The organism is Phytopseudomonas daroniae (assembly GCF_004327275.1).
Lineage (GTDB): Bacteria > Pseudomonadota > Gammaproteobacteria > Pseudomonadales > Pseudomonadaceae > Aquipseudomonas > Aquipseudomonas daroniae.
This window is the reverse complement of record NZ_QJUJ01000001.1, coordinates 730,444-787,593: the sequence shown is the minus strand read 5'-3', so window position 1 is coordinate 787,593 and position 57,150 is coordinate 730,444. Positions and strand designations below refer to the sequence as shown.

Below are 57,150 nucleotides of genomic sequence, written 5' to 3'. Positions count from 1 at the left end.
CCGACTTCCTCGCCGGTGTTGACCTGGAACTGGGTGACACGGATGTAACCGTAACCGGGCTCGAGCAACTGACTCTTGACGCTGGTGACCTTGATCACTGCACGGGTCAGCTCCACGTCGAACGGCCTGCCGCCTTCGCGCACCAGGGTCAGGAGGATTTTGCTGCCGGCCTTGCCACGCATTTTCTCCACGGCTTCCATCATCGACAGGCCCTTGGTCGGCTTACCGTCGATCTTGATGATCAGGTCACCGGGGTGGATGCCAGCTTTTGAGGCCGGGGTGTCGTCGATCGGCGAGACCACCTTGATGAAACCGTCTTCGGTACCGACTTCGATACCCAGGCCGCCGAATTCGCCGCTGGTGCTTTCCTGCAGCTCGGTGAACGCCTTGGGATCGAGGTAGGCCGAGTGCGGGTCGAGGTTGCTGAGCATGCCCTTGATGGCATTCTCCAGCAGCTCCTTATCGGTAACCGGCTCCACGTAGGCCGCCTTGATGCGATCCATCACCTCGGCGAAAGTGCGCAGCTCCTCCAGCGGCAGTGGCGCGGCGCTCTGGTCGGCAGCCGGCGGAGGCGTGATTGGAGCCTGGTCGGCATGCAGCACAGGTGCGCCACCGAGCAGGGCAATCGCCAGGGCCAGGGAGGTGAGGCGGGACAGTTGCGGCATATCGAACTAACTCCTACGACAATGAGATGGCGCTTATCCTTGCGCCCGACACCATTGGGCCGGATCGCTGGCGCGGCCCTGCTGGCGAATCGCGAAATACAGAGCCGGCGTATCCTGCCCACCGCTGGTACCAACGGTGGCGATGGGGTCACCGGCTTTGACGATGTCTCCGGCGTCCTTGAGCAGGCTCTGGTTGTGACCGTACAGGGTCAGGTAACCGTTGCCATGGTCGAGAATGACCAGAAGCCCGGATCCGCGCAACCAGTCTGCGAAGACCACCCGACCACCATGCACGGCGCGTACCTGACTACCGGCGGAAGCGCCGATCAGTACGCCGTCCCATTTAGTCCGAGCGTCTTCGCCGCGAGGGGTTCCATATCTCGCTACCAGGCGGCCGTTCACTGGCCAGGGCAGCTTGCCCTTGGCATTGGCGAAGGGGCCGCCGTAGCTGGCGCCGGAGCTGACCAGCGGGCCACTGTCCGGTGTCTTGGCGGTAGGCGCTGCGGGCTTCTCGCGGGCGGCGGCCAGGGCGCGCTGGCGCTCCTGCTCGGCCTCACGGGCCTGGCGGGCGAGGGTTTCCTCGATGGTCTTGAGTACCCGGGCAAGATTCGCCTGTTCCTGCTCGCGGGCCTTGAGGCGCTGGTCGCGGGCGGCGTAATCCTTGTTCAGCTTGGCCAGGGCTATCTGGCGCTCCTTGCGTACGGCCGCCAATTCGTTGCTGCGCTTGTCCAGCTGGCTTTTCTGTTCCTGCAGCTGGGCTTGATGATGGCTGATGTCTTTCTCGACATTATCCAGCTGGCGCAGTGTTTCGTTGAAGGCCGTCAGCTGTTCCATTCGGGCTTCAGCGAGGTAATCGTAGTAGGTCAGGGTGCGGGAGAATTTTTCCGGGTTCTGCTGGTTGAGCAGCAGCTTGATGTATTCCTGACGGCCGCCCTGGTAGGCCGCGCGGGCCTGGATGCCGATCAGCCGTTGCTGTTCAAGGCGCGCGCCCTGGAGTTTTTTTTTCTCCTGATCGAGGCGTTTGAGCTCCTCTTCGCTCTCCTGCAGTTCATCGCGCAGGCTCTTGACCTGGTTTTCCAGGTTGCCCATTTCGGTTTCGGTGGCCTGCAGCTGTTTCTGCACGCCGGATTTGTCCTGCTGCAGTTTTTCCAACAGCTTTTTCAGCTCGGCCACGTCGGCGCGTGCTGCTTCCAGCTGTTTTTGCGTGTCGGCTTTCTGATCGGCAAAGGCCGGGGTCAGCAGGCAGGCGAGAAGAATCAGGGTGAGGGCACGAAACATGGGGCAGGCGATACCTGGCGGGGAACCTGCCTAGTATGCCCGTGGTGCGGGGCAAAAAAAACGCCCTGGATCGCGAATGCCGACCCAAGGCGTTTGGCGGTGTCCCAACGGGGTCAAAGCATCTCGTGCTCGATCCACTGCAGCACCGACGAGTGGCCTGGCGTCCAGCCGAGCAGACGGCGCGCGCGCTCACCGCGTACCCGACTGTTGGAGCCCAGGCCGTAGTTGGCCATCTCGTAGCCCCACTCGGCTTCGGCCTGGGCCAGCGGCCAGTCCTGGGCTTCGCCGAGCTGCAGGGCGCGGGCCATGGCGGCGGTCATGTCGCGGAATGCGGCTTCGCCGTTCTCGATGAAGTAGAAGGTGCCTGCCGGGGTTTTCTCCAGGGCCAGCAGGTACACCGCCACCACGTCCTCGATATGCACGTTCGACCAGATGTTCAGGCCGCGGCCGACATGTCGAACCACACCGGATTTGCGGGCCTGACGCAACAGGCGCGGCAGCTGTACGCTTTCCCGTGGCAGGCCGAGGGCGTGGCCGTAGATCAGAGTGTTGCACAGTACGGCACTGCGGATCCCGCGCGAGGCGGCGGCGAGCACCAGGCCGTCGATGGCCACGCGGGCGGCCTTGTCCGCGGTTGGCGCCGGCAGGTTGTCTTCGCGGAAGATCTCGCTCGACGCCGAGTCGCCGCCACAGGCGTCGCCGACGATGCTCGAGCCGCTGGTATGCAGCAGCACCTTGCCCGAACCGTCCAGGCCTTCGATCAACGCCTCCACGGCACCCCGGTGATCGCTGCTGGCGGCATTGATCACCGCATCGGCGGCCCGTGCCTGATTGATCAGCAGTTGCCGGTCGTCGAGGCTGCCGAGCAGCGGGGTGATACCCAGCGCGGCCAGTTCGTCGGCCTGTTCGGTGCGGCGTACCAGGCCAGTGACGGTGTGTCCGGCGCGAACCAGGCCGGTTGCGATGGAGCCGCCGATGTAGCCACCGGCGCCGGTAATGAAAATGTTCATGGGTGTCCTCCTGAATGTGCCGCCAGTATGGGCAGCGCTGGCGCGGCGAGTAACCGGCTGCGGCTCAAAACAGAATTGCCCCGGGAGCAAGAGTGGGCCCTGAAAGGAAAAAGCCCCGGCAGGAGCCGGGGCTTCGGGTGACGCCGTTCATTCCCTCATTTCAGGGTAATGATGCTGGTGCCGGTCATTTCTTTCGGGATCGGCATACCCATAAGCGTCAGCAGGGTCGGCGCCACATCGGCCAGCACACCACCTTCACGCAGGCTCACGTCGCGCTTGCCGACATAGATGAACGGCACCGGTTCGCAGGTGTGTGCCGTGTGTGCCTGGCCGGTGCACTCGTCCTGCATCTGCTCGACGTTGCCGTGATCCGCGGTGATCAGCGCTTCGCCGCCGACCTTGTCGAGCGCCTCGACGATGCGTCCGACGCAGGTGTCCAGGCATTCCACGGCGGCCACGGCGGCTTCGAACACACCGGTGTGGCCGACCATGTCGCCATTGGCGTAGTTGACCACGATCACGTCGTAACGCTGGTTCTCGATGGCATCGACGATCTTGTCGGTGACTTCGGGGGCGTTCATCTGCGGCTGCAGGTCGTAGGTGGCGACGTTGGGCGAGGGGATGAGGATGCGTTCTTCACCGGGGAAGGGCTCTTCGCGACCGCCGGAGAAGAAGAAGGTCACGTGGGCGTACTTCTCGGTCTCGGCGATGCGCAGCTGGGTCTTGCCGTTGTTGGCCAGGTACTCGCCGAACACATTGACCAGCGGTTCCGGTTTGTAGGCGCTGGGCGTGTCGATGCTTGCCGCGTACTGGGTCAGCATGATGAAACCGGCTGTCTGCGGCACGCGGGCGCGTTCGAAGGCATCGAAACCCGGCTCGACGAAGGCGCGGGTCAGTTCGCGGGCGCGGTCGGCACGAAAGTTCATGAACACCACGGCATCGCCGTCTTCGACACTGACCGCTTCGCCGATGCTGGTGGCCTTGACGAATTCGTCGCTTTCGCCGCGGGCATAGGCGGCTTCCAGGCCGGCGACGGCGGTCTCGGCGCTGAACTGGCTCTGGCCGGCAGCGATCAGGTTATAGGCCTGGGCGACGCGATCCCAGCGATTGTCGCGATCCATGGCGAAGTAGCGACCGATCAGCGAGGCAATACGGCCCTTGCCGATTTTGGCGAAGGTGGCATCGAGCAGTTCGAGGGAGCCCTGAGCGCTTTTCGGCGCGGTGTCGCGGCCATCGAGGAAGGCGTGCAGGTAGATCTTCTCGGCGCCGCGGCGGGCAGCCAGTTCGGCCATCGCCACCAGATGATCCTGATGGCTGTGCACGCCACCATCGGACAGCAGGCCAAGGATGTGCACGGCCTTGCCCGCGCCAACGGCCTTATCCACAGCACCGGTGATGGCCGGGTTCTCGAAGAACTCGCCATCGCGAATCGCCTTGGTCACCCGCGTAAAGTCCTGGTACACCACACGCCCGGCGCCGAGGTTCATGTGGCCGACCTCGGAGTTGCCCATCTGCCCGTCCGGCAGGCCGACATCCATGCCGCTGCCGGAAATCAGCCCGTGGGGCTGGGTGGCGCGCAGGCGGTCGTAGACCGGCGTGTTGGCGGCGAAGATGGCATTGTGCTCGGGGGTGTCGCTGTGGCCGAAGCCGTCGAGAATGACCAGAACCAAGGGTTTGGGCGTTGCGCTCATACTGGGCTCGCTTTGCTTGAGGGACACATAGAAAAGTTCAGACATTCTACGGCCAAGGAAAGATCCCGTCACGGTCGTACGGCCTTTGGTGGGACCTGTGTGGCTGTGTATACTGGCCGACATTTTACCGTCCCGGAACCGCGTGATGCTTGCCAACCTCATTGAATTCGCTACCACCCACTTCATCCTCAGCGGCCTGTTCGTCATCATCCTCGCGCTGCTGATCTTCACCGAGCTGCGCAAGGGCGGACAGAGCCTGAGCAGCCGCGAGCTGACCGCGCTGATCAACCGCGACGAAGGCGTTGTGGTCGACATCCGTAACAAGAAGGACTTCGCCAGCGGCCATATCGTCGGTGCCCTGAACATTCCCTACGACAAGCTGACCTCGCGTATCGTCGAGCTCGAGAAGCACAAGGCCAAGACGCTGATCATCGTCGATGCCCTGGGCCAGCAGTCCGGCACTGCCGCTCGCGATCTGAAGAAGGCCGGGTTCACGGCGGCCAAGCTGGGCGGTGGCATCGCCACCTGGCGCAGCGACAACCTGCCCGTGGTGAAGTGACATGACCAAGGTCGTCATCTACTCCAGTGACTGGTGCCCCTACTGCATTCGCGCCAAGCAACTGTTGACGAACAAAAACGTGTCGTTCGACGAGATCCGCGTCGATGGCAAACCGGAACTGCGTGCAGAGATGACGCGCAAGGCCGGTCGCACTTCGGTGCCGCAGATATGGATCGGTGATACCCACGTGGGTGGCTGCGATGAGCTGTATGCCCTGGAACGGGCAGGCAAGCTCGATGCGCTGCTCAGCGCCTGATAGATCTAGAACCTTTCTTTAAGTCCATACAGCAGAAGGCTTTGCCCATGACCGAACAAGTTACCGGTGCCGCCCAAGGCGAGCAGACCCCCCAGTTCTCCCTGCAGCGCATCTACGTGCGTGACCTGTCCTTCGAAGCGCCGAAGAGCCCTGAGATCTTCCGTCAGGAATGGACGCCGAGCGTAGCGATGGATCTCAACACCCGTCAGAAACCCCTGGAAGGTGACTTCCACGAAGTGGTGCTGACCCTGTCGGTGACCGTGAAGAATGGCGAAGAAACCGCTTTCATCGCTGAAGTGCAGCAGGCGGGTATCTTCCTGATCAAGGGCCTGGACGCTGGCTCCATGAGCCACACCCTGGGCGCGTTCTGCCCGAACATCCTGTTCCCGTACGCGCGTGAAGCCCTGGACAACCTCGTGGTACGTGGTTCGTTCCCGGCGCTGATGCTGGCTCCGGTGAACTTCGACGCCCTGTACGCCCAAGAGCTGCAGCGTCAGCAAGCGGCCAACTAAGTCGTCGCTGCTCAAAGAAAGCGCCCTGCGGGGCGCTTTTTTATGGCCTGCCATCCCGGGCGGTCACCCTTCGGGCCGTCGCAAGCGACGTTGAAAATGGCTTCCAGCCATTTTTTATGCCTGGCGTTTAGCGGCTCAGCGGAAGCCCTGCTGGCGCCAGGCCTCGTAGACCGCGACGGCCACGGTATTGGACAGATTCAGGCTGCGGCAACCCTCGCGCATCGGCAGGCGCACGCGTTGCTCGTCTGGCAGGGCGTCGCGAACCTCCGGCGGCAGACCGCGGCTTTCCGGGCCGAACAGGAAAGCGTCGCCCGGTTGGTAGGCCACTTCGTGAAAGGGCTGTGAGCCCTTGGTGGTGAAGGCGAACACGCGTGGTTGGCCAAGGCTTTCGAGGCAGGCTTCCAGGCTGGCGTGGCGCTGTAGCGTGGCGTACTCGTGGTAATCCAGCCCGGCGCGGCGCAGGCGCTTGTCGTCCAGCTCGAAACCGAGCGGCTCGATCAGGTGCAGGTAGCAGCCGCTGTTGGCGCAGAGCCTGATAATGTTGCCGGTGTTGGGCGGGATTTCCGGTTGAAAAAGGATTACATGAAACATGCACGGCTCCGAGCCAGAAGACGGTGCGTATTCTACGCCCGATAAGCCGCCAAGACCGCGTCCGTGGCTACGGGTGATCATCTCGCTGGCGATCTTCGGCTTTCTGGTCGGCTTGATGGTCGGCCGACTGTTCCATCCCGACGCGATGCACCTGAAGGCGCTGGAGGCCGACAATGATCGACTGGTGCTGTGGTTCAACGTCGAGCCGCAGGTGCAGGTCAGCGATTTCCAGGGCGCATTCGCGCTGCGTTTCGAAGGGCTGGGGCGTGAGCAACAGGGCCAGCTGCAGGTAGCTGGACGAGCCGCCAATTGGCGTGTGCTGCGTGATGGTCGAGAGCTGGAGGTGCGTGTCCTGGCGGCTCGCCCTTTGCGTGGTGAGTGGAATGCCGAGGAAATCGATGGTCGCTGGCGCCTGACGATTCGTCTGGCGCCGCGGTAGCGGATAAAAGAGGGGGTGCTCGGCCTGCCTGTACCAAGGCCCCCGAAGAAAATGGGGATTCTCTGATCTGCCTGTACCAGAGCCCCCGAAGAAAGAAGGGAGTTCCCGGCCTGCCTGTACCGAGGCTCCCAAAGAAAGAGGGGAATCCCCGGCCTGCCTGTACCAAGGTCCCCGAAACTGGGTTATCTGTACCATTGCAGGTGGCGTGCCAGGTTCTGTTTTTCTCTGCAAGACCCCGTGATTACTGGCCTCCAACCGATATGGCCGATTTCTGGCGGGCGCGTAGCACGGTCGTGGATGTTCCGCACGAGTGCATGAGCGCACTACCAGTGCGCTGATCGCGTGCATTTTCATATACCCGGGAAAGGGCACCCCGGGTATCGCTGTGCTCAACCCAGGCTACGGTGCTGCGGTGCCTTTCGTAGGGTGGAACACGCTTCATCGTTCCACCATGGTTCTTGCGTGCGCTACTGCTTTAGGGGATGAACAACGCATCGGCATGTCGCGTTCTCATAGGGTGGCCGCCAGGGATGGCAGGCCATAAAAAATGGCCGGGAGCCATTTTTAACGTCGCTTGCGACGGCCCGCAGGGTGGCCGCCAGGGATGGCAGGCCATAAAAAACGCCGCGGCCTGATCAGGGCGCGCGGCGTTTCGGTGTTGCGGTCGCGGCTCAATTGTCGTCGCTGTCGTCCTCTTCGGAGCCATCGACGTTCATGCCCAGTTCCTTGATCTTGCGGGTCAGGGTGTTGCGGCCCCAGCCCAGCAGGATGGCCGCATCGCGACGGCGTCCGGCGGTGTGCTTGAGGGCCGTTTCGATCATGATCCGCTCGAAGGCCGGCACGGCAGTATCGAGCAGGCTCGACTGGCCACGGCCCAGGGCCTGATCGGCCCACTGGCGCAACGCCTGTTCCCAGTTGCTCACCGGCGCGTTGTCCTGTGGCTGAACGAGCAGTTCCGGCGGCAGGTCGTCGACATGCACTTCGCGCCCTGAGGCCATCACCGTGATCCAGCGGCACGTGTTCTCCAACTGGCGCACGTTGCCCGGCCACGGTAGTTGCTGCAGGTAATCCTCGGTTTCGCTCTTCAACAGCTTGGGCTCGACCGCCAGTTCGGTGGCGGCGCGGCTGAGGAAGTGGCGGGCCAGGGTCGGGATGTCTTCGCGGCGATCGGACAGGCGCGGAATATGGATGCGGATGACGTTGAGGCGGTGAAACAGGTCTTCGCGAAACTTGCCGGCCGTCACCAGGCTTTCCAGGTTCTGGTGGGTGGCGGCGATGATGCGCACATCCACCTTCACCGGCGTGTGCCCGCCAACCCGATAGAATTCGCCGTCGGCCAGCACGCGCAGCAGGCGGGTCTGGGTGTCGGCCGGCATGTCGCCGATCTCGTCGAGGAACAGGGTGCCGCCGTCGGCCTGCTCGAAGCGTCCGCGGCGCTGGTTGGCCGCGCCGGTGAAGGCGCCTTTCTCGTGGCCGAACAGCTCGGATTCCATCAGATCCTTGGGAATCGCCGCCATGTTCAGCGCTATGAACGGTGATGCCGCTCGCGGACTGTGGCGGTGCAGGGCATGAGCGACCAGCTCCTTGCCGGTACCGGACTCACCGTTGATTAAAACAGTGATGTTGGAATGCGAGAGCCGGCCGATGGCGCGGAACACCTCCTGCATCGCCGGCGCTTCGCCGATGATTTCCGGGGTGCGCGCTTGTACCACCGGCACGTGCAGGCCCTGCTGCTCCTTGGCGTGCTGGTTGGCACGCTTGACCAGCGATACCGCCTCGTCGACGTCGAAGGGCTTGGGCAGGTATTCGAAGGCACCGCCCTGGTAAGACGCCACGGCGCTGTCCAGATCCGAATGGGCGGTCATGATGATCACCGGCAGGCGCGGGTGCATCTCGCGGATTCTGGCCAGCAGCTCCAGGCCGCTGGAGCCGGGCATGCGAATGTCGGAGATGATCACGTCAGGCTGCTGGCGGGTAAGGCGGCCGAGTACACCGTCGGCGCTGTCGAAGCTCTGGGTGCTCATGCCTTCCTGTTGCAGGGCTTTTTCCAGTACCCAGCGGATGGAGCGGTCGTCGTCAACGATCCATACGGTTTCACTGCGGCTCATGTCGGAGTTGCTCCTTGTTCCAGCGGCAGAAAGATCGAGAACACGGTGTTGCCAGGATGGCTCTCGCATTCGATCAGGCCTTGATGCTGACTGATGATGTTCTGGGTGATCGCCAGGCCCAGGCCGGTGCCGTCGGCACGCCCGCTGACCATGGGATAGAAGATGGTTTCCTGCAGTTCCGGCGCGATGCCCGGGCCGTTGTCGATGATCTCGATCTTGGTCACCAGACGGTGGCGAACGTAGCCGATGGTGAACTGCCGCAAGGTGCGCGTGCGCAGGGTGATGCGCCCGGGTCGCAGCTCGGGTTTGGCGCCGATCGCCTGCATGGCGTTACGCACGATATTGAGCACGGCCTGGATCATCTGTTCACGGTCGATGACCAGATCCGGAATGCTCGGGTCGTAGTCGCGCACCAGCAGGATGCTGCCCTGGCTCTCGGCTTCGACCAGGCTGGCGACGCGCTCCAGCACCTCGTGCACGTTGGTGATCGCCAGGGACGGCAGCTTGTTGGAGCCGAGCATGCGATCGACCAGATTACGCAAGCGATCCGATTCTTCGATGATGACGTTGGTGTAATCCTTGAGGCTTTCTTCCGGTAGCTCGCGGGCCAGCAACTGGGCCGCGCCACGGATACCTCCGAGTGGATTCTTGATCTCGTGAGCCAGGCCGCGCACCAGTAGCTTGGTGGTTTCCTGCTTGGATAACTGGGCTTCTTCCTTGGTGATGCGCAGCAAGCGATCACGAGGATGCACTTCGAGCAGCAACATGGTTTCGCCGCGGCTGAGCACCGGGGTGACGGCGTAGTCGACGGTCAGACTCTGTCCGGTCTGGGTGGTCAGCACCGCCTCGCGTTTGTTGAACGGGTGGGCCTCGGCCACTGCCTGGCGTAGAGCGGCCAGGGCTTCGCGGCTTTCCGTGAACAGCTCGCTGATGAACTGACCGTGGCTGCGTTGACCGCTGACCGCCAGGAGCATTTCAGCGGCAGGGTTCATGTACTCCAGGCGCAGATCGGCATTGAGCAGCAGCGTGGCCGTGGTCAGGTTGTCGAGTAGCAGGCGGTGCAGGGAGTCATTGATGATCATTGGGCAGGCTCCGCCGCTCTGGTCGTGGCGTGTCCCCGGGTGAGGCGTGCCGCGACAAGGCTATGGTCGTCCGGCAGCGGGGCGCAGCGTGCTGTGTCTCGTTGCGTGTGTGGGCCAGCCAAAAGTCGTTCCTCGTGCGGTGTTCTGCAGCAGAAGGGCCGGTTGGCATGGCAAACGAGGCGCACCTCGGGCCATCCGGCAGTGCGGGAGAAAATGCAAGAAGCAAACCAAAGCCCTCTAAAGACGCGCGCAAAGGCGCAATAGGCCGGATTTGGCAACTTTTCGGCGCAACGATGAAAACCGCTGTGTGCCAATTTGGGACGAGTATAGAAATCAGTGCGCCGTATCGCACCTTTTTGGTGCGAATTGCTTTGGCGACGAGGCGCGGGCTGGTGTCAGCGCCGTGCCTCGTGCAGCAGGGGCGCGGCGCTGATCGGGCGTGGGGGGTTACAGGAAGGGAAGAATACTGATGATGCCTTTGTCTTCTTCCTTGGGCTTGTCCTTGAGCGGGCATTCCGGTCGCACGCCGTAATCGTCCTTCTTGCAGGGGCGGGCCAGGCGTTTCTGCGCCAGGGAGATGCGTACCATGTGGAAGGGCTGGCTGGGCGTGCGTTCGACGATGATGCCGCCCTCGGTGATGATTTCCACGGCGATCTGATGAGTGCCGCGATCGATATTCTCCAATGGGAACACCGGGCTGCGCCCGGCGGTGCCGACCGGCTGGCCGTCCAGCAGCAGGCGATAGCTGTGGCCTGGGTGCAGCGCCGGGTCACTGCTGGCGGTGACGATCAGGTTGCCGGCGTTGTCGCGGATGGTCGCGTCCGGTTGCGGAATGGTGATCCTCAGCAGCTCGTAACCCAGCAGCGGCATGCTTTGCATGGGTGGCGTCGCCGGCTCGGCGCTACGCGCTGGTGGTGGCTCGATGCGGTTGGAGGGCATTATCTGCAACTGTTTGGCGTTGCCGTCACGAGGGCTGTCGGTGAAGACCCGATTCCCCTCTGCATCCACATAGGTATAAACCTGGGCAAGACTTGGCAGGGCGATCAGCAGCAGACTGAAAAGCAGGGTGCGCATGGCGATCATTTGCTCGGCCGTGGTGGTGGCGGGCGCAGGGCAGGGCTGCTGGTATTGACGCGTTGCACTGTAAAGGTGCGTGTGTCGCTTTGCTGAATCACCTGCTCGCCCTGCATGACGACAACGGCCAGGCTGTGCTCGCCGCGGTCGACCTCGTTCAATTGCAGGCGCGGTACGTTGCTGGGCGAACCATAGGGTTTGCCATCCAGCAACAGGCGTAGGCTATGGCCGGGGCTCAGGCGTGGCTCGATGGTCACGCCCACGGAGAAGGTGCCGTTGTTGGCGCGCAGCGCTTCTTCGCTGGGCAGATCCCGTAGCTCCAGCACGCTATAGGGTGCCTGGGCTGCTTCGCCTTGCGTCTGGCTCGCGGGGTCAGGGGCAGTGGGCGTCGCTGGCGGCTCCACGGTATTGGTCTGCTTCAGCTCGACGTTCTCGGCTTCGACGCCATCCGGTGGCTGATTGGTGAACACCGTGTTGCCGTTGGCATCGGTGTACTTGTAGATCTGTGCGCTGACTGGCAGGGCCAGTATCAGCAGCAGGCAAGCGAGCGTACGGCGCATTGGGCCGGTCTCCCATCTAGGTGATGTCGATAGCCTTGCACCGCCGCGGCGCGCTGGCAAGCACGCTGCGCCGAGGATTTGCACTTGCCCATAAAAATGGCCGGGCATGATTCAAATGTCGCGCCGAAACAGCTCATGACGTGGCCGCCAGAGATGGCGGCAGGCCATAAAAAAAACCTCCCCGGCAAAACCGGGGAGGTTTTCTCGTGCCGCCGTGTGCGCGGCGCAGGTAGCGTAGCCTGGATTAGCCGAAGGCGTAATCCGGGTTTCGGCTTAGACGCTGTAGTACAGGTCGTATTCCAGCGGGTGTACGAAGGTGCGCACTTTGATTTCTTCTTCCGATTTCAGCTCGATGTAGGCATCGATGAAGTCGTCGGAGAATACGCCGCCCTTGGTCAGGAACGCACGGCCCTTGTCCAGCTCTTCCAGGGCTTCTTTCAGGCTGCCGCAAACCTGCGGGATCAGCTTGCCTTCTTCCGGCGGCAGGTCGTACAGGTTCTTGTCCGCTGCATCGCCAGGGTGGATCTTGTTCTGGATACCGTCCAGACCAGCCATCAGCAGTGCTGCGAAGGCCAGGTATGGGTTGGCAGAGGGATCCGGGAAGCGTGCTTCGATGCGGCGGGCTTTCGGGCTGGAAACGTACGGGATACGGATCGAGGCAGAGCGGTTGCGAGCCGAGTAGGCCAGCATGACCGGTGCTTCGAAGCCCGGAACCAGGCGCTTGTACGAGTTGGTCGACGGGTTGGTGAAGCCGTTCAGGGCCTTGCCGTGCTTGATGATGCCGCCGATGAAGTACAGGGCTGTCTCGGACAGGCCGGCATAGCCTTCGCCTGCGAAGGTGTTCTTGCCGTCTTTGGAAACCGAGATGTGTACGTGCATGCCCGAACCGTTGTCGCCATACAGCGGCTTCGGCATGAAAGTGGCGGTTTTGCCGTAGGCATCGGCCACGTTGTGCACGCAGTACTTCAGGGTCTGGGTTTCGTCGGCCTTGGCCACCAGGGTGTTGAACTTCACGCCGATTTCGTTCTGACCGGCAGTCGCCACTTCGTGGTGGTGAACTTCGATGACCAGGCCCATTTCTTCCATGGCATTACACATGGCAGTACGGATTTCGTGGTCGTGGTCGCACGGCGGAACCGGGAAATAACCGCCTTTGACGGCTGGGCGGTGGCCCTTGTTGCCGCCTTCGATGTCGGCGTCGGTGTTCCAGGAGCCTTGTTCGGAGTAGATCTTGAACATGGAACCGGAGATGTCGGACTTGAACTTCACTTCGTCGAAGATGAAGAACTCAGGCTCCGGGCCAACGAATACGGTGTCACCGATACCGGTGCTCTTCAGGTATTCCTCGGCGCGACGGGCGATGGAGCGCGGGTCGCGGTCGTAGCCTTGCATGGTGCTCGGCTCGATGATGTCGCAGACCAGGATCAGGGTCGGCTCTTCGGTGAACGGGTCGAGAACGGCAGTGCTGTCGTCCGGCAGCAGGATCATGTCGGAGGCTTCGATGCCTTTCCAGCCATGGATGGAGGAACCGTCGAACATCTTGCCGACTTCGAAGAATTCGTCGTCCAGGGCATCACGGGCCGGCATGGTCACGTGGTGCTGCTTGCCCTTGGTGTCGGTGAAGCGCAGGTCAACCCACTTCACGTCGTGTTCTTTGATCAGTTGAACAGCCTTAGACATGTTGTCCTCCAGGTGGATAGGGTCTTCTATTGACCCTTCTTTGAGTTCGTGACGCCGGGCAAGATGGTCTGCCAGGACACCCTGCCTCACAAGGGAGCAATTTGCATGCCAGTGCCCCGTGATGGGATCGTGCCCTGAAAACCAGCGCTGACGCGGGTGTCGGTGCATCGACATGGTTCGTCGTGGCTCCTTATTGGTGCGTAATAGCAGAGTTGTGTTCTTTTTTGGTGCGCTCGCGGATTGTTTGAGGATTTTTGATCAAAGCTTGAGCAATTTCCGCTATAATCCGCGCCCCTGTTTTTCAGGCCCTGGTGCCCGACATTTGCTCCCATGAAACTGATCGTCAAAGTCTTCCCGGAAATCACCATCAAGAGCCCGCCGGTTCGCAAGAACTTCATCCGGCAGTTGGCCAAGAACATCCGTGCAGTCACGCGTGATCTCGATCCGCAACTGCAGGTGACCGGTGTCTGGGACAATCTGGAAGTGAAGACCGAGGTCACCGAGCCCAGGTGTCTGCAGGAAATCATCGAACGCCTGAGCTGTGTGCCGGGCATCGTGCATTTTCTGCAGATCGACGAATACCCGCTGGGCGACTTCGACGATATCGTCGAAAAGTGCAAGCTTCATTACGGTGACCTGCTGCCGGGCAAGATCTTTTCGGTGCGCTGCAAGCGCGGTGGCCGGCATTCTTTCTCCTCTATCGATGTCGAGCGTCATGTCGGCAGCCAGTTGCGCCAGCAGTGCGGCGCTGCGGGTATCGATCTGAAGAAGCCAGAGATCGAAGTACGCATCGAGATCCGCGACCAGCGCCTGTTCGTCATTCATCACCAGCATCCGGGGCTGGGCGGTTATCCGCTGGGCTCGCTGGAGCAGACCCTGGTGCTGATGAGCGGCGGCTTCGACTCCACTGTCGCCGCCTACCAGATCATGCGTCGCGGCCTGATGACCCATTTCTGTTTCTTCAACCTCGGCGGCCGTGCCCACGAACTGGGCGTGATGGAAGTCGCCCATTATCTGTGGCAGAAGTACGGCCGCTCGCACCGTGTGCTGTTCATCAGTGTGCCGTTCGAGGAAGTGCTCGGCGAGATTCTCGGCAAGGTCGACAACAGCTACATGGGCGTGACCCTCAAGCGCATGATGCTGCGCGTCGCCAGCCGACTGGCCGAGCGCCTGCAGATCGATGCCCTGGTGACCGGTGAAGCGATCAGCCAGGTATCCAGCCAGACCTTGCCGAACCTTTCGGTGATCGATTCGGTCACCGACAAGCTGGTGCTGCGCCCGCTGATCGCCAGCCACAAGCAGGACATCATCGACACCGCCGAGGCGATCGGTACCGCCGACTTCGCCCGGCACATGCCAGAATACTGCGGCGTGATCTCGGTGAACCCGACTACCAAGGCCAAGCCGCATCGCGTCGTCCATGAAGAAGAGCAGTTCGACATGGCGGTGCTCGAACGAGCGCTGGAGCGGGCGCGCCTGCTGCCGATCGACCGAGTGATCGAAGAGCTGGGCCAGGACATTCAGGTCGAGGAACTGGCCGAGGCACTGCCCAGCCATGTGGTCATCGATATCCGTCACCCGGATCTGGTCGAGGACGAGCCGCTGCAACTGCCTGGCGTCGACGTACAGGCCATGCCGTTCTACGCACTGAACAACCGTTTCAAGGAGCTGGATGCGAGCCGCCAGTACCTCCTTTACTGCGACAAGGGCGTGATGAGCCGTTTGCATGCTCATCACCTGCTGAGCGAGGGGCATGCCAATGTGCGCGTTTATCGTCCGGCATAAAACGCCTGGGCTGAATGGCGGCAGTATCCGCCACCGACCTCCCGACCCGATTCGCGGCGGCATTGTCGCCACACATCGTTAACGAACTGCCTTTATCCTTATCCCGATTTTTCGCGTTGGGCCGCTGAATGCAACTGCTGGGTAGCCCGACCCAACCTACGAGACCACTACTGTGATCGAGAACCTACGTAACATCGCCATCATCGCCCACGTTGACCATGGTAAAACCACTCTGGTCGACAAGCTCCTGCGCCAGTCCGGCACCCTGGAGCGCGGCGAGCTCAACGACGAGCGCGTGATGGACAGCAACGACCAGGAAAAAGAGCGTGGCATCACCATTCTCGCGAAGAACACCGCGATCAACTGGAACGGCTACCACATCAACATCGTCGACACCCCCGGCCACGCCGACTTCGGCGGTGAAGTAGAGCGCGTGATGTCGATGGTCGACTCCGTGCTGCTGCTGGTCGATGCTCAAGACGGCCCGATGCCGCAAACCCGCTTCGTGACCAAGAAGGCTTTCGAAGCCGGCCTGCGTCCGATCGTGGTGATCAACAAGGTCGACCGTCCGGGCGCGCGTCCTGACTGGGTGCTGGATCAGATCTTCGATCTGTTCGACAACCTCGGTGCCACCGAAGAACAGTTGGACTTCAAAGTCGTCTACGCCTCGGCCCTGAACGGCATTGCCGGTCTGGATCACACCGAAATGGCCGAAGACATGACCCCGCTGTACCAGTCCATCGTCGACAACGTTCCGGCTCCGGCCGTTGACCGCGAAGGCCCGTTCCAGATGCAGATCTCGGCACTGGACTACAACAGCTTCCTCGGCATCATCGGCGTGGGTCGTATCGCCCGTGGCCGTGTCAAGCCGAACACCCCGGTGGTCGCCATCGACGCCGACGGCAAGCGCCGCAATGGTCGTATCCTCAAGCTGATGGGCCACCACGGCCTGCATCGCGTCGATGTGGAGGAAGCCGCTGCCGGTGACATCGTGTGCATCAGCGGCATGGATCAGCTGTTCATCTCCGACACCCTGTGCGACATCAACAATGTCGAAGCGATGAAGCCGCTGACCGTCGACGAGCCGACCGTTTCCATGACCTTCCAGGTCAACGATTCGCCGTTCTGCGGCAAGGAAGGCAAGTTCGTCACCAGCCGTAACATCAAGGAACGTCTGGACAAGGAGCTGCTGTACAACGTGGCCCTGCGCGTCGAAGAAGGCGATTCGGCCGACAAGTTCAAGGTCTCCGGCCGCGGTGAGCTGCACCTGTCGGTACTGATCGAGAACATGCGTCGCGAAGGCTTCGAAATGGGCGTAGGCCGTCCGGAAGTGATCATCCGTGAAGTCAACGGTGCCAAGCACGAGCCGTTCGAGAACGTCACCATCGACATCCCTGAAGAGGCTCAGGGCAAGGTCATGGAAGAGATGGGCCTGCGTAAGGGCGACCTGAGCAACATGGTTCCGGATGGCAAGGGCCGTGTACGCCTGGAATACAACATCCCGGCCCGTGGTCTGATCGGTTTCCGTAACCAGTTCCTGACCCTGACCAACGGCGCAGGCATCCTGACCTCGATCTTCGACCGTTACGACGTGATGAAGTCGGGCCACATGTCCGGCCGTCAGAACGGCGTACTGGTGTCGATCGATACCGGCAAGGCGCTGACCTACTCCCTGGAAACCCTGCAGGCGCGCGGCAAGCTGTTCGTCGAGCACGGCCAGGAAATCTACAACGGTCAGATCGTCGGTCTGAACAGCCGCGACAACGACCTGGGCGTCAACCCGACCAAAGGCAAGAAGCTCGACAACATGCGTGCTTCGGGTAAAGACGAAACCATCGCTCTGGTTCCGCCGGTTCGTTTCACCCTGGAACAGGCTCTGGAATTCATCCAGGACGACGAGCTGTGCGAAGTGACGCCGAAGTCGATCCGTCTGCGCAAGAAGATCCTCGACGAAGGCGAGCGTACCCGCGCTGCCAAGAAAGCCAAGAACTGATCCGGTTCTAGCTGACTGGAAAGCCCCCGCCGGCGTGAGCCTGCGGGGGCTTTTTTGTGCCTGCGATCCCTGGTCGCTCCCCCTTCGGGCCGTCGCAAGTGCCGTTAAAAATCTCCCCGATTTTTTGCTCGCCGTCCTGACAAGTCACGCCGTACGTTGTCACTCGTGATGTTGAAAATGGCTGCCGGCATTTTTCGTTTCGTCCGCCATGCCTGGCCGTCGGTTGTAATTGTGAGCGCCTCCATTACCTATCCGTGTAGAGCTCATATACTGCAGGTTCGGTCAGGCCAATGGGCCGGCATGGACAGTTATTCATCAAGGACTCGAGTGCATGCAATGGATTTTCATGCTGATAGGGCTGGTGCTTGGGGCGCTGGTGCTGGGCGCCACCACTGGAGAGGCGATGGCTGGCGCGGCGCTGGGTGCCGTGCTTGGGCTGGCTGCAGGGCAGGCGTTCGCGCTGCAGGCGCTACGGCTTCAAAATGAGGCGATGCGCAAATCCCTGGCGGATCTGATCGCTCGCTTCAACCACGGCACTGGCGATCTGCACGAACGCCTCGTGCGTCTTGAGCAAGGTGCTCCGCTGGAGCGTACCGAGCACGAGCCGGCTGAGGCACCGCCTGTCCAGGCCTCTGCCGAGCCTGTAGCTTCGGCGCCTGTCGCGTCACCCGTCGAGCGCGAGTGGACGCTGGATCTGGTGCTTCCCGCTGCCGCTTCGACGGAACCTGTGGCAGAACCGCGGCCCGAGCCTGTCGCGGAACAAGCCGCAGTGACGCCCACACCGACAGCTACGCGGGTCGGCGAGCCGCCTGCACCAACCTGGTTCGACCGCGGCGTCGCCGCCGCGCGGGACTGGTTGCTGGGCGGCAATACCGTATTGCGTGTGGGGCTGGTGCTGTTGTTCCTGGGCCTGGCCTTCCTGTTGCGCTATGCCTCCGAGCGCGTGGTGGTCGCTGTCGAATGGCGCTACGCCGGTGTGGCTCTGGCGGCGATCGCCCTGTTGGCGCTGGGCTGGTGGTTGCGCCAGCGGCGCCCGGCATACGCCTTGCTGATGCAGGGTGGCGGTATCGCGGTGCTGTACCTGACGGTATTCGCGGCCATGCGCCTGCATCCGCTGCTCACCCCGCAGGTGGCGATGGTGCTGCTGGTGGTGGTGACCCTCTGCTCGGCCGTGCTGGCCATTCTGCAGGATGCCCGTGGGCTGGCCGCTGCCGCGGCACTGGGCGGTTTCGCCGCGCCGATCCTGGCCTCCAGCGGCGGCGGTAGCCACGTCGCCCTGTTCAGCTATTTCCTCCTGCTCAACGCCGGTATCTTCGCCATCGCCTGGTTCAAGGCCTGGCGCGAGCTCAATCTGATCGGCTTCGTCGGCACCTTTGGTATCGGCCTGGCCTGGGGGTTGCGCTCCTACACCACGGATCTGTGGTTCAGCACTCAAGCCTTCCTGCTGCTGTTCTTCCTGATGTACGTAGCCATCGGCCTGTTGTTCGCCCCGGCGGCGTCTGCTCGAAGCGCCGAGTGAGCCGGAAAACGGTTCCCGCGAGGCATTGCTGAAGTGGTCGGCCCGTCAGGCCGGTTACGTGGATGGCAGCGTGTTGTTCGGTACGCCGCTGGTGGGCTTCGGCCTGCAGTACGCGGTGGTTCAGCACCTGCCCTTCGGCTCGGCCTTCAGCGCCCTGGCCATGGGCTTGCTGTACCTGTTCCTGGCACGGCTACTGGTCGCACGCGCGCCTGGGCGGGCCGTGCTGCTGGTGGAAACCTGCCTGGCGCTGGGCGTGATCTTCGGCACTCTGGCCATTCCGCTGGGCCTGGATGCACGCTGGACGTCCGCCGCCTGGGCGGTCGAGGGTGCCGGCCTGTACTGGCTGGGGCTGCGCCAGCAACGGCTGTTCGCGCGTCTGTTCGCCCTGTTGTTGCAGGCAGGGGCGGCCCTGGCATTTCTCTGGGCGCTGCGCTCCGGCGATGAGACCCTGCTCGCCGGTTCGGCGCTGGGCGCACTGATGCTCGGTGTGGCACTGCTGTTCAGCTTCCTGCAGCTACGCAGTGCTGGCGAAAGCCAGGTACCGGATCGCGAGCGCCAGTTGCAGCCAGTACTGGCCTGCAGCGGCCTGGCGTTCCTCTACCTGATGGCACCGCTGTGCTTCGGCCCTTACGCCACGGCTGCCGCTTGGGCCGTGGCGGGCGTGGCGACGCTGGTCGCCGGGCTGTACCTGGGGGGGCGCAGCGTGCTGATCAGCGCCTTCGCCGTGCAGTTGCTCGGTGGGTTGATCTACCTGATGTTCAACGACAGCCTCGATCAGGGCGTGACCGCCGGGGTTCTGCGGCCGCTGGCTCATCTGGGGTTCTGGGCGCCGGCATTGCTGGCGCTGGCGGGCCTGCTGTGTGCCTGGCGTCTGCATCTGGCAGGGCGTGTGGCACGATCCGATCTGCTGCCCGTGAATCTGCAAGAGCTGTCACACGTGGCGCTGTTCTGGGGCGCAGCCTGGTGGCTGCTGGCATCGTTGAGCGAAATCTCGCACTTCGTGCCGGACGATTTGCAGGGCCATGTGTTCCTGCTGGTCGCCGTGGCCAGCCTTGTCGTCACCACCGTTGTTGCCCTGGGTCAGCGCTGGCCGGCATTGGCTGTGTTCAGTCTGGCGCTGGTGCCGTTGGGGTTCGGCGTCGTGCTGCTCACCTGGCACCTGAGCTATCACCCACTGGCAGCGCTCGGCTGGCTCGCCTGGCCGGCACTGTTCGCCCTGCATGTCGTGATGCTGCGCCGAGTCCAGGGACTGGCGCCGGAGTTGCTGATCCGCATTAGCCACGTGCTCGGTTGCTGGCTGCTCCTCGGCGTGCTGGCGCTGGAGCTGCGCTTTCTGTTCTTCGCCCTGGCCGAACACTACAACGCCTGGCGCTGGCTGGGCTGGGTGCTGGTGCCCTGTGCCTTCCTGATGCTGATGAGTCTGCGTCGTACGCTGCCCTGGCCCGTGGCGGCCTATCCGCTGGAGTACCGCAGTTATGCGGCGCTGCCGTTGGCTGTACTTCTGTTGGGCTGGTTCTGGCTGGTCAACCTGTTCAGTGATGGCTCGGCCGAGCCACTGCTCTATGTGCCGCTGATCAACCCCTTGGAGTTGGGCATGCTGTTCGTCCTCTTCGCGGTGCATCAGTGGAGCCGCGATGGCTTGCCACCGCTGGGTGTCGAGCCAAGGCAGATGCAATTGGCGGCCCAGGCGGTGATCGGCGCCTCGCTGTTCGTCCTGTTGACCATGATGGTCTGTCGTACCGCGTTCCATTGGGCCCAGGTGCCGTTCCAGGTGGACGCGCTGATCGATTCGCGCCTGGTGCAGGCCGGGCTCTCCATCGTCTGGACGTTGATCGCCCTGAGCCTGACCATCGCCGGGCACCTGCGTGCTCGTCGTGATCTGTGGATGGCCGGTGCGGCGTTGATCGGCGTGGTGGTGGTGAAGCTGTTCTTCGTCGATCTGGGCAACAGTGGCAGCCTGGAGCGGATCATCTCCTTCATCGGCGTCGGCGTGCTGTTGCTGGTGGTCGGCTATTTCGCGCCATTGCCACCGCGGCAGGTCGAGCGTGAAGCGCAGGTGCCGACATGAGTCCGCGCATGGGAACCGGGCTGCTCATATTGGGCATGGCCCTGGTGGTACAGGCGGCCGAGGTGCAGGAAAAACCAGGCGACTATGCCGTCAATGTGCCACTGACCGTGAGCGGGGAGGGGCCCTGGTACCGGATGCAGCTGCCGATGGAGGCTCACCTCGCGGCCAGGCATGCCGACTTCCGCGACCTGCGTGTGTTCAATGCCGAGGGCGAGCGCCTGGCCTACAGCCTGATTCCCGGTGCAGCGCGCTTCGCCGAGAGCCAGCAGCGTGTCGATTTGCGCTTGTTTCCGCTGCGTGGCCCGGCGGGGCGCCGCGAGGCCTTGCCAACACTGCGTGTGCAGCGTGGTGACGATGGCTCGATCATCGAGCTGAACGCCCCCGCCGGGCCTTCCACCGCGACCGATGTGTTGCGCGGCTGGCTGCTGGATGCCAGTGCCACCGACTTCCCGCTGCAGCGCCTGTATCTGCAGTGGAGTGCCGAAAGCGAGGGCTTCCAGTGTTTCAGCATCGAGGCCAGCGATGACCTGGACAACTGGCGTCCGCTTGGTGAAGGGCAGATCGCCCAGTTGAGCTTCAATGGCGAGCGCATCGACAAGAGCGAAGTCGAGTGGCCGCCCACCCGGGCGCGTTATCTGCGTCTGTTGTGGCTGGCGCCGGAGCAGGCGGTGAACCTGAGCGCCGCCACGGTCAGCGGTACCCGCAGCACGGCGCAGCCGGCGGAGCTGGTCTGGTCGCAGAGGCTGAACGGGCAGGTGGGCGAGGAGGGCGTGACCTGGTCTTTGCCTCTGGCCTTGCCCCTGGAGCGTTTGCGTATCGAGGTCGAGCAGGCCAACAGTCTGGCCCCGGTGCTGCTGCAGGGACGGCGGGACAGCGGTGCGCCGTGGGCGCCCCTGGCGCGCTCGGTGCTTTACCGTCTGCCGGTCGATGGTCATGAAGTGGTGCAGGATCAGATCGAGCTGCCGCAATCGCCAGTCAGCCAGTTGCGCTTGCAGGTCGATAACCGCGGTGGTGGCCTGGGGCAGGGTGAACCGCGGCTGAGCGTGGCCCTGCGGGCCACCGAGTTGCTGTTTCTGGCGCGGGGTAATCCACCCTATCGACTGGCCCTCGGCCGGGCCAATGCCCAAGCTGGTAGCCTGCCGATCACCACGCTGGTGCCCGGCTTTACCCCGCAGCGGCTGGAGAGCATGGGCCAGGCCGCCATCGACGGCAGTATTCCGGAGGTCGAGGTGGTGCCTGCGACCGTCGGCCCGAAGGCTGGTGGGATCGACTGGAAGCGCGTCGGCCTGTGGGGGGTGTTACTGATCGGGGTTGGTGTATTGGTGCTGATGGCGCTCAGCCTGTTGCGCGGATCCAGAAAGCGGTTCTGACAGAGGCGTCAGGATCACATGAGGCGTGGTTGGCTGCGTGCGATTGGCGAATTTGCGAGCGATGATCAGGCTTCGGTTGTCGCGCTGGTCAGCAGCAGTTCCTGAATCGCCTCGCCTACCTGTTCGAACAGCTTGCCGGCCTCGTCGTTTTCGTCGAGACCCTCGGCGCAGGCGACGATGACCAGTGCGTTTTCATCCTGCGGGTTGGCGACGCCGATGTGGCAGGCGCGATGCTGCTGGGTACCGGTTTTCTGAATGAAGGGCAGATCCTTCGCCAGGCCAGCTTCAAGGCGATAGGCGTCGTAGCTGTCCAAGCCCATGATGTCGTAGAGCCGCTCCTGGCTTTCGCGCGACAATAGATCGCCGCTCACCAGCTTCCCCAGTAACTGGCCGTAGGCTATCAGGGTCGCGCTGTTCAGCCCGCTGTCGTAGTAGCGGCGGTAGGCTTCGTCGAGGTCGCGGTTATCGAGCTGATCGGTTTTCAGCTCGAGTGCGTTGGCCACTGCCTCTACGCGCAGAGGGCCGAGCGGTGCTGCGGCGATTTCGACGATGTGATTGTTTTCCAGTGATCGGGCATCCGGGTGCAGGTGCCCATACAATTCATGGCGCACCTTCAGCAGCGTCGTCACCTGGCCGAAACCGTTTCCAGCTGCCTTGCTGATACGCCCATTGATTTGATCTTCGCCAGCCGCTCGGATCAGCATGTCGGCAGCAGTGTTGTCGCTCTCCTGAAGCATTTCCCGAATCAGCTCGCTCACGCTATAGCTGGCGCCCGCGTCTTCCCATACCAGGCCGCCGGATCCGTCGACACGGTCACTTTCTTCCAGGACTATCTGCTGGTCGAGCTGCAGTTTTCCATCATCGATCTCTTGCAGCACAGCGATGGCTATCGCCGCCTTGGTTGCCGAACCCAGGTACCAGGGGCGATCGGCGTGGTATCTCAGCTCACGGCCATCGGCAGGTCGTAGCAGGTAGACGCCCAGTTGGCCAGGAGAAGCTTCGTCGAGTTCGCCCAGGCGCTGCTGCAAGGCTTCGAAGCGCGCATCACGCTGTGGCGTGGCCCATAGCCAGAGAGAGACCGCCGCGCAACCAATGATGATGCCAGCCAGCAATACCTTCATGGGAACCCTCATTTGAGTGCATCGCGCTGCAGTACGCCTGATTGAGCCAGCGCCTCACCAACCTGGCGCAGGCTGCGCTCGGCTTTGGCCAGTGAGGGTTCGCCCTGTACGCACGCTACCACCAGTACCGGAGCAGCCGAGCCACGGGCAGGCGTGTCGATCAGCCCCGAATCGCAGATACGTGCGCGCTGGGTGCCGGTCTTATGAGCGAAGTGGGCATCGGCTGGGAGCCCGGCAATGATGCGTTTGCTTCCAGTCTTCACCCGACCCATCACGCCGAGCAGATAGGTTGTCTGCTCGGCGCCCAGCGCCTCGCCTTCGGCCAAGCGCTCCAGCAACTCGCCATAAGCGGATAGACGAGCTGCATTCAGGTTGCGGCTGTAGTAGTTCGCGTAGGCGGTGTTCAGGCTGATGGGCGCCAGTTCAGAGCGTGGCACGCCGAGCAGCGATGCCAGTCTGTCCAGGCGTTCGTCATCCTTGCTGGCTTGGCGCAGGCGAAGCAGATCACGCCCGCCAAGCCGCTCAGCCGCCGGATGCAGTTCCCGGTAGATATGATGGCGCACGTCGGCCAGTGATGTGATGGGTTCGAAGCCTTCGGATACCAGCTCGCTGACCAGCCGGTTCACCGCGTCCAGGCCGACCAACCGGATCAGGCGATCGGTGGCGGTGTTGTCACTGTAGATGATCATCTGCTCGAGCAGGAAGCGTACGCTCAGGCGGGCACCGGGCCCATGTTGATTGGTGCTGCCAGCCCCGTCGACGAAGTCATTGGCGGCCAGGATCAGCCGGGTGTCCAGATTCCACTCGCCACGCTCCACGCCTCGCAGCACGGCGATGGCCACGGGCACCTTGATACCGGAGGCCATGTACCAGAGTTCCTCTGCGTGCAAGGTCACCGCAAGGTTGCTGTGCAGATCTTTCACATATACGCCGAGCTCGCCGTCCTGCTTGGCGGCTACCGCTTGCAGGCGCTCGAGAAGCGGCTCCTGCCAGCCGGGCATCGCTGAATCTGCCTGAGCGGAGGCGCTGAGCAGGGCGACCATGAGTAATAGTGGGCGTATGAGGGAACCGTGAAGCATGCGAATCCTTCGGGTGACGGTACGAGCCGGGTGTGAAGGATTCGAGATACGGGTGTGCTGCGGTGTTCAAGCTGGCGGGTAACCGGAAGTTGCAGGATTACTTCGGCCGCCAGGCGCAATAACCCGGACGCGGGCCGATCTTCGGATGGTTGCGACAGGTATCCGGGCGGCGCTCGTAGATGGTGCACAGTCGGCTCTTGCGATCCAGGTAGTAGCAATCGTTGTTGCTCATGCGCGTCAGGGTGAAGATGCCGGACTTCTGATTGAAGCGCTCGACCAGGCCGTCTTTCTGCAGACGCTTGGCGATGTTCTTCGGCGGGTCACCACGCTCGAACTCGTCGACCACGCCAATGCGGATCAGGTCGGCGATGCGCACCTCGACCGGCAACTGACAGCAGCTGGAAATGCAGCTGTGACACATGTCGCTGGTATATCTCGCCCAGGTATCGAGGCGGTCTATTTCCGCAGCGGCGATCAGATTGCTTTTCATCTCGGGGAGGTTTCGCGTGGTGGACGGCGCGCGATAATAACGATGTTGGCGAATTTGTGAACAGGCATCCGCCGGTTGGTTGCGCTGTGTGCGTATTTTCAGCCGCGCAAGGCGATAAAAACCTCCTGAAAAGCAGGTGATTTGCAGTATCTTAGCGGCCACGTTCCGTCGTACCGGTCTGCCGCCCCCAGCGGCTTGCGGCCCGGACGGACTGTACGGCGCCAGGCCGAGTGACCTGGCTTCTATCCCGAGCCGTGTTGGAATGGATACTTCTTCCTTGCTTGCCCCCGTATCGCGCCGTCCAGGCCCAAGCCTTGCGTGTCGACTCGCCGATCGCTGCTGCGTAGCCGGTGGGGGCGAGCCGTGAACGCCTGCCTCAATTCCGCTTGGCAATTCGACGCTGCCGTCCTGCTCACCGCCCTGGTGTGCATCGGCGGTGTGCTGCTGGCGCGGTGGGTCACGCAGCAACGGTATTTTCCAGGCCGCGATACCTTCATCCTGATGCACCTGGCAAGCATGTGGTGGATGGCCATGGCTGGCCTCGAAGTCGCGGCGGTCGCACCCGACTGCAAACTGTTCTGGGCCACCCTGTCCTGGCCGGGAATCATTTCGGTACCGACGTTCTGGGCGGTGTTTCTCTGGCAGTACGTGAATAGCGTGCGCGAACCGCTGGCCAGGCGCTCGGTGCTCGGCCTGATCGTTGCGCCGGTACTGATCTGGCTGGTGGTGCTGAGCAACCCCTGGCATGGCCTGTTCTATGGTGCCGAAACCGGGCCGGTGTCGGCCGAGCCGGGCGCGCCGATTCGTTATCAGCATGGCCCGCTGTTCTACGCCACGGCGGTGTATGTCTACCTGTTCATGAGTTTCAGCCTGGGCGTGGTGCTGCGCGCGGCGCTCACCAGCCATGGCGTGCATCGGCGTCACTACCTGGCGTTCGTGCTGGTCACTGCGGTGCCGTGGTCGGCCAATATCGCCTACGTGGGCTTCGGTATGGTGGTGTTCGGTGTCGACCCCACACCGTTCAGCTTCGTCTTCACCCTGGTCGCGTTCTCCTGGCTGGTCCTCGGCGTACGCCTGTTCGACCTGCTTCCGGTGGCGCGCCACCTGTTGCTCGAAGCGCTGCTCGACCCGGTGCTGGTGGTGGACACCCAGGGGCGGGTGATCGAAGCCAACCAGGCTGCGCTCAAGCTGGGCGGGCTCGAATCCGACTGGCAGGGCCGCAAGCTGCAGGAGTGGCCTGTGTTTGGCCGCGATCTGCAGGCGCTGTTGCTGGAGCATGGCGCGTGGCAGGATCAACTGCTGATGCCGATCCGTTGCGATCGCTACTTCGAAGTGCGCATGCGCGCCATCGAGCGGGTGACCCGTCACGGCTCTCTGCTACTGGGGCAGATGCTTTATTTGCGCGATGTCACCCAGCGTCAGCTCAGCAAACTGAAACTGGCCGAGGCGCTGGCCCTGAGTGAAGAGCGCCTGCGCACCATCACCCGCCTGCATGAGCAATTGCGTGAACAGGCGCTGTGCGACCCGCTTACCGGGCTTTACAACCGGCGTTATCTGGACGAACTGTTCGGTCGCGAACTGGCCCGCGCCAGGCGTGACAACGCACCCTTGTCGCTGGCCCTGATCGACCTGGATCACTTCAAGCAACTCAACGACGAGCACGGCCATCTGGATGGCGACGATGTGCTCAAGAGCGTGGCTCAGCATCTGCTGGTGAACTTGCGCAGTTCCGATACGGTCTTTCGTATCGGCGGCGAAGAGTTCCTGCTGATTCTACCCGGTGCCGATTCGCTCGAAGCGAGTAAACGCCTCGAAGCGATCTGCCAGGGGTTGGCACAGAAGCCGATCGAAACCCGCAGCGGTGTACGGCAGGTAACCCTGTCGGCCGGCCTTGCGTTGTGGCCCGATCAGGGCCTGGTGCTCGACGAATTGCTACGGGCGGCCGATGCCGCTCTGTACGAGGCCAAACGTGGCGGGCGTAACCGTGTCAGCAGCCTGCTGCCGCGCATTGCGTCGCCGGCCGCTGAGGCGCCCGTTCCTGGAAAGGGTTAAACTCCTTCCGATTACCTTCCTTCCGGAGTCCTTCATGTCCCGCGTTACCCTGAGTCGCTACCTCATCGAGCAGACCCGTAGTCAAAATACCCCGGCCGATCTGCGCTTCCTGATCGAAGTAGTGGCGCGTGCGTGCAAGGAAATCAGCCATGCGGTATCCAAGGGCGCCCTCGGCGGCGTGCTCGGCAGCATGGGCACCGAGAACGTGCAGGGTGAAGTGCAGAAGAAGCTCGACGTGATCTCCAACGACATTCTGCTCGAAGCCAATGAGTGGGGCGGTCACCTGGCCGGCATGGCCTCCGAGGAAATGGACAACGCCTACCAGATTCCCGGCAAGTACCCGAAAGGTGCCTACCTGCTGGTATTCGACCCGCTGGATGGTTCGTCGAACATCGACGTCAACGTGTCGGTCGGCACCATCTTCTCGGTACTGCGTTGTCCGAACGAATACCTGAGCCAGAACGAAAGCCTCGACGAGAAGGCCTTCCACCAGCCGGGCACCCAGCAGGTCGCCGCCGGTTACGCCATTTACGGCCCGCAGACCATGCTGATCCTGACCCTGGGCAACGGCGTCAAGGGTTTCACCCTGGATCGCGAGCTGGGCAGCTTCGTGCTGACCCACGACAACATCAGCGTCCCGGAAACCACCGCCGAGTTCGCCATTAACATGTCCAACCAGCGTCACTGGGAAGCCCCGGTACAGCGTTACGTGGGCGAATTGCTGGCCGGCCAGGAAGGCCCGCTGAACAAGAACTACAACATGCGCTGGATCGCTTCCATGGTCGCCGACGTGCACCGCATCCTGACCCGTGGCGGCCTGTTCATGTACCCGCGCGATGGCCGTGAACCGGACAAACCAGGCAAGCTGCGTCTGATGTACGAAGCCAACCCGATGTCCTTCATCATCGAGCAGGCCGGCGGCGCTTCCACCGACGGCGTGCAGCGCATCCTCGACATTCAGCCGACCTCCCTGCACCAGCGTGTGCCGGTCTTCCTGGGTTCCAAGGAAGAAGTCGAGCGCGTTACCGGCTACCACCGGAGCTGATGCCCGTGCAGCCCTGGCAGCCGTTGCTCGACTGGTGGTTCGGCCCGTCCAGCTCGGCTGTGGAAAGCGCCGCGGCGCGTAACGCGCTGTGGTTCGGCAAGCGTGACGAGCAGGATGTCGAGGCGTGTGAGCGCTTTGGCTCGCTGGTCGAACAGGCGCTCGCTGGCGGCTTGCAGGATTGGTCAGAGCATCCGCACGGCTGGCTGGCCAAGGTGCTGTTGCTCGACCAGTTGCCGCGCATGATCTATCGCGACACGCCCCTGGCCTTCGCTGGCGACGCGCTGGCTCAGCCGCTGGTGGAAGAGGGCGTCACCCTGGGCTGGGATCGGCAGTTGTCACCGCTACAGCGGGTGTTCATCTACCTGGTGTTCGAACATGCCGAGAACCTGCCGCTGCAGCTACGCGCGATGCAACTGTTTGGCGAACTGAGCGAGACGGCAGCAGACGCCGAGCGTGAGCTGTTCGCGGGCTTTCTCGATTACGCTGAAAGGCATCTGCGCATCATCGAGCGCTTCGGGCGCTTTCCCCATCGCAACGAAACGCTCGGGCGTAATGGTACCGAAGCGGAGTTGCGCTTTCTGCTGGAACCGGGCTCGCGCTTCTGACGTCGAACCGGCATGTGGCAACCACTGGACTACTGGAGTTACCCCTCATGCGCCTGCGCTCTCTTGTGCTGCTGGCGGGCTTTGTCGTTCTGGCAGCCTGCAGCAAGGTCAATCAGGACAACTACGCCAAGCTCTATTCGGGCATGACCAAAGCCGAGGTCGAAGACCTGCTCGGCACCGCCACGGAGTGCTCCGGCGCCCTGGGCATGTCCAGCTGCACCTGGGGCGACCAGGTGAGCTTCATCAGCGTTCAGTACGCCGGTGACAAGGTGTTGATGTTTTCCGCCAAGGGGTTGAAGTGATGAACAGGCTTGCGATTGGAATCTTGGCCCTGGGCGCTGCGCTGTTGGTCGGTTGCGCCAATTCGGGGACTGGCGAGGTGCCGCCGAAGACCGTCGAGTCGGTCGACCTCGAACGCTATCAGGGCACCTGGTACGAAGTGGCGCGTCTGCCGATGTTCTTCCAGCGCAACTGCCTGGAGTCCGAAGCGCGCTACGGCCTGCAGGACGATGGCAGCGTGTCGGTGATCAACCGATGCCGCAACGCCGATGGCGAATGGCAGCAGGTCGAGGGACGCGCCGTGCCTCAGGTCGAGGGCAAGACCGACAAGCTCTGGGTGACGTTCGACAACTGGTTCAGCCGCCTGCTGCCCGGCGTGAGCAAGGGCGAGTACTGGGTGCTCGATCTGGATGATGACTACCAGAGCGTGCTGGTCGGCCACCCGAACCGCAAGTACCTGTGGCTGCTCTCGCGTACCCCGCAAATCTCCAGTGAGGTTCGCGACGAGCTGCTCTCTGTGGCTCGTGCTCAGGGGTACGACACCGACAAGCTGATCTGGCGTTCCGGGCAAGACAAGCCCTGAAGATGCGTCGCGCAGAGGCGATTGGGGCGTCTCGATACGACCGTGCGCCGGGACATGAAAAAATGCTGCCAGCAGGGCTGGGTTGCTGCTCAGCCCAGCAAGCTTCGCAGGGTCGTAGTGAAAGCCCTGGTGCTCTCTTCCTCATCGGCATGCCGGCCCTGGCGCACGACCCAGTTGCCGTTGACCATCACGTCCCGCACTTGGCGACTGCCGCCAGCAAACAGCCAGCGGTTGAGAATGGCATCGGCATGGGCCGTTGCCAGGTAGGGATCGGCGCCATCGAGTACCAGCCAGTCTGCACGTTTGCCAACCGCCAGCTCACCGATCGGTTGCCCCAGCGCCTGTGCTCCGCCCTGAAGTGCCGCGTCGAACAGCGTGCGCCCGATCATCGGTTGATCGCTGCGGTACAAACGATTACGCCGCTGATCCCTGAGTCGCTGTCCATACTCCAGCCAGCGTAACTCCTCGACCACGCTCAGCGACACGTGGCTGTCGGAGCCAATGCCCATGCGCCCGCCTTGGGCGAGGAAGTCCACTGCGGGGAAAATCCCGTCTCCCAGGTTGGCTTCGGTGGTCAGGCATAAACCGGCAACCGCTTGGCTCCTGGCCATGAGGGTCACCTCTTGCGCATTGGCGTGAGTGGCGTGCACCAGGCACCAGCGCTCATCGACCTCAACGTTGTCGTACAGCCATTGCAACGGACGCTTACCGCTCCACGCCAGGCAGTCGTCGACTTCCTTCTGCTGTTCGGCAATGTGGATATGCACGGGGGAAGCCTTGTCGCTGGCGGCCAGCACTTCCGTGATCTGTTGTGGTGTGACCGCGCGCAGGGAGTGAAAGCACAGGGCCAGGTGCTGCGCCGGTTGTGCCGTGAGGATCGGTTGCAGGCGCGTCTGCAGGTTCAGGTAGTTTTCAGTGCTATTGATAAACCGTCGCTGGCCATCATTGGGTGCCTGGCCACCGAAACCGGAGTGGCTGTAGAGCACGGGTGCCAGAGTCAGGCCGATGCCGCTGCTGGCGGCAGCCTGGCTGATTTGCCGAGACAGTTCCGTCGGGTCGTTGTACGGCTGGCCGCTGACGTCGTGGTGCACGTAATGGAATTCGGCCACCGATGTGTAGCCAGCCTTGAGCATCTCGATATACAACTGACGAGCGATGACGCCGAGCTGGTCGGGGTTGATTTTGCCGACAAGCCGGTACATCAGCTCACGCCAGGTCCAGAAACTGTCATTCGGATTGCCGGCCACTTCCGCCAGCCCGGCCATTGCTCGCTGGAATGCATGCGAGTGCAGATTCGGCATGCCTGGCAGCAACGGGCCGCCCAGGCGCTCGGTGCCATCTGCGCTGGAGTCGGCCTGGACGTGGGTCAGCAGGCCATCGGCAGCGACCTCAAGGCGTACATCGTTGGCCCATCCGCTAGGCAGTAGCGCGCGTTCGGCAAAGAAGGCAGGCATGATTCGAATACCCTATTGCGTTTTGAATTGTATATACATATACAGACGTTTGCGTGCTCGGTAAACTCCGGCAAGCTAGCCACCTTAATCAAATGAACAGGGATCAGCCGTGCCGACTCCGCCTCCCGTCTCCCCGTTGGCCGCGAAGATGGACGACAGTCCGGCGCCTTTGTACGCCCGCGTCAAACAGATGATCACCCAGCAGATCGATAGCGGTAACTGGCCGCCACATTACCGCGTGCCGTCCGAGAGCGAGCTGGTCAGTCAACTGGGCTTCAGTCGCATGACCATCAACCGTGCGCTGCGCGAAATGACTGCCGATGGCTTGCTGGTGCGGATGCAGGGTGTGGGTACATTCGTTGCCGAGCCGAAGAGCCAGTCCGCACTGTTCGAAGTGCACAATATCGCTGACGAGATTGCTGCGCGGGGCCATCGCCACTCCTGCCAGGTCATCACGCTCGACGAACAGGCGGCGGGTTCAGAGCGCGCACTGGCGCTGGACATGCGCGAGGGGCAGAAGGTTTTTCATTCACTGATCGTGCATTACGAAAACGGTATTCCAGTGCAGATCGAAGACCGCTTCGTCAACGCGCTGGTGGCGCCGGACTACCTCAAGCAGGATTTCACTCTGCAGACGCCATACGCCTACCTGAACCAGATCGCACCGCTGACGGAAGGCGAGCACGTGGTCGAAGCGATTCTGGCCGAGCCGGCCGAATGCAAGTTGTTGCAGATCGAAAAAGGCGAGCCATGTCTGCTGATCCGCCGGCGTACCTGGTCAGGTCGCCTGCCGGTGACGGCAGCGCGTCTGATCCATCCAGGCTCGCGTCATCGTCTCGAAGGGCGCTTTCAGAAGTAGGCTGGCATCGATGAGTGAATTGAAGGTTTTGCGCACGCGCGATTACTCACGCATGCCATGGAAGAACGGCAGCGGCAGCACCGCAGAAATCACCCGCGATGCAGGGGCCGGACTCGATGGTTTTGGTTGGCGCCTGTCGATTGCCGACATTGGCGAGTCGGGCGGTTTCTCGATATTTGCCGGCTACCAGCGTGTGATTACCGTGTTGCAGGGTGATGGCATGACCTTGTGCGTCGACGGTGACGGCACCCGCTGCCTGTTACCCCTAGACCCATTCGCCTTCGGCGGTGATAGCCAGGTGTCCTGCACCTTGCTGGGCGGGGCAATCCGCGACTTCAATCTGATCTATGCGCCTCAGCGTTACAGTGCCCGGTTGCAGTGGCTGGCCGGCGAACAGCGCTTCTTCACTTGCGCCGCAACGGTGCTGGTGTTCAGCGTCAGCGAATCGCTGGGCGTGAGCATCGACGGCAGTAACGCGCAACTTGGCCTGCACGATTGTCTGCAACTGGACGGTAGTTCCGCCCTGGTGGAAGTTACCGTCAGTGCTGCCTGCTGCGTGATCGAACTGACGGCGCGCTGATACGGAACGCCTTCACCTCAGCATCGCTCACGATGTCTGTTACTTCCCGCCTGCTCTTCAGTGCGCACCAACTTGTTACCGAGCGCCCCAGTGTGGAGCGAAATCACCTGGTCTAGCCGTTTCCCGCGTTCTCTCGAAACGCCTCGGCAACGCTGCCGCCCCCGCTAGAACCCTTGATACAGAAGGCTGAAGCCCTCTTCTTGATTTTTCTTATAGCGCTCTCCAGCAAGTTGGTCTTTTGCTTGCATATGCTTGTATGTACAAGTACATATGTGTGCGTGCGGGATCGCTCCGATCTCTGTGCAACGCTCACTGATTCGCTTGTCGCGTAACCATGCGCACAGGCTGGCGTGCCCGCTGCCAGGGGTTGGCTTGAATTGATTGCTGAGGAGTATTTTGCGTGACTGACAAGACCCAGAAACCTGCTACGGCCTGTTTTACAAAAACGCGTGACACCGAAATCCGCGCCTCGCGCGGTAACAAGCTGACCGCGAAGAGCTGGCTGACCGAAGCGCCCCTGCGCATGCTGATGAACAACCTCGACCCGGAAGTCGCCGAGAACCCCAAGGAACTGGTGGTGTACGGCGGCATTGGGCGCGCGGCGCGCAACTGGGAGTGCTACGACAAAATCGTTGCAAGCCTCACCAATCTGAACGACGACGAGACCCTGCTGGTGCAGTCCGGCAAGCCGGTTGGCGTGTTCAAGACCCACGCCAACGCGCCGCGCGTGTTGATCGCCAACTCCAACCTGGTACCGCACTGGGCGAGTTGGGAACATTTCAACGAGCTCGATGCCAAGGGCCTGGCCATGTATGGCCAGATGACCGCCGGCAGCTGGATATACATCGGCAGCCAGGGCATCGTCCAGGGCACCTACGAAACCTTCGTCGAAGCCGGTCGCCAGCACTACGATGCCAACCTCAAGGGGCGCTGGGTACTGACTGCAGGCCTGGGCGGCATGGGCGGTGCGCAGCCCCTGGCTGCGACCCTGGCCGGAGCCTGTTCGCTGAACATCGAATGTCAGCAGAGCAGCATCGATTTCCGCCTCAAGACCCGCTACGTCGACGAGCAGGCCAAAGACCTGGACGACGCGCTGGCGCGTATCGCCAAGTACACCGCCGAAGGCAAGGCGATCTCCATCGCCCTCTGCGGCAACGCTGCTGAAGTTCTTCCGGAGATGGTTCGCCGCGGTGTGCGGCCGGACATGGTCACTGACCAGACCAGCGCCCACGACCCGCTCAACGGCTATCTGCCGGCCGGCTGGAGCTGGGACGAATACCGCGCTCGCGCCAAGAGCGAACCCGCCGCCGTGGTCAAGGCCGCCAAGCAGTCCATGGCCGTGCACGTGCAAGCCATGCTCGACTTCCAGAAGATGGGTGTGCCGACCTTCGACTATGGCAACAACATCCGTCAGATGGCCAAGGAGGAGGGGGTGACCAACGCCTTCGACTTCCCCGGGTTCGTCCCGGCCTACATCCGTCCGCTGTTCTGTCGCGGCATTGGCCCGTTCCGCTGGGCCGCTCTGTCGGGCGACCCGCAGGACATCTACAAGACCGATGCCAAGGTCAAGGAACTGATCCCGGACGATGCCCACCTGCACAACTGGCTGGACATGGCTCGCGAGCGTATCAGCTTCCAGGGATTGCCGGCGCGGATCTGCTGGGTCGGCCTGGGCCAGCGCGCCAAGCTCGGCCTGGCCTTCAATGAAATGGTACGCAGCGGAGAGTTGAGCGCCCCCGTCGTGATCGGTCGCGACCACCTCGACAGCGGCTCGGTGGCCAGCCCCAATCGCGAGACCGAGTCCATGCAGGACGGCTCCGATGCCGTGTCCGACTGGCCGCTGCTCAATGCCCTGCTCAACACCGCCAGCGGCGCGACCTGGGTTTCCCTGCACCATGGCGGCGGCGTCGGAATGGGCTTTTCCCAGCATTCCGGGATGGTCATCGTCTGCGACGGAACCGACGAGGCGGCCGCGCGCATTGCCCGCGTGCTGCACAACGATCCGGCCACCGGCGTCATGCGTCATGCCGATGCGGGTTACCAGATCGCCATCGACTGCGCCAGGCAGCAGGGCCTCGATCTGCCGATGATCACCGGTCGGTAGGTCAAGGGAATCGTCTGCAGTACCCAGCGAGATTCGACGTGTGCGGCGTCATCGAGCCGGGAGCCGAGCGAACAAGAGCTGAGTGGCCCACCGCGCTGCAGCGGTGTGAGTCTTGATTGGATGTGCACAGGGCTGGATGCCTCTTGACTGCCGTAAGCCAACTCATGATTAGGAGCGTCACGCGATGAAGATGAACAAGATCCTGCTGACTACACTGCTGTCCACTGGCCTGCTGGCCAGTACCGGAGCAACTCAGGCAGCGGGTTGGTGCGAGTCGGGCAAACCGGTGAAGTTCGCCGGGTTGAACTGGGAAAGCGGCATGTTGCTCACTGACGTGCTGCAGTTCGTCCTGGAGAAGGGCTACGACTGCCAGACCGATACTCTGCCGGGCAACTCCATCACCATGGAAAACGCGCTGAGCAGCAACGACATCCAGATCTTCGCCGAAGAATGGGTTGGCCGCAGCGAGGTCTGGAACAAGGCCGAGAAGGCCGGCAAGGTGGTGGGCGTTGGCGCACCCGTGGTGGGCGCCATCGAAGGCTGGTACGTGCCGCGCTACGTGATCGAAGGCAATTCCGAACGCAAGCTGGAAGCCAAGGCGCCTGAGCTGAAAAACATCGCTGACCTGGCTCGGTATGCGGCCGTGTTCAAGGATCAGGAAGAACCGAGCAAGGGGCGTTTCTACAACTGCCCGGCCGGCTGGACCTGTGAGCTCGACAACAGCGAGATGCTCAAGAGCTATGGCCTGGAGAGCAGTTACACCAACTTCCGTCCGGGTACCGGCCCCGCCCTGGATGCGGCGGTACTGTCGAGCTACAAGCGTGGCGAGCCGATCCTTTTCTACTACTGGTCGCCAACCCCGCTGATGGGCCAGGTGGATCTGGTGAAACTGGAAGAAAAACCGGGTGTGGATAAAAGCGTAAGCATCAAGGTCGGTCTGTCCAGGACTTTCCACGATGAAGCCCCGGAGTTGGTGGCGGTGTTGGAAAAGGCCAATCTGCCGATCGACCTGCTCAACCAGAATCTCGCCCGGATGACCAAGGAACGCATCGAGTCGCCGGAGCTGGCGAGGGTCTTTCTCAAGGAACATCCCGAGGTCTGGCACCCATGGGTGAGCGACGACGCCGCCAAGAAAATCGATGCGGCTTTGTAGGGCGGACTTTTCGGTGGCCCATGAGGGCCTTGAGTAGCTGCGCCACACCTCTTTTGCTCGAGAGACGCTTATGTTTCCTGAACGCTTCACCTTTTCCATCGCCGACTGGGTCAATGGCTGGGTCGACTCGCTGGTAACCCATTACGGCGATGTATTCCGGCACATTTCCGATACCTTGCTATGGGCCATCGTCAACCTTGAAGGGGTGCTGCGTGCGGCCCCCTGGTGGCTGATGCTGGCGATCGTCGGCGGCATTGCCTGGCACTCGACCCGCAAGCTGATGACCACCGCGGTGCTTGTCGGCCTGCTCTTCATGGTCGGCGCGGTCGGGCTGTGGGACAAGCTGATGCAGACCCTGGCGCTGATGCTGGTGGCCACGCTGATCGCGGTACTGGTCGGCATTCCCCTGGGGATTCTTTCGGCCCGCAGCAACCGCCTGCGTTCGGTGTTGATGCCGCTGCTGGACATCATGCAGACCATGCCCAGTTTCGTGTACCTGATTCCAGTGCTCATGCTATTCGGACTGGGCAAGGTGCCGGCGATTTTCGCCACGGTGATTTACGCCGCACCGCCGCTGATCCGTCTCACCGACCTGGGCATTCGCCAGGTCGACGGCGAGGTCATGGAGGCGATCAACGCCTTCGGTGCCAACCGCTGGCAGCAGTTGTTCGGCGTACAGTTGCCGTTGGCCCTGCCGAGCATCATGGCCGGGATCAACCAGACCACCATGATGGCGCTTTCGATGGTGGTGATCGCCTCGATGATCGGGGCTCGCGGTTTGGGCGAAGAAGTGTTGGTGGGGATCCAGACCCTCAACGTGGGGCGTGGGCTCGAGGCCGGTCTGGCGATCGTGATTCTCGCGGTGGTCATCGACCGCATTACCCAGGCATACGGTCGGCCACGGCACGAGGTGAGCAAATGAGCGACGCAACCGTGAGCAAGATCGAAGTCAGAAACGTCTTCAAGATTTTCGGTCATCGCGCCAAGGATGCCTTGGCCATGGTCGGCCAGGGTAAAAGCAAGGATCAGGTGTTGAGCGAAACCGGTTGTGTGGTCGGGGTCAACGACCTGTCCCTGAGCATCGGCACGGGCGAGATTTTCGTGATCATGGGCCTGTCGGGCTCCGGCAAATCGACCCTGGTGCGCCACTTCAACCGACTGATCGATCCCTCCAGCGGGGTGATCCTGGTGGACGGCGTGGACATCCTGCAATACGACAAGGACGCCCTGCGCGAATTTCGCCGACACAGGATCAGCATGGTGTTCCAGAGCTTCGGCCTGTTGCCGCACCGGAACGTTCTCGACAACGTCGCCTACGGCCTGAAGGTGCGAGGCGAGAGCAAGTCGGCATGTACCGAGCGCGCCATGCACTGGATTACCACCGTTGGCCTGCAGGGTTACGAAAGCAAGTACCCGCATCAGCTCTCCGGTGGCATGCGCCAGCGCGTGGGGCTGGCCCGTGCGCTGGCGGCCGACACCGACATCATCCTGATGGATGAAGCGTTCAGTGCCCTGGATCCACTGATCCGTGCCGAGATGCAGGATCAGTTGCTGGAGCTGCAGAAGACCCTGCACAAGACCATCGTTTTCATCACCCACGATCTCGACGAGGCGGTGCGCATCGGCAACCGAATCGCCATTCTCAAGGATGGCCGTCTGATCCAGGTCGGCACGCCAAAAGAGATTCTGCATTCGCCGGCTGACGAGTATGTCGACCGTTTCGTGCAACGTCGGGCGGCGGTGGTGTGATGAGCGGTGCAACGATCAAGTTCGCGAGACCAACGATGTCCCAGGCTGAAAAAGTCGTCATCGCCGACGCCCCATTGCGTTGGCAGGATGTGCTGGCGGTCGCCCGCCATGCTGCACCGCTCGAGCTGTCGACCGAGGCCTGGGCGCGGATCGACAACGCCCAGGCCATCGTCCAGCGCATCGTCGCCAGTGGTGAGCGCGCCTATGGCGTCAATACCGGGCTGGGCGCGCTGTGCAACGTCTCGCTCAAGGACGAACAACTGAGCCAGTTGTCGCGCAACACCTTGCTCAGCCATGCTTGTGGCGTTGGCGTGGTACTGGCCGATGAGCAGGTTCGGGCGATCATCTGCGCGGCCATCCTCAATTACAGCCACGGCAGATCCGGCATTCATCGTCAGGTGGTCGAGGCCCTGCTGGCGCTGCTCAATCGTGGCATCACCCCGCAGGTGCCTTCCCAGGGCTCGGTGGGTTACCTGACCCACATGGCTCACATCGGTATCGCGTTGCTCGGCGTGGGGGCTGTCAGCTATCGCGGGCAGATCGTTGCCGCGCAACAGGCCCTGGCCGCAGAAGGCCTGCAACCAGTGCAACTGGGGGCCAAGGATGGTCTCTGCCTGGTCAACGGCACGCCCTGCATGAGTGGCCTCGGTTGTCTGGCGGTTGCCGATGCCACGCGGCTGCTGCAATGGGCCGATGTGATCGGCGCCATGAGTTTCGAAGCCCAGCGTGGCCAGATCGATGCGTTCGATGCCGACATTATCGCGCTCAAGCCACACCCGGGCATGCAACAGGTGGGTAGCAACCTGCGAGCCTTGCTGGAGGGCAGCGAGGTGATCGCCTCGAGCAAAGGTATTCGCACGCAGGACGCGCTGAGTATTCGCTCGATTCCACAGGTACATGGTGCTGCGCGTGATCAGTTGGAGCACGCGATCAGGCAGGTGCAAACCGAGCTCAACGGCTGCACCGACAATCCGCTGTTGATGGGCACGCCAGACAGTTTTCGGGTCATGTCGCAAGCCAACCCGCACGGGCAGTCGGTAGCGCTGGCGGCGGATCTGCTGGCCATCGCGATGGCCGAACTCGGCTCGATTGCCGAGCGCCGTCTGGATCGTCTGATCAACCCCCACGTCAGCGGCTTGCCAGCCTTTCTGGTGGCCAACCCCGGGGTGAACTCGGGAATGATGATCGTGCAATACGTCGCCGCGTCGCTGTGCGCGGAAAATCGCCAGTTGGCGCAACCGGCGGTGCTCGACAACTTCGTCACCTCGGGGCTGCAGGAAGATCACCTGAGCATGGGCACCAATGCTGCGCTGAAGCTGCAGCGCGCGCTGGAAAACTGCACGCAGATCCTTGCCATCGAATATTTGCTGGCCGCTCAAGCCTTTGAATTCCTCAAGACGCAGCGCTTTGGCCGGGGCACCGATACGGCGTGGCGACTGCTGCGCGAGCGGGTGCCTGCCTACGATCAGGATCGCTGGCTGGCGCCGGATATCGCGGCCGTCGCGAGCCTATTGAAAGATCCGAATGTGCTGCACGACGCGTTACCCGATTTGCACTGAAATCCATTCCTGCCAGCGGGCCAAGACGCTTGAAGCCCAAAAGGCCGATAGCGACGGATAACTCCGTAGCGGCTGGTCAGTTAACAAGAAACGCTCAAAAGGAGCACGACATGACTGCGCTGAACCTGATTCCCGGCCAACTGAGCCTGGCTCAACTGCGTGAGGTCTACCAACAGCCGGTCAGGCTGACCCTCGACGTCAGTGCCTCGGCCCAGATCGACGCCAGCGTCGCCTGCGTGGAGCAGATCCTCGCCGACAACCGCACCGCCTACGGGATCAACACCGGTTTTGGCTTGCTGGCCTCGACCCGCATCGCCAGCGCAGACCTGGAAAACCTCCAGCGTTCCCTGGTGCTGTCCCACGCCGCCGGTATCGGCGAGCCGATCAGCGATGCGTTGGTGCGGCTGGTGATGGTGCTCAAGGTCAACAGCCTCAGCCGCGGTTTCTCGGGGATTCGTCGGCAGGTGATCGATGCGCTGATTGCGCTGATCAATGCCGAGGTCTATCCGCATATTCCACTCAAGGGGTCGGTTGGCGCCTCCGGCGACCTCGCACCGCTGGCGCATATGTCGCTGGTGCTGCTGGGCGAGGGCAAGGCGCGTTACCGGGGCGAGTGGCTGTCGGCCGGCGAAGCGCTGAGCGTTGCAGGGCTGACGCCGCTGACGCTCGCGGCGAAAGAGGGGCTGGCGTTGCTCAACGGCACCCAGGTGTCCACCGCGTTCGCCTTGCGTGGTCTGTTCGAGGGCGAGGATCTGCTCGCTGCTGCCCTGACGCTGGGCAGCATGACGGTTGAGGCCGTGCTGGGTTCGCGCTCGCCGTTCGACGCTCGCATCCACGCCGCCCGCGGGCAAAAGGGCCAGATCGATGCCGCCGCCGCTTACCGCGATCTGCTGGGCGAACGCAGCGAAGTCTCCCAGTCGCACCAGAACTGCGACAAGGTGCAGGATCCGTACTCCCTGCGTTGCCAGCCGCAAGTCATGGGCGCCTGTCTGACCCAACTGCGCCAGGCCGCCGAGGTACTGGTGATCGAGGCCAACGCGGTGTCCGACAACCCGCTGGTATTCGCCGCCGAGGGCGAGGTGATTTCTGGTGGCAACTTCCACGCCGAGCCGGTGGCCATGGCCGCCGACAACCTGGCCCTGGCCATCGCCGAAATCGGCTCCCTGAGTGAGCGGCGCATCTCGCTGATGATGGACAAGCACATGTCGCAGCTGCCGCCGTTCCTGGTGGCCAACGGCGGGGTCAACTCCGGGTTCATGATCGCTCAGGTAACTGCGGCGGCACTGGCCAGCGAGAACAAGGCGCTGGCGCATCCGCATTCGGTGGACAGCATACCGACGTCGGCCAATCAGGAAGACCACGTCTCCATGGCGCCGGCCGCAGGCAAGCGTTTGTGGGAAATGGCCGAGAACACCCGCGGCATTCTCGCGGTCGAGTGGTTGGCTGCCGCCCAGGGCCTGGATCTGCGCAACGGCCTGACGACGTCGCCGAAACTGGAGCAGGCGCGGGCGCTTCTTCGCAGCGAAGTGCCGTTCTATGAGCAAGACCGGTTCTTTGCGCCAGACATTCATGCGGCGACCGAGTTGCTGGCTGTGCGGTGCCTGAGCGGGCTGATTACCGCGAAGCTGCTGCCTAGTCTCTAATCGCTCACCAGACGAGGACTGTGGATGAAAACCCTCTGGCAACACTGCCATGTGGCAACCATGGCGCACGGTGTCTACTCGATCATCGAGGACGCGGCCATCGTGACCTGCGCGACGCACATCGAGTGGATCGGCCCACGCCAGCAATTGCCATCCGCTGATTATCCGGCTGTCCATGATCTGCAGGGCGCCTGGGTCACGCCGGGCCTGATCGATTGCCACACCCACAGCGTGTTCGGTGGTAACCGCAGCGGTGAGTTCGAGCAACGCCTGCAAGGCGTCAGCTACGCGGAAATCGCGGCTCGGGGGGGCGGTATCGCCAGCACCGTGCGCGCCACCCGTGAGGCGTCGGAAGATGAACTGTTCGTCAGTGCGGCCAAACGGCTGCAGAGCCTGATGCGCGATGGCGTGACGACGCTGGAGGTGAAATCCGGCTACGGCCTGGATCTGGCCAGCGAACGCAAGATCCTGCGGGTGATCCGTCGTCTGGGTGACGAGCTGCCGATCAGCGTGCGCAGCACCTGCCTGGCTGCCCACGCGTTGCCGCCGGAGTACGTGGGGCGCGCGGACGCTTATATCGAACACATCTGCACCGAGCTGCTGCCGGCCCTGGCCGCCGAGGGCCTGGTCGATGCGGTGGACGCATTCTGCGAATACCTGGCGTTCTCGCCGGAGCAGGTCGAGCGCGTCTTCATCGCCGCGCGGAAACTCGGTCTGCCGGTAAAACTGCACGCCGAGCAACTGTCGTCGCTGCACGGTTCCAGCCTGGCAGCGCGCTATCGCGCGTTGTCCGCCGATCACCTGGAATTCATGACAGAAGAAGACGCCATCGCCATGGCTGAATCCGACACCGTCGCAGTGCTGCTGCCGGGAGCGTTCTACTTCCTGCGCGAAACCCAGTTGCCACCGATGGATGCCCTGCGTAAGCACGGCGTGAAGATGGCTGTCGCCAGCGACCTCAATCCAGGTACCTCGCCGGGATTGTCACTACGCCTGATGCTGAACATGGCCTGCACCTGTTTTCGCATGACCCCGGAAGAAGCGCTGGCCGGCGTCACCATTCACGCGGCGCAGGCGTTGGGCATGGCCGCTACCCACGGCTCGCTGGAGGTCGGCAAGGTCGCGGATTTCGTCGCCTGGCAGATCGACCGGCCGGCCGATCTGGCCTACTGGCTGGGCGGTGAGCTGGACAAACGCGTCGTGCGTCACGGTATCGAAACAGGTCTTTAGGAGAGCGGTTGTGGATAAGGTTCTGAGTTTCAAACAGGGACGCGTGCCGCTGCTGATCAGCATGCCCCACGCGGGGCTGCGTCTGACCCCGGCGGTCGAGGCCGGGTTGGTGCCGGATGCGCACAACCTGTCGGATACCGACTGGCACATCCCGCAGTTGTATGACTTTGCCGAGCAACTGGGTGCCAGCACCCTGGCTGCCGAGTACTCGCGCTTTGTCATCGACCTGAACCGCCCAGCCGACGACAAACCCTTGTATGCCGGTGCCACCACCGGGTTGTACCCGGCGACGTTATTCGATGGCACTCCCTTGTTCCGGGAGGGATTGGAGCCTTCGAAAGAAGAGCGCGCCAGGTATCTGCAACAGATCTGGGCGCCGTATCACCGCACCTTGCAGCAAGAGCTGACACGGCTTAAGGCGCAATTCGGCTATGCATTGCTTTTCGACGCCCACTCGATCCGCTCGGTGATCGCGCACCTGTTCGACGGCAAACTGCCGGACTTTAACCTCGGTACCTTCAATGGCGCGAGCTGCGATGCACAGTTGGCCGAGCGGTTGCAGGCGGTGTGCAGCGAGGCGCGTGGCTACAGCCATGTGCTCAATGGGCGCTTCAAGGGTGGGCATATCACCCGTCATTACGGTAGCCCGGCAGAGCACATCCATGCGGTGCAGCTCGAACTGGCGCAGTGCACCTATATGGATGAGGTGGCACCCTTCACCTACCGCGAAGCGCTGGCACGGCCGACCCGGCAAGTGCTCGAGCAATTGCTGCGCACGCTACTGGCGTGGGGAGAGGAGCGTTACCCGGCCTGAATCCGTTGAGCCGTCGTCGCTCGCAGTGGCTCGGGCGGACACGCAGGATGGGTGAGCAGCGCCGAGCCGTGAAGGGGCAGGCAATCCGGTCGTGGGGCGCTGCGTAACCCATCAGGCTGTATCGGGTGGTGCACCGGTGGTGGGTTATGGTGCCCTGCATCGAGAATGACCGGCATACCGAGTGCGCCTCCACCCACCCTACGATTCCCCTGCACGTTCGTCACCGGAGCCTCAATCCCATTCCAGCCGCGCCAGTCTCCACTCGCCGTCGTCCTGCCACCATTCGAGCTTCACGCTGACATGCCGTGCGCTGTCGGGGATCAAGCCTTCGGCCCCGGTCAGCGCCACCTGCGCGTCGGTATAGCCTTTGTCGCGGTAGGTGGTATCGATGCGACTGTCCTTGCTCAGGGCGAGTACCTTGACGTTGTTGTGACGCAGGAACAGCAGGGTCATGGTGCGCTTTGCCCAATCCCGATCATTGGTCTGCTGGGCGAGAAACTCGCCGTGCAACTGCTCGAGCACTGCAGCGGTCTTCTTCGCCTGCAGATTGTCTTGCAGTTGCTGCACGGCCGCTTCGAGCGTGGCCTGCGGGTCATCCTGCGCTGCGCAACCGGCCAGTAGCAGGGCGAACAGGAGGGGCAGGGCAAATTTCCGGATCGGCATGCCGAATTCCTTTTTCATGGTTATGATGCCCGGACGAGCGCAACAGCCCGTTCGACATGCGGGCGGCCCGAGCCTACCTCAAATTTTCCTCAGGAGCGCACCATGCAGACGCTGTATCCGGAGATCAAACCGTACGCCCGTCACGAGTTGGCGGTAGACGCCCGGCACGTTCTCTATGTAGACGAGAGCGGCTCGGCGGATGGTCTGCCGGTGCTGTTCGTGCATGGCGGCCCTGGCGCCGGTTGCGACTCGGCGAGCCGCTGCTACTTCGACCCGAACCTGTATCGCATCGTCACCTTCGATCAGCGTGGTTGTGGCCGCTCCACGCCACACGCCAGCCTGGAGAACAACACCACCTGGGATCTGGTCGCCGACATGGAGCGTATCCGTGAGCACCTGGGCATCGACAAATGGGTGCTGTTCGGCGGCTCCTGGGGTTCGACCCTGTCGCTGGCTTATGCCCAGACTCACCCGGATCGCGTGCATGCGCTGATCCTGCGCGGCATCTTTCTGTGCCGGCCACAGGAATTTCGCTGGTTCTACCAGGAAGGCGCCAGCCGTCTGTTCCCCGATTACTGGCAGGACTACCTGGCGCCGATTCCGGCCGAGGAGCAGGGCGATCTCATGCAGGCGTTCTACAAGCGCCTGACCGGCGCCGACCAGATTGCCCAGATGCATGCGGCCAAGGCCTGGTCGTGCTGGGAAGGGCGTACCGCCACGCTGCGGCCCAACCCGCAGGTGGTCGATCGTTTCGCCGAAAGCCTGCGGGCGCTGTCGATCGCTCGCATCGAGTGCCACTACTTCGTCAACGACGCCTTCCTCGAACCCGATCAATTACTGCGCGACATGCCGAAGATTGCCCATCTGCCAGGCATCATCGTGCATGGCCGCTACGACGTGATCTGCCCGTTGGACAACGCCTGGGCGCTGCACCAGGCGTGGCCCAACAGCGAGTTGCAGATCATCCGCGAGGCGGGCCACGCCGCCGCCGAACCGGGCATCGCCGATGCGCTGGTGCGCGCCGCTGACGAGATCGCCCATCGCCTGCTCGACCTGGCGCCGGACGAAGCATGAAGGCATTGCTGCAACGCGTTACCAGTGCTCGGGTCGATGTCGCCGGTGAAACCGTCGGTGCCATCGACCAGGGCCTGCTGGTGCTGGTCGGCGTCAAGCCGCAGGACAACCAGGCCAGTTGCGCCAAGCTGCTGCACAAACTGCTCAACTTCCGGGTATTCAGTGATGAAGCGGGCAAGATGAACCTGTCGCTCGAGGATGTTGGCGGTGGTCTGCTGCTGGTTTCGCAGTTCACCCTCGCCGCGGACACGCGCAGCGGCTTGCGTCCCGGATTTTCCACCGCCGCGCCGCCCGCCCTGGGCGAGGCGCTGTTCGACCATCTGCTCGAGCAGGCCCAGGCGCAGCATTCGCAGGTCGCCAGCGGGCGTTTCGGCGCGGACATGCAGGTGCACCTGATCAACGATGGCCCGGTGACTTTCCTGCTGGAGACCTGACGTCTCTGCCAGGCCTGGCCTTGGCCTGCTTCTTGCCTTCTCGTTCGCCGCTGGCATGTACTGTTTGTCGCTGATCAGGCGCTGATATCTCGCTATCTGCGTCGATCACGGTTAGCATGCCGCGCCGCCTTTCCGCCCATGGCCTGTCGCCTGCATCATCACGGTGCGTGACCCGCTCTGGGCGCTTATAACTGTCTGCCCTTCAGGAGCAAGAATGAAAAAGCTTGTCGCCTCACTGCTGTTATCCGTCTGCGCCTTCACCGGCCTCGCCCAGGCTGGCGTCATCGACGACGCGGTCAAGCGCGGTACCCTGCGCGTGGGCATGGATCCGACCTACATGCCGTTCGAAATGACCAACAAGCGTGGTGAGATCATCGGCTTCGAAGTCGACCTGCTCAAGGCCATGACCAAGGCCATGGGCGTCAAGCTGGAGCTGGTGTCCACCTCCTATGACGGCATCATCCCGGCGCTGCTGACCGACAAGTTCGACATGATCGGTTCGGGCATGACCCTGACCCAGGAGCGCAACCTGCGCATCAACTTCTCCGAGCCCTTCATCGTGGTCGGCCAGACCCTGCTGATCCGCAAGGAGCTGGCAGACAAGGTCAAGAGCTACAAGGATCTGAACAGCGCCGACTACCGCATCACCTCGAAGGTCGGCACCACCGGTGAGATGGTCGCCAAGAAGCTGATCGCCCAGGCCAAGTACAGCGGCTTCGACAACGAGCAGGAAGCGGTGATGGACGTGGTCAACGGCAAGGCCGATGCCTTCATCTACGACGCCCCGTACAACGTCGTCGCGGTGAACAAGGCCGGCGCCGGCAAGCTGGTGTTTCTCGACGAGCCCTTTACCTTCGAACCCCTGGCCTTCGGCCTGAAGAAGGGTGACTACGACAGCATCAACTGGATCAACAACTGGTTGCACCAGATCCGCGAAGACGGTACCTACGATCGGATCCATGCCAAGTGGTTCAAGAACACTAATTGGCTGAAGGACATGGAATAAAAGCAGCCGTAAGCTGCAAGCTCGAAGCTTCGAGTAAAAGCAAGAGCAACAGCTGGATGCGGCAGGTCGGGTTCTTCGGCCCAATCTGCCTTTTGCCTGTATAGCGGGATTCATCGTGACTAGAAAACAACGCCGAACCTGGCCCTGGCACCTGCTGACCGGTCTGATCCTGGTCGTGGCTGCCGTGCTGATCTGGTATTCCACCTCGCTGATCGCCTATGAATGGCGCTGGAATCGCATTCCCCAGTACTTCGCCTATCATGCCGAAGAGGCTCAGCGGGCGGCCGACTACGGCCGCGTCGAGAGCGTCAGCCGGCAAGGTGACGACGCCCTGGTCACGCTGCTTGGCGAAAGCGGTGAGCAACAGCAACTGAGCGTGGCAAGCGACAGCCTGCAGTTCAGCGAGGGCGACGATGTCGCCGAAGGCGATGTCATCGGCGTCAATCGTCACTGGGCCGCCGGGCCCTTGCTCTGGGGCCTCTGGACGACCCTGTGGATATCCGTGGCGGCGGGCGTATTCGGTCTGCTGATCGGCCTGGTCACCGGCCTTTGCCGGCTCTCGGCCAACCCGACGCTGCGCGACCTGTCGACGATCTACGTCGAGCTGGTGCGCGGCACGCCGTTGCTGGTGCAGATCTTCATCTTCTATTTCTTCATCGGCACGGTGCTTGATCTGTCTCGCGAGTTCGCCGGGGTAGCGGCGCTGGCGCTGTTCACTGGCGCATACGTGGCTGAGATCGTGCGTGCTGGCGTGCAGTCCATCGTCCGTGGCCAGGATGAAGCGGCACGCTCCCTGGGTTTGAGCGCTGCGCAATCGATGCGCCACGTGATTCTGCCGCAGGCGTTCAAGCGTGTGCTGCCACCGCTGGCCGGGCAGTTCATCAGCCTGGTCAAGGACACCTCTCTGGTCTCGGTGATCGCCATTACCGAGCTGACCAAGAGCGGCCGCGAAGCCATCACCACCTCGTTCTCCACCTTCGAGATCTGGTTCTGCGTGGCTGCGCTCTATCTGGTAATCAACCTGCCGTTGTCGCAGATCGCCAACCGCCTGGAACGGAGGCTCGCGCAAAGTGATTGAAGTCCGTGATCTGATCAAGGTGTTCGACGCCCGCGGCCAGCAGGTGCGTGCTGTCGACGGTGTCACTACCCAAGTGGCGCGTGGTGAAGTGCTGGTGGTGATCGGCCCGTCGGGTTCCGGCAAGTCGACCTTCCTGCGCTGCCTCAATGGCCTGGAAGAGCTGGATGAAGGTTCGGTAAGCATCGACGGCCTCGACCTGGCCAACCCGAAAACCGATATCAACGCCTACCGCCGCGAAGTCGGCATGGTGTTCCAGCATTTCAACCTGTTCCCGCACATGACCGTGCTGGAGAACCTGTGCCTGGCGCAGAAAGTGGTGCGCAAGCGCGGCAAGGCCGAGCGCGAAGCCAAGGCCCGTGCGTTGCTGGACAAGGTCGGCATCGGCCAGAAGGCCGGCGAGTTTCCGTCGCGCCTGTCCGGCGGCCAGCAGCAGCGTGTGGCCATTGCCCGCGCCCTGTGCATGGATCCCAAGGTGATGTTGTTCGACGAACCGACCTCGGCCCTCGACCCGGAAATGGTCGGTGAAGTGCTCGACGTGATGAAGCAGCTGGCCCTGGAAGGCATGACCATGGTCTGCGTCACCCACGAAATGGGCTTCGCCCGTGAAGTGGCGGATCGTGTGCTGTTCTTCGATCACGGCAAGCTGCTGGAAGACGCACCACCTGCCGAGTTCTTCGCCCAGCCGAAGGATCCAAGAGCGCAGGCTTTTCTGCGCCAGGTGTTATAGCGCCACGGCCTTCGGCCCCGGATTACGCCTGCGGCTAATCCAGGCTACATTCTGGATCGGGGCGCGTAGCCTACCCGTAGGATGGGTGAAACCCATCAATTGCCGATGGGTTACACCCATCCTACGAATGTCTGCTTCTGCCTTTTTCGCGGTTGTATAAGCAATGGCTGCATTCGGCGCATCTGAATAAGCCCCAGCAGGTTTTTAGAACCATTCATGTCCGTTAAAGTCCTACTAACCTGACTTTTCAGTATGAGGACTTTTCAGGCGTGAAAACCGTTTTAACCCTGCTGGCTGCTGTGGTTACCCTGCCGGCAATGGCCAACCAGCCGACCCTGTACGGTCGCTACGAATACATTCAGCTTCCGCAGATCGGCCAGACCCTCAAGGCCAAGATGGACACGGGGGCCATGACCGCATCGCTGTCGGCCCGCGATATCGAGCAATTCCAGCGTGACGGTGAAGGCTGGGTACGTTTTCGCCTGGCCATCGACGAGGCCGACGATCAGGTCTTCGAAAAGCCCTTGGCACGTGTCACCGAGATCAAGAATCGCGCCGAGGAGGGCGGCGCCGGCGAGCCTTCCTACTCCGCGCGTCCGGTGGTCGATATGGACATCTGTCTGGGCGAAGAGAAGCGCACCATCGAGGTCAATCTCACCGACCGCAGCCATTTCGACTATCCATTGCTGATCGGCGCGAGCGCCATTCGCAAGCTGGACGCGGCCATCGATCCGGCCAACCGCTACACCGCCGAGCGGCCTCAGTGCTGAACCGCTGAGCGGCGCGCCCTATTCGCTCACTCAGGCGTGATTCTTGCCTCGGAATGGCACATTGCCACGGCGTTGTGTGTTCGTGGTACCTGTTTCGAGGTGGGGTATGTGGGGATTGCTCAAACCGGGTGTACGCGTGTTGGAACGCGTCAGTTTTACCCGCAAGTTCCAGTTGCTGTTCGTGCTGTTTGTCATCCCCCTTGGCTATGCGCTGTGGGTGATGCTGAGCAGCAACCTGCAGCGAATCGAGGCGCTGGGCCACGAATTTGACGGCATGCAGGGCGTTCATGCCCTCGGTGTAGTGGAGCAGGAACTGCTCGAACAGCGCTTTCTGCTGGCCCGCTGGAAGGGTAATGACAAGGCTGCCGAAAGCCTGTTGCATGAGCGTAGCAAAGCGCTCGACGAGGCGCTGGCAGTGGCCTCCGAGCAACTGAAACTGACGCCCCTGAGCGACGAAACCCAGCGTCAGCTGGAGGCCTTGCAGGCATCGTTGGGGGAGCTGGATCTGGATGTGCTGGGTAAAATGGCACTGCTCGATGCTCTGGAGCGTTACCAGAACACACTGTCCCACCTGGTGGTGCTGCGTGAGCTGGTGGCGACCGACAGTGGTCTGATACTGGATCCGTATCTCGACACCTACCTGATGATGGAGCAACTGACGTTCACCCTGCCGCGTCTGGCGGAAAATCTCGGCAGCTTTGCCAGTCAGGGTTATGGCTCCCTGGTGGCGCAACACTTCACCCTGCAAAACCGTGTGCTGGTGCGTGACCTGCGCCGTTCTCTGGAACAATCTGGTGCACAGATAAGCAAGGCGCGCACCGCTTTGGAGCGCAGCTCTCCGGCTGCCATGCTGCGTTTGCAGCAGCCCTTCGCGCAGGCCGAGCAGGGCCTGCAGCATTTCCTCGGTGAAATCGACCGCGACATGTTCGAGGCCAGCCCCATGGTGCTGCAGCCTGCGCAGTTCGTGCAGCAGGTGCAAACCCTGGAGGAACAATTGCGGGCGCTGCGCCAGGCGGTGTTCGAGCAGTTCAACGCGAGCCTTGGCGATTATCGGAGTCAGGCCCAGCAGAACATGCTGCACACCGTGCTGATCTTCGCTGCGCTGACCATGCTGGCGCTGTACCTGCTGTTGTGCCTCAACGCCTCCATCCACCGTAGCACCACCGGTATCATCCAGGCTGCCGAAGGCCTGCGCGACGGTGATCTGCGGGTACGCATGCATGTGCACGGCGCCGATGATCTGGCGGCGATCTCCACGGCACTGAACAGCGCGGTAGGCCAGTTGCGCGACTCGATGCAGGGCGTTGGCCGCGAAGGTCAGCACCTCGACGAGACGGTTCAGGGCCTTGGCAGCCAGGCCAGCAGTTCGCTGGCAGCGGTCGAGCAGCAACAGGCGCAGATGAGCCAGATCGCCACGGCGGCCACGCAGATGGCGGCCACCGCGCAGAGCGTGGCACAAAGCTGCGAGCAGGCCGCCCAGGAGGCCGAGCAAACCCGCGAGATCGCCAACCAGAGCAACCAGCGCAGTGCCCGCACCAGCGCCAGCATGCGTGAGCTCAGCGGTCGTCTGGCCGGTAGCGCGACGACGCTGCAGCAACTGCGCAAGCAGACCGAGCAGATCACCCGGGTGGTCGATGTGATCAAGGGTATCGCCGAACAGACCAACCTGCTGGCGCTCAACGCGGCCATCGAGGCGGCGCGCGCGGGTGAGCAGGGCCGCGGCTTTGCCGTGGTCGCCGACGAGGTGCGTTCGCTGTCGCAGCGTACGCAGAACTCCACGGCGGAAATCGCTCAGACGGTGGGCGATCTGCACAAGGTGGTAGGCCAGTCGGTCGCCGAAATGGAGCAGGCCATGCAGCAGGCCGAGGGCGATGTAGGCAACGTGCTGGCGATGAGTGCGGATCTCGACGGCATCGTCGAGTCGGTGCAGCGGGTCAGCGACCGCCTGGCGCAGATCGCTACCGCCGCCGAGCAACAGGCCGCCACCGCCGATGAGGTGAGCCACAACATCCAGCAGGTCGACCACGCAGCCAGTGCACTGCTCGATGGCGCACGCATGGTCAGTAATGCCAGCGAGCAACTGCGCCGTGGCAGTGAAACCCTGGCGCAGAACACCGGTCGCTTCCGCGTGGATTGATACCGTCGCGGCACTGCTGCTCAGAAAACGACCGCTTCTCTGCAGGCCATACAGACTGTGGCCTGCAGTGACTATTCCCAGGGTTGTCCACAGGTTATTCCACGGGAACTGTGTATGATGTCGAGTCTTGTATCGCTTCGTTTCGACCTCTTCAATGGCAAGAAAAGTCAAGCGAATACAGCGGGTTGTAAGTCTTCTAGCTGACCTGTTCGAAAATTGAACAGCTTCCTGCAAGCCACGTCGGCCATGCCTCGCCGCCTGCCATCCCAAGCTTATCCACAGATTGTTCCACTGCAATTGTGCATAGCTGTTTGCCTGGCTTCAGGTGTGCTGAACGGCATTTACATGAATGGTTGGATTCTTGACTATTTTCAGAGTCTTACGGGGGCTTATCATAAAATGTACGATGTTTGGCAGGTTGCATGTTCCGTGGCATAGCGAGGCTCATACAATGCTTATCCACAGCTTCGTCCACCTGAACTGTGCATGGATACTTCATGCGAATCATGCATTTATCTATTGACTAAAACTCAGCTATTACAGTGGCTTGGCTGCTTTCGGACTGCGGGTAAGTCATTGGTCAAATAATGATCGTAGGGCTTTGATACCTATGGATAGTGGGCTGTAGCGGTTCATGCCAAGCTTATCCACAGATTGATCCACCTGTTTTGTGTATAGCGGCCAAGGGTGTCGGCTCTTGACGATAAGAGTGGCCTTCACGCAGGCTCCGGAGCCCGAGCCGCAAGGATGCCAATCATGGCGACCATCCTGATCGTCGAAGATGAAGCCGCAATTGCCGATACCCTGGTGTATGCCCTGCAAGCCGAGGGGTTCACTACCCGCTGGTCGACCCTTGCTGGAGAGGCGTTGACCCTGCTGGAGCGTGAGCCCTTCGACCTGGTGATTCTCGATGTCGGTCTGCCGGATATCAGCGGCTTCGAAGCCTGCAAACGGCTGCGGCGCTTTTCCGAGGTGCCGGTGATGTTTCTCACCGCACGCAATGATGAGATCGACCGCGTGGTGGGCCTGGAAATCGGCGCCGACGATTATGTGGTCAAGCCCTTCAGCCCGCGCGAAGTGGCGGCACGGGTCAAAGCCATTCTCAAGCGGGTCGGCCCTCGCGAGGCTGCCACGAAGACGGTCGGTGGGCCGTTCCGGATCGACAACGAGCGGGTGCGTATCGATTACCACGGCCATACCCTGAGCCTGACTCGCCTGGAGTTCCAACTGCTGCAATGCTTGTTGGGGCAACCGGAGCGTGTGTTCAGCCGCGAGCAGCTGCTCGATGCCCTGGGCGTGTCGGCAGATGCCGGCTACGAACGCAATATCGATAGCCACATCAAAAGCCTGCGCGCCAAGCTGCGCCAGGTCGCGCCGCAGGCAGAGCCGATCCAGACGCACCGTGGCCTGGGCTATAGCCTGAAGCTGGAGTAGGTCAGATGCCCACCTCCCAGGAGTTTCGCTGATGCCGCTCGGGGTACGTATTTTCCTGGTGTATTTCCTGTTCGTCGGTTTGTCCGGCTGGTTCGTGCTGAGCACGGTGATGGATGAAATCCGCCCCGGCGTGCGCCAGTCCACCGAGGAAACCCTGGTCGACACCGCGCACCTACTGGCGGAAGTCCTGCGTGAAGACGTCAAATCAGGTCACCTGGCCCAGGGACGATTGCCCGAACTGCTCAAGGCCTATGGGCGGCGTCAGCCCCAGGCGCAGATCTGGGGTGTGCCGAAGAACCAGGTCAATCACCGCATCTACGTCACCGACGATCAGGGCATCGTGCTGCTCGACTCCAGCGGCCTGGCGGTGGGCCAGGATTACTCGCGCTGGAACGATGTCTACCTGACCCTGCGTGGTCGCTACGGCGTACGCTCGACCCGCGAAGATGCCAGCGATCCGGATTCCTCGGTGATGTACGTGGCGGCACCCATCGTCGACGACGGGCGCATTCTCGGCGTGGTGTCGGTGGCCAAGCCGAATCGCATGCTGCAGCCCTATATCGAACGCTCACAGCGGCGTCTCGGCTGGTTGGGGGCCGGGCTGATCGGCCTGGGTTTGCTGATCGGCGGGCTACTCAGCTGGTGGCTCAGTGGGTCGCTGCGCCGCCTGACCCGTTATGCACAGGCTGTCAGCGAGGGGCAGCGGGCCGAATTGCCCCAGGTACGCGGCGGTGAACTCGGGCAACTGGCCCAGGCGGTGGAACGCATGCGCACCGAACTGGAGGGCAAGGCGTACGTCGAGCGCTATGTGCACACCCTCACCCATGAATTGAAAAGCCCGCTGGCGGCGATTCGCGGTGCGGCCGAGTTGCTGGAAGCCGATATGCCCGAGGCCCAGCGCCAGCGCTTCGTGGCCAATATCGTGGAGGAGAGCGAGCGCCTGCAGAACCTCGTCGAGCGCTTGCTGCACCTGGCTCAGGTCGAACAGCGGCAGGGCCTGGAAGAACGAGTGGCGGTGGCGCTGCAGCCGCTGATCGACAGCCTCGTGCAGGCACAGATGGCGCGTATCGAACGCGGCGGCGTACGTGTGGACAACCAGGTGGCGGCCGCCCATACGCTGCTCGGCGAGCGCTTCCTGCTCCGTCAGGCGCTGGCCAACCTGCTCGACAACGCCCTGGATTTCACGCCGCCGGGCGGGCTGATCCGGTTTTCCAGCGAGAGCGGTGATGCTCATCTGCAGGTACGTCTGTTCAACCAGGGGGCGGCGATTCCAGATTACGCACTGCCGCGCCTGACGGAGCGCTTCTACTCCCTGGCGCGGCCGGCTACCGGGCGCAAGAGCACCGGCCTGGGGCTCAATTTCGTACAGGAAGTGGCCGAACTGCATGGTGGTACGCTGCTGATCGGCAATGTCGACGGTGGCGTCGAGGTGTGCTTGAGTTTTCCGCGCTGATTCCCCGGCAAGCGATTTCCGACCTGCAGCAATCACCTCGCGACGACTGTTTTATCCCCATGATACGGGCGCGTTGAGTTTGGCTATGCTGAGCTGATCGCCAATCGACCGGTACAGGAAGAACGCGCATGAAAAAGACCGTGGCAGATGTGCTGAAGGGCAAGTCCTACACCGATGTATACAGCGTCACCCTCTCCACCTCGGTATTCGACGCGGTGAAGCTGATGGCCGAGAAAGGTATCGGTGCACTGGTGGTGCTCGAAGGCGAGCGTCTGGCTGGCATCGTCAGCGAGCGCGATTACGTGCGCAAGATCGTCGTGCTGGAGCGCTCGGCGACGGATCTCAAGGTCAGTGACATCATGACCGCCAAGGTCATCACCGTATCGCCCAAGGAGGACAGCCAGCGCTGCATGGAGCTGATGACCAGCGGCCGCCTTCGCCACCTGCCGGTGGTGGACGACGGCCAACTGGTCGGCCTGTTGTCGATCGGTGACCTGGTGAAGGACATCATTAGCGCCCAGGAAAACCTGATCCAGCACCTGGAGCAGTACATCCGCGGTGAGTAATGCTCACTGTCGCGAGCAGCCAATGATCACGTAGCTGCCTTGCCGGCGAATCGCCGGCAAGGGCTAGGCCTCCTACGATCGAGCCGCTGTTCGCACAATTGCCACACAATCTCCATCTTCGCTCCACGCTGCCTCCACGGGGCGTGGCCAGACTGCGTGCATCCCAACTGCACGGAGCGCTGTGCCATGAACCGAAGCCTGTTCCTGAAACTGGGCACCATTGCCCTGCTGATTCTGTTGTTGATGATCCCTCTGCTGCTGATCGATGGCCTGGTGAACGAACGTCAGAGCCTGCGCAATGACGTGTTGCGCGACATCGCCCGCAGTTCCAGTTACCAGCAACAGATCACCGGGCCGATCCTGGTGGTGCCCTACAGCAAGACGGTGCAGCAGTGGAAAACCGTAGCGGGTTCCAGCGAGCGCTATCTGGAGAAAGGCGTCGAGCTGGGGCGCCTGTACTTCCTGCCGGAGCGTTTTGCCCTCGACGGCGATGTGCGTACCGAGCTGCGCTACCGCGGTATCTACCAGGCACGTCTGTATCACAGCGACAGCCAGGTCAGTGGCGAATTCAAGGTGCCGGCCCATTACGGCGTCAGCGATGTCGAGGCCTATCGGTTCGATGATCCCTTCATTGCCGTCGGCATCAGCGATGTGCGCGGGATCGGCAATGACCTCAAATTGCAGCTCAATGGTGCCAGCCTGAGCTTCGAGCCGGGCAGTGGTGACGACCGTTTCGGCAGTGGTGTGCACGTACCGTTACCGGCGCATGATGGCCGCGACGAGCAGACCCTGGTCTTTGCCTTCGACCTGAAACTGCAGGGCACCGAGCAACTGAGCATCACCCCGGTCGGCCGCGAAAGTCAGGTGACCCTGCGTTCGGACTGGCCGCACCCGAGCTTCGTCGGCGAATACCTGCCGAGCCAACGCGAAGTGACCGAACAGGGTTTCACTGCCAACTGGCAGACCAGCTTCTTCGCCACCGACATGCAGGAAGCGCTGAGCGCCTGCGTCAGCGGCTCCTGCTCGGCGATGCAGAATCGCGTGTTCGGGGTGAGCTTCATCGAGCCGGTGGATCAGTACCTCAAGGCCGACCGGGCGATCAAGTACGCGCTACTGTTCGTCACCCTGACCTTCGCCGTGTTCTTCCTCTTCGAGGTGCTCAAGCGCCTGGCCGTGCACCCGGTGCAGTACGCCCTGGTGGGCCTGTCGCTGGCGCTCTTCTACCTGCTGTTGCTGTCGCTTTCCGAGCACCTGGGTTTCGCCATCGCCTATGGATTGTCCGCCCTGGGCTGCGTGGCGCTGAACACCTTCTACGTCAGCAGCGTGCTGCGCAGCTGGTCGCGAGGCGGTGCCTTCGGCGTGTTGCTGGCCGCCTTGTACGGGCTGCTCTACGGCTTGCTCGGCGCCGAGGACTACGCCCTGCTGATGGGTTCGCTGCTGGTGTTCGGCGTGCTGGGCTGCGTGATGGTGCTGACCCGCAAGCTCGACTGGTATGGCGTGGGCCGTCCGGCTGCCAGCGAAACCGTGGTCACCCCCTGACACCCTGCCGGGGCGTGCCAAGCGCATGCCCTCTGGAGATCGATATGCGACGCTTACTGCAATTTTCCGCCTGTTTCGCTCTGGGGCTCTGTATTGCCGGCGTGCTGCTGATCGGCATGATGTTCGTCGGCCGCTTCGACTGGATCGAGCTACTGATGCTCAGCGGCTGGCCCTTCGCCCAACTCGGTTTGCAGGCGTTGCCGGCGCCATTCTGGAACGCCCTGAGCGGGGTGACCGATGCACCCGCGAACACCACCGTACAGTCGTTTCTGCAACTGTGCGTGGCGATGATGCAGATCGCCCTGCTGTTCGCTCTGGGCTTCTTCCGCCTGTGGTACCGGCGATGAGCGGGTGCGTCGGGCTGCGCGAAGAGCGCCGCGCGGGACGGCAACTGGCGCGCAGCATTGCCCTGTTGTTTCCCGCGCCTTGCCCGGTACGCCGCGATGGCAACGCAGGCCGTTTTTCAACGGCCTGTTAAAGCGATGGCGCCTGCTGCCGTCGGCGCCATCCGGCCAGGCGTTTTTCCAGGGCCTTGAGGCTGTCGATCTGCTGTTTGCGGGCGCGGCTGAACAGGATCAGCGCCAGTTCGGCGGTCACCAGGGCGTCGGCGCTGGCGTGGTGACGTTGTTGTACCTGCAGGCCGAAATGCTTCGTCCAGTCGTCCAGACCACCGTTGCGGATTTGCGCCTGGGGGCAGAGCAGGGGCGCCAGTTCGGCGACGTCGAAGAACGGATGGCGCAGGCGCAGGTTCAGGGTGTCCTTCAGGGCGCGGCCGAGCATGCGCTTGTCGAAGCCGGCGTGGAAGGCCAGCAGCGGGCTGTCGCCGAGAAACTCCATGAACGCCAGCAGCGCTTCATCCGGTTCGATGCCGGCGGCGATGGCGCTGGGCGCCAGGCCGTGGATCAGAACGCTGGCGCTGACCTGATGATCGTCACGGTACAGGGTGCATTCGAATTGCTGGCCGAGCTGGATGGCGCCGTTGTCGATGACCACGGCGCCAATCGACAGCACCTGGTCGCGCTTCATGTCCAGCCCGCTGGTTTCCAGGTCGAGTACCACCAGGCGCTGGCGCGTCAGTGGTGTGTCGTCAGGCGCTGCCGGCGCGGGTAGCGCGTCGCGACGGCGTTGTTGTTCGGGAGGCAGGGTTGTGTGGCGGCGGGTCAGCCAGGTGAGTGCATTCATAGCTGATAGCGTAGCGTCAGGCTGCTTTGCAGGCGCTGGGCCTGACGAAAGGATTCACGGAGGATGCGTCGATCCAGATGGTTGAGGCTGTCCGGGTCGAGGCGGTTGGAGTACGGCTGGGACTGGCGCGCCTGCAGTTGGTGCTGTTGCAGGCGAGTCTGCTGGATGAAGTGATAGGCCTCTTCATAGGCGGCGCCATCCAGCGGATCGATCACCCCGCGGCCGATCAGCTCACGCAGGCGCTGCTGGGTATTGCAGGTCTTTATGCCATGGGCCAGAGCCAGCAGGCGGGCGCCGTCGACGAAGGGGGTCAGTCCCTGGGATTTCAGATCCAGGGTGTCTTTCTCGGCACCGCGGCGGGCCACCACGAAATCCCGAAAGCGCCCAACGGGTGGCCGCTGGCGCAGGGCGTTTTCGGCCATCATGCGCTGGAACAGGCTGTTATCGG

51 protein-coding genes and 1 pseudogene (2 of these 52 cut by a window edge) are annotated in these 57,150 nt (G+C 62.5%); 35 read left to right on the top strand and 17 right to left on the bottom strand.

From position 1 onward, the window contains the following. The 4 genes from DNK10_RS03740 to gpmI form a co-directional block, all read right to left on the bottom strand. Positions 1–665, bottom strand: partial view of a S41 family peptidase gene (locus DNK10_RS03740; RefSeq protein ID WP_131190620.1) — the 5' portion only. 649 nt of this gene lie to the left of the window's left edge; 665 of the gene's 1,314 nt are visible here — the first part of the coding sequence; the start codon lies at positions 663–665; its stop codon lies beyond the left edge, outside the window. A gap of 33 nt (positions 666–698) precedes the next feature. Then, entirely contained in the window at positions 699–1,943 is a 1,245-nt protein-coding gene (locus tag DNK10_RS03735) for a murein hydrolase activator EnvC family protein (RefSeq protein ID WP_131179633.1), read from the bottom strand. Between the two features lie 113 nt (positions 1,944–2,056). Beyond that, complete coding sequence (locus tag DNK10_RS03730) at positions 2,057–2,953, bottom strand: NAD-dependent epimerase/dehydratase family protein (protein WP_131190619.1); 897 nt, start codon at positions 2,951–2,953, stop codon at positions 2,057–2,059. A 155-nt stretch (positions 2,954–3,108) separates the two neighbouring features. Continuing rightward, the gene (gene gpmI / locus DNK10_RS03725) at positions 3,109–4,644 is read right to left on the bottom strand and encodes a 2,3-bisphosphoglycerate-independent phosphoglycerate mutase (protein ID WP_131190618.1); all 1,536 of its coding nucleotides are present in this window, start codon (positions 4,642–4,644) and stop codon (positions 3,109–3,111) included. A 145-nt stretch (positions 4,645–4,789) separates the two neighbouring features. Here gpmI and DNK10_RS03720 point away from each other — a divergent pair, with 145 nt between their 5' ends. From DNK10_RS03720 to secB, 3 genes are read left to right on the top strand one after another with little or no spacing between them, the layout of a single operon-like run. Continuing rightward, on the top strand, positions 4,790–5,203 hold the full coding sequence (locus DNK10_RS03720; RefSeq protein WP_131179630.1) for a rhodanese-like domain-containing protein: 414 nt from the start codon (positions 4,790–4,792) through the stop codon (positions 5,201–5,203). Position 5,204: 1 nt separating this feature from the next. Next, positions 5,205–5,459, top strand: coding sequence for a glutaredoxin 3 (gene grxC, locus DNK10_RS03715; protein ID WP_131179629.1), 255 nt, complete (start codon positions 5,205–5,207; stop codon positions 5,457–5,459). Between the two features lie 47 nt (positions 5,460–5,506). Next, positions 5,507–5,971, top strand: a complete 465-nt coding sequence (gene secB / locus DNK10_RS03710; protein ID WP_131179628.1) for a protein-export chaperone SecB — start codon at positions 5,507–5,509, stop codon at positions 5,969–5,971. Between the two features lie 135 nt (positions 5,972–6,106). Here secB and trmL read toward each other — a convergent pair whose 3' ends face one another. Next, entirely contained in the window at positions 6,107–6,562 is a 456-nt protein-coding gene (trmL, locus tag DNK10_RS03705) for a tRNA (uridine(34)/cytosine(34)/5-carboxymethylaminomethyluridine(34)-2'-O)-methyltransferase TrmL (RefSeq protein WP_131179627.1), read from the bottom strand. Between trmL and DNK10_RS03700 the strand changes: the two genes are divergently transcribed. Continuing rightward, on the top strand, positions 6,561–7,001 hold the full coding sequence (locus tag DNK10_RS03700) for a hypothetical protein (protein ID WP_131190617.1): 441 nt from the start codon (positions 6,561–6,563) through the stop codon (positions 6,999–7,001). The genes trmL and DNK10_RS03700 overlap by 2 nt on opposite strands. Positions 7,002–7,672: 671 nt before the next feature. Here DNK10_RS03700 and ntrC read toward each other — a convergent pair. The 5 genes from ntrC to glnA all read right to left on the bottom strand — a co-directional run bounded on the left by ntrC (position 7,673) and on the right by glnA (position 13,505). Next, the gene (gene ntrC, locus DNK10_RS03695; RefSeq protein WP_131179625.1) at positions 7,673–9,109 is read right to left on the bottom strand and encodes a nitrogen regulation protein NR(I); all 1,437 of its coding nucleotides are present in this window, start codon (positions 9,107–9,109) and stop codon (positions 7,673–7,675) included. Beyond that, positions 9,106–10,191, bottom strand: coding sequence for a nitrogen regulation protein NR(II) (gene glnL, locus DNK10_RS03690; RefSeq protein ID WP_131190616.1), 1,086 nt, complete (start codon positions 10,189–10,191; stop codon positions 9,106–9,108). The genes ntrC and glnL overlap by 4 nt, the downstream gene beginning before the upstream one ends. 447 nt (positions 10,192–10,638) lie before the next feature. After that, positions 10,639–11,265, bottom strand: coding sequence for a DUF4124 domain-containing protein (locus DNK10_RS03685; protein ID WP_131190615.1), 627 nt, complete (start codon positions 11,263–11,265; stop codon positions 10,639–10,641). Positions 11,266–11,270: 5 nt separating this feature from the next. Continuing rightward, positions 11,271–11,825, bottom strand: a complete 555-nt coding sequence (locus tag DNK10_RS03680) for a DUF4124 domain-containing protein (protein WP_131190614.1) — start codon at positions 11,823–11,825, stop codon at positions 11,271–11,273. 273 nt (positions 11,826–12,098) lie between these two features. Next, entirely contained in the window at positions 12,099–13,505 is a 1,407-nt protein-coding gene (gene glnA / locus DNK10_RS03675; RefSeq protein ID WP_131179621.1) for a glutamate--ammonia ligase, read from the bottom strand. Positions 13,506–13,835: 330 nt separating this feature from the next. Here glnA and thiI point away from each other — a divergent pair, with 330 nt between their 5' ends. From thiI to DNK10_RS03655, 4 genes and pseudogenes are all read left to right on the top strand, one after another. After that, positions 13,836–15,290 carry a tRNA uracil 4-sulfurtransferase ThiI gene (gene thiI / locus DNK10_RS03670; protein ID WP_131190613.1) on the top strand — a complete coding sequence of 485 codons (1,455 nt, stop codon included), beginning with the start codon at positions 13,836–13,838 and terminating at the stop codon, positions 15,288–15,290. 172 nt (positions 15,291–15,462) lie between these two features. After that, entirely contained in the window at positions 15,463–17,283 is a 1,821-nt protein-coding gene (typA, locus tag DNK10_RS03665; RefSeq protein WP_131179619.1) for a translational GTPase TypA, read from the top strand. A gap of 331 nt (positions 17,284–17,614) precedes the next feature. Next, positions 17,615–20,870 (top strand): annotated as a pseudogene (locus DNK10_RS03660) (DUF2339 domain-containing protein). Continuing rightward, entirely contained in the window at positions 20,867–22,240 is a 1,374-nt protein-coding gene (locus DNK10_RS03655) for a DUF3999 domain-containing protein (RefSeq protein ID WP_131190612.1), read from the top strand. Before DNK10_RS03660 ends, DNK10_RS03655 begins: the two are co-directional and overlap by 4 nt. Positions 22,241–22,305: 65 nt before the next feature. Here DNK10_RS03655 and DNK10_RS03650 read toward each other — a convergent pair whose 3' ends face one another. From DNK10_RS03650 to DNK10_RS03640, 3 genes are all read right to left on the bottom strand, one after another. Further along, entirely contained in the window at positions 22,306–23,361 is a 1,056-nt protein-coding gene (locus DNK10_RS03650; protein ID WP_131190611.1) for a serine hydrolase, read from the bottom strand. A gap of 8 nt (positions 23,362–23,369) precedes the next feature. Then, a complete protein-coding gene (locus DNK10_RS03645) occupies positions 23,370–24,440 on the bottom strand; it encodes a serine hydrolase (RefSeq protein ID WP_131190610.1) in 1,071 nt (356 codons plus the stop codon). Between the two features lie 97 nt (positions 24,441–24,537). Beyond that, entirely contained in the window at positions 24,538–24,930 is a 393-nt protein-coding gene (locus tag DNK10_RS03640; RefSeq protein WP_131179614.1) for a YkgJ family cysteine cluster protein, read from the bottom strand. A gap of 363 nt (positions 24,931–25,293) precedes the next feature. Here DNK10_RS03640 and DNK10_RS03635 point away from each other — a divergent pair, with 363 nt between their 5' ends. The 5 genes from DNK10_RS03635 to DNK10_RS03615 are packed head-to-tail and all read left to right on the top strand — an operon-like array spanning position 25,294 to position 29,494. Further along, entirely contained in the window at positions 25,294–26,982 is a 1,689-nt protein-coding gene (locus DNK10_RS03635) for a histidine kinase N-terminal 7TM domain-containing diguanylate cyclase (protein WP_131190609.1), read from the top strand. Between the two features lie 34 nt (positions 26,983–27,016). Continuing rightward, positions 27,017–28,027, top strand: coding sequence for a class 1 fructose-bisphosphatase (locus tag DNK10_RS03630; RefSeq protein WP_131179612.1), 1,011 nt, complete (start codon positions 27,017–27,019; stop codon positions 28,025–28,027). A gap of 5 nt (positions 28,028–28,032) precedes the next feature. Then, complete coding sequence (locus DNK10_RS03625) at positions 28,033–28,632, top strand: DUF924 family protein (RefSeq protein WP_131190608.1); 600 nt, start codon at positions 28,033–28,035, stop codon at positions 28,630–28,632. A 47-nt stretch (positions 28,633–28,679) separates the two neighbouring features. After that, entirely contained in the window at positions 28,680–28,934 is a 255-nt protein-coding gene (locus DNK10_RS03620; protein ID WP_131190607.1) for a hypothetical protein, read from the top strand. Continuing rightward, entirely contained in the window at positions 28,934–29,494 is a 561-nt protein-coding gene (locus DNK10_RS03615) for a lipocalin family protein (protein ID WP_131179609.1), read from the top strand. Before DNK10_RS03620 ends, DNK10_RS03615 begins: the two co-directional genes overlap by 1 nt. Positions 29,495–29,583: 89 nt before the next feature. Here DNK10_RS03615 and DNK10_RS03610 read toward each other — a convergent pair whose 3' ends face one another. Further along, positions 29,584–30,948, bottom strand: a complete 1,365-nt coding sequence (locus tag DNK10_RS03610; protein ID WP_131190606.1) for a formimidoylglutamate deiminase — start codon at positions 30,946–30,948, stop codon at positions 29,584–29,586. 109 nt (positions 30,949–31,057) lie between these two features. On the opposite strand from DNK10_RS03610, the gene hutC reads away from it, so the two are divergent. The 10 genes from hutC to hutG all read left to right on the top strand — a co-directional run bounded on the left by hutC (position 31,058) and on the right by hutG (position 42,639). Beyond that, positions 31,058–31,807, top strand: a complete 750-nt coding sequence (hutC, locus tag DNK10_RS03605; protein ID WP_084305239.1) for a histidine utilization repressor — start codon at positions 31,058–31,060, stop codon at positions 31,805–31,807. Positions 31,808–31,817: 10 nt separating this feature from the next. Continuing rightward, the gene (locus DNK10_RS03600) at positions 31,818–32,387 is read left to right on the top strand and encodes a HutD/Ves family protein (protein WP_131179607.1); all 570 of its coding nucleotides are present in this window, start codon (positions 31,818–31,820) and stop codon (positions 32,385–32,387) included. Positions 32,388–32,787: 400 nt separating this feature from the next. Beyond that, the gene (gene hutU, locus DNK10_RS03595; protein WP_131190605.1) at positions 32,788–34,491 is read left to right on the top strand and encodes a urocanate hydratase; all 1,704 of its coding nucleotides are present in this window, start codon (positions 32,788–32,790) and stop codon (positions 34,489–34,491) included. A 184-nt stretch (positions 34,492–34,675) separates the two neighbouring features. Beyond that, positions 34,676–35,644: an ABC transporter substrate-binding protein gene (locus DNK10_RS03590; protein WP_131190604.1), complete on the top strand. Its 969-nt coding sequence runs from the start codon at positions 34,676–34,678 to the stop codon at positions 35,642–35,644. Between the two features lie 70 nt (positions 35,645–35,714). Continuing rightward, positions 35,715–36,566, top strand: coding sequence for an ABC transporter permease (locus tag DNK10_RS03585; RefSeq protein ID WP_131179604.1), 852 nt, complete (start codon positions 35,715–35,717; stop codon positions 36,564–36,566). Beyond that, complete coding sequence (locus tag DNK10_RS03580) at positions 36,563–37,393, top strand: quaternary amine ABC transporter ATP-binding protein (RefSeq protein ID WP_131190603.1); 831 nt, start codon at positions 36,563–36,565, stop codon at positions 37,391–37,393. Before DNK10_RS03585 ends, DNK10_RS03580 begins: the two co-directional genes overlap by 4 nt. 35 nt (positions 37,394–37,428) lie before the next feature. Continuing rightward, positions 37,429–38,952, top strand: a complete 1,524-nt coding sequence (hutH, locus tag DNK10_RS03575; RefSeq protein WP_131190602.1) for a histidine ammonia-lyase — start codon at positions 37,429–37,431, stop codon at positions 38,950–38,952. Between the two features lie 110 nt (positions 38,953–39,062). Next, complete coding sequence (gene hutH, locus DNK10_RS03570; RefSeq protein WP_131190601.1) at positions 39,063–40,595, top strand: histidine ammonia-lyase; 1,533 nt, start codon at positions 39,063–39,065, stop codon at positions 40,593–40,595. Between the two features lie 24 nt (positions 40,596–40,619). Further along, the gene (hutI, locus tag DNK10_RS03565) at positions 40,620–41,825 is read left to right on the top strand and encodes an imidazolonepropionase (protein ID WP_131190600.1); all 1,206 of its coding nucleotides are present in this window, start codon (positions 40,620–40,622) and stop codon (positions 41,823–41,825) included. A 10-nt stretch (positions 41,826–41,835) separates the two neighbouring features. After that, positions 41,836–42,639, top strand: coding sequence for an N-formylglutamate deformylase (gene hutG, locus DNK10_RS03560; RefSeq protein WP_131190599.1), 804 nt, complete (start codon positions 41,836–41,838; stop codon positions 42,637–42,639). A 231-nt stretch (positions 42,640–42,870) separates the two neighbouring features. On the opposite strand, the gene DNK10_RS03555 is transcribed toward hutG, so the two are convergent. After that, entirely contained in the window at positions 42,871–43,302 is a 432-nt protein-coding gene (locus DNK10_RS03555; RefSeq protein ID WP_131190598.1) for a hypothetical protein, read from the bottom strand. A gap of 102 nt (positions 43,303–43,404) precedes the next feature. Here DNK10_RS03555 and pip point away from each other — a divergent pair, with 102 nt between their 5' ends. From pip to DNK10_RS03495, 12 genes are all read left to right on the top strand, one after another. Beyond that, positions 43,405–44,376, top strand: coding sequence for a prolyl aminopeptidase (gene pip / locus DNK10_RS03550; protein WP_131190597.1), 972 nt, complete (start codon positions 43,405–43,407; stop codon positions 44,374–44,376). Next, positions 44,373–44,810: a D-aminoacyl-tRNA deacylase gene (gene dtd, locus DNK10_RS03545; RefSeq protein WP_131190596.1), complete on the top strand. Its 438-nt coding sequence runs from the start codon at positions 44,373–44,375 to the stop codon at positions 44,808–44,810. The genes pip and dtd overlap by 4 nt, the downstream gene beginning before the upstream one ends. A 214-nt stretch (positions 44,811–45,024) precedes the next feature. Then, positions 45,025–45,816 (top strand): transporter substrate-binding domain-containing protein, encoded by a 792-nt coding sequence (locus DNK10_RS03540; protein ID WP_131190595.1) that lies wholly within the window; start codon positions 45,025–45,027, stop codon positions 45,814–45,816. A gap of 115 nt (positions 45,817–45,931) precedes the next feature. Next, the gene (locus tag DNK10_RS03535) at positions 45,932–46,894 is read left to right on the top strand and encodes an amino acid ABC transporter permease (RefSeq protein WP_131179594.1); all 963 of its coding nucleotides are present in this window, start codon (positions 45,932–45,934) and stop codon (positions 46,892–46,894) included. Further along, complete coding sequence (locus DNK10_RS03530; protein ID WP_013792947.1) at positions 46,887–47,621, top strand: amino acid ABC transporter ATP-binding protein; 735 nt, start codon at positions 46,887–46,889, stop codon at positions 47,619–47,621. Before DNK10_RS03535 ends, DNK10_RS03530 begins: the two co-directional genes overlap by 8 nt. A 269-nt stretch (positions 47,622–47,890) precedes the next feature. Further along, complete coding sequence (gene rloA2 / locus DNK10_RS03525; protein ID WP_131190594.1) at positions 47,891–48,391, top strand: retropepsin-like aspartic peptidase RloA2; 501 nt, start codon at positions 47,891–47,893, stop codon at positions 48,389–48,391. A 106-nt stretch (positions 48,392–48,497) separates the two neighbouring features. Beyond that, on the top strand, positions 48,498–50,528 hold the full coding sequence (locus DNK10_RS03520) for a methyl-accepting chemotaxis protein (protein WP_131190593.1): 2,031 nt from the start codon (positions 48,498–48,500) through the stop codon (positions 50,526–50,528). Between the two features lie 756 nt (positions 50,529–51,284). Beyond that, on the top strand, positions 51,285–51,962 hold the full coding sequence (gene creB, locus DNK10_RS03515) for a two-component system response regulator CreB (RefSeq protein ID WP_131179590.1): 678 nt from the start codon (positions 51,285–51,287) through the stop codon (positions 51,960–51,962). A gap of 31 nt (positions 51,963–51,993) precedes the next feature. After that, positions 51,994–53,415 (top strand): two-component system sensor histidine kinase CreC, encoded by a 1,422-nt coding sequence (gene creC, locus DNK10_RS03510; RefSeq protein ID WP_131190592.1) that lies wholly within the window; start codon positions 51,994–51,996, stop codon positions 53,413–53,415. A gap of 128 nt (positions 53,416–53,543) precedes the next feature. Further along, positions 53,544–53,981, top strand: a complete 438-nt coding sequence (locus tag DNK10_RS03505; protein ID WP_131179588.1) for a CBS domain-containing protein — start codon at positions 53,544–53,546, stop codon at positions 53,979–53,981. Positions 53,982–54,167: 186 nt separating this feature from the next. After that, positions 54,168–55,520: a cell envelope integrity protein CreD gene (gene creD / locus DNK10_RS03500; RefSeq protein WP_131190591.1), complete on the top strand. Its 1,353-nt coding sequence runs from the start codon at positions 54,168–54,170 to the stop codon at positions 55,518–55,520. A gap of 44 nt (positions 55,521–55,564) precedes the next feature. Further along, complete coding sequence (locus DNK10_RS03495; RefSeq protein WP_131190590.1) at positions 55,565–55,867, top strand: hypothetical protein; 303 nt, start codon at positions 55,565–55,567, stop codon at positions 55,865–55,867. Between the two features lie 127 nt (positions 55,868–55,994). Here DNK10_RS03495 and DNK10_RS03490 read toward each other — a convergent pair whose 3' ends face one another. Together DNK10_RS03490 and DNK10_RS03485 are read right to left on the bottom strand one after the other, a co-directional pair. Beyond that, positions 55,995–56,702, bottom strand: coding sequence for a 3'-5' exonuclease (locus DNK10_RS03490; RefSeq protein ID WP_131190589.1), 708 nt, complete (start codon positions 56,700–56,702; stop codon positions 55,995–55,997). Next, a protein-coding gene (locus DNK10_RS03485) for a putative nucleotidyltransferase substrate binding domain-containing protein (RefSeq protein WP_131190588.1) crosses the window boundary here: on the bottom strand, positions 56,699–57,150 show its end. It continues 1,480 nt past the right edge of the window; the window shows 452 of its 1,932 coding nt (coding positions 1,481–1,932); its start codon lies off the right edge, out of view; it ends in the stop codon at positions 56,699–56,701. The genes DNK10_RS03490 and DNK10_RS03485 overlap by 4 nt, the downstream gene beginning before the upstream one ends.

What these genes read in the sequence shown, in the direction of transcription:
- DNK10_RS03555 (WP_131190598.1), bottom strand. Translation starts at nt 43,302, where the DNA reads ATGCCGATCCGGAAATTTGCCCTGCCCCTCCTGTTCGCCCTGCTACTG.
- DNK10_RS03520 (WP_131190593.1), top strand. Translation starts at nt 48,498, where the DNA reads ATGTGGGGATTGCTCAAACCGGGTGTACGCGTGTTGGAACGCGTCAGT.
- DNK10_RS03640 (WP_131179614.1), bottom strand. Translation starts at nt 24,930, where the DNA reads ATGAAAAGCAATCTGATCGCCGCTGCGGAAATAGACCGCCTCGATACC.
- DNK10_RS03650 (WP_131190611.1), bottom strand. Translation starts at nt 23,361, where the DNA reads ATGAAGGTATTGCTGGCTGGCATCATCATTGGTTGCGCGGCGGTCTCT.
- gpmI (WP_131190618.1), bottom strand. Translation starts at nt 4,644, where the DNA reads ATGAGCGCAACGCCCAAACCCTTGGTTCTGGTCATTCTCGACGGCTTC.
- DNK10_RS03490 (WP_131190589.1), bottom strand. Translation starts at nt 56,702, where the DNA reads ATGAATGCACTCACCTGGCTGACCCGCCGCCACACAACCCTGCCTCCC.
- DNK10_RS03630 (WP_131179612.1), top strand. Translation starts at nt 27,017, where the DNA reads ATGTCCCGCGTTACCCTGAGTCGCTACCTCATCGAGCAGACCCGTAGT.
- creC (WP_131190592.1), top strand. Translation starts at nt 51,994, where the DNA reads ATGCCGCTCGGGGTACGTATTTTCCTGGTGTATTTCCTGTTCGTCGGT.
- DNK10_RS03730 (WP_131190619.1), bottom strand. Translation starts at nt 2,953, where the DNA reads ATGAACATTTTCATTACCGGCGCCGGTGGCTACATCGGCGGCTCCATC.
- trmL (WP_131179627.1), bottom strand. Translation starts at nt 6,562, where the DNA reads ATGTTTCATGTAATCCTTTTTCAACCGGAAATCCCGCCCAACACCGGC.
- DNK10_RS03655 (WP_131190612.1), top strand. Translation starts at nt 20,867, where the DNA reads ATGAGTCCGCGCATGGGAACCGGGCTGCTCATATTGGGCATGGCCCTG.
- DNK10_RS03700 (WP_131190617.1), top strand. Translation starts at nt 6,561, where the DNA reads ATGCACGGCTCCGAGCCAGAAGACGGTGCGTATTCTACGCCCGATAAG.
- DNK10_RS03585 (WP_131179604.1), top strand. Translation starts at nt 35,715, where the DNA reads ATGTTTCCTGAACGCTTCACCTTTTCCATCGCCGACTGGGTCAATGGC.
- secB (WP_131179628.1), top strand. Translation starts at nt 5,507, where the DNA reads ATGACCGAACAAGTTACCGGTGCCGCCCAAGGCGAGCAGACCCCCCAG.
- pip (WP_131190597.1), top strand. Translation starts at nt 43,405, where the DNA reads ATGCAGACGCTGTATCCGGAGATCAAACCGTACGCCCGTCACGAGTTG.
- DNK10_RS03680 (WP_131190614.1), bottom strand. Translation starts at nt 11,825, where the DNA reads ATGCGCCGTACGCTCGCTTGCCTGCTGCTGATACTGGCCCTGCCAGTC.
- DNK10_RS03615 (WP_131179609.1), top strand. Translation starts at nt 28,934, where the DNA reads ATGAACAGGCTTGCGATTGGAATCTTGGCCCTGGGCGCTGCGCTGTTG.
- DNK10_RS03580 (WP_131190603.1), top strand. Translation starts at nt 36,563, where the DNA reads ATGAGCGACGCAACCGTGAGCAAGATCGAAGTCAGAAACGTCTTCAAG.
- DNK10_RS03620 (WP_131190607.1), top strand. Translation starts at nt 28,680, where the DNA reads ATGCGCCTGCGCTCTCTTGTGCTGCTGGCGGGCTTTGTCGTTCTGGCA.
- dtd (WP_131190596.1), top strand. Translation starts at nt 44,373, where the DNA reads ATGAAGGCATTGCTGCAACGCGTTACCAGTGCTCGGGTCGATGTCGCC.
- hutH (WP_131190601.1), top strand. Translation starts at nt 39,063, where the DNA reads ATGACTGCGCTGAACCTGATTCCCGGCCAACTGAGCCTGGCTCAACTG.
- hutH (WP_131190602.1), top strand. Translation starts at nt 37,429, where the DNA reads ATGTCCCAGGCTGAAAAAGTCGTCATCGCCGACGCCCCATTGCGTTGG.
- hutI (WP_131190600.1), top strand. Translation starts at nt 40,620, where the DNA reads ATGAAAACCCTCTGGCAACACTGCCATGTGGCAACCATGGCGCACGGT.
- DNK10_RS03720 (WP_131179630.1), top strand. Translation starts at nt 4,790, where the DNA reads ATGCTTGCCAACCTCATTGAATTCGCTACCACCCACTTCATCCTCAGC.
- ntrC (WP_131179625.1), bottom strand. Translation starts at nt 9,109, where the DNA reads ATGAGCCGCAGTGAAACCGTATGGATCGTTGACGACGACCGCTCCATC.
- thiI (WP_131190613.1), top strand. Translation starts at nt 13,836, where the DNA reads ATGAAACTGATCGTCAAAGTCTTCCCGGAAATCACCATCAAGAGCCCG.
- DNK10_RS03590 (WP_131190604.1), top strand. Translation starts at nt 34,676, where the DNA reads ATGAAGATGAACAAGATCCTGCTGACTACACTGCTGTCCACTGGCCTG.
- DNK10_RS03735 (WP_131179633.1), bottom strand. Translation starts at nt 1,943, where the DNA reads ATGTTTCGTGCCCTCACCCTGATTCTTCTCGCCTGCCTGCTGACCCCG.
- DNK10_RS03645 (WP_131190610.1), bottom strand. Translation starts at nt 24,440, where the DNA reads ATGCTTCACGGTTCCCTCATACGCCCACTATTACTCATGGTCGCCCTG.
- DNK10_RS03505 (WP_131179588.1), top strand. Translation starts at nt 53,544, where the DNA reads ATGAAAAAGACCGTGGCAGATGTGCTGAAGGGCAAGTCCTACACCGAT.
- creB (WP_131179590.1), top strand. Translation starts at nt 51,285, where the DNA reads ATGGCGACCATCCTGATCGTCGAAGATGAAGCCGCAATTGCCGATACC.
- grxC (WP_131179629.1), top strand. Translation starts at nt 5,205, where the DNA reads ATGACCAAGGTCGTCATCTACTCCAGTGACTGGTGCCCCTACTGCATT.
- DNK10_RS03685 (WP_131190615.1), bottom strand. Translation starts at nt 11,265, where the DNA reads ATGCGCACCCTGCTTTTCAGTCTGCTGCTGATCGCCCTGCCAAGTCTT.
- creD (WP_131190591.1), top strand. Translation starts at nt 54,168, where the DNA reads ATGAACCGAAGCCTGTTCCTGAAACTGGGCACCATTGCCCTGCTGATT.
- DNK10_RS03600 (WP_131179607.1), top strand. Translation starts at nt 31,818, where the DNA reads ATGAGTGAATTGAAGGTTTTGCGCACGCGCGATTACTCACGCATGCCA.
- DNK10_RS03495 (WP_131190590.1), top strand. Translation starts at nt 55,565, where the DNA reads ATGCGACGCTTACTGCAATTTTCCGCCTGTTTCGCTCTGGGGCTCTGT.
- glnL (WP_131190616.1), bottom strand. Translation starts at nt 10,191, where the DNA reads ATGATCATCAATGACTCCCTGCACCGCCTGCTACTCGACAACCTGACC.
- DNK10_RS03610 (WP_131190606.1), bottom strand. Translation starts at nt 30,948, where the DNA reads ATGCCTGCCTTCTTTGCCGAACGCGCGCTACTGCCTAGCGGATGGGCC.
- DNK10_RS03540 (WP_131190595.1), top strand. Translation starts at nt 45,025, where the DNA reads ATGAAAAAGCTTGTCGCCTCACTGCTGTTATCCGTCTGCGCCTTCACC.
- glnA (WP_131179621.1), bottom strand. Translation starts at nt 13,505, where the DNA reads ATGTCTAAGGCTGTTCAACTGATCAAAGAACACGACGTGAAGTGGGTT.